Origin of the sequence: Aliidiomarina haloalkalitolerans (assembly GCF_003987315.1) — a bacterium.
Lineage (GTDB): Bacteria > Pseudomonadota > Gammaproteobacteria > Enterobacterales > Alteromonadaceae > Aliidiomarina > Aliidiomarina haloalkalitolerans.
This window is the reverse complement of the sequence record NZ_PIPI01000002.1, coordinates 1-57671: the sequence shown is the minus strand read 5'-3', so window position 1 is coordinate 57671 and position 57671 is coordinate 1. Positions and strand designations below refer to the sequence as shown.

The window sequence follows — 57671 nt, the reverse complement described above, 5'->3', positions numbered from 1 at the left end:
AACGGCTAGCGGTAAGCTAGCAACGACATTGGTAATGCCGAGAGCGACCTGTAAAACAAGTAAGAACGTTAACACAAAGGTTAAACGTTTGAACCATTGGCTCGTTGCACCTAACCAAAGTTTTAGCAGCAATAAGCCCATAACGGCCATCACGACAATTGCGCCAATGCGGTGAAACACATGCATGGTCATGCGTTCCGCGTAGCTATGCACGCCAAACTCATAGTCTTCTGCTTCAGGCACCGAGAATGCACCTGCAATATCGAGGCGCTCCAGCCAGTTACCTTCACAAATGGGGAGGTTGGTACAGGCGAGCGCTGCATAGTTTGCGGCAACCCAGCCACCCAAAGCGATTTGGCCAACCACGACAAGTAAGGTCAAAATAGCAAGCGGTTGCAAGGATCTTAGTTTTGGTTCTGTCGCTAAAGTGGGTTGAGACTCGCGCAAATACAACAGTGCCAACAAACAGAATGTTGAAAAGCCACCGAGCAGGTGCATCATGACTATTACAGGTTGCAGGTTCATGGTGACAGTCCACATACCTAACGCCGCTTGGAAAATAATTAGAACCAGAAGCGCTAGTGGTAATTTCAGTGGTTTGCCCGCACCAATGCGACGGCGGCGCTGGACCGCTGTTACCGCAATAACAAGAACCAGAATACCTAAAATGCCCGCTGCGTAGCGGTGAATCATTTCATTCCACGCTTTAAAGTGCTCAACCGGACGCTCAGGGAAGCGCATTTCTGCGGTCTCAACGCGAGTTTCGCTATGCGGGACAGTTAAAAAACCATAACAACCGGGCCAATCAGGGCAGCCCAAGCCGGCGTCAGTGAGGCGGGTGTATGCACCCAAAATAATCACCACAATGACCAAACCTAAAGCAATTTTCACATAACGCTGCATCATTGTTTTTATCCTTATTCTTGCAAACGCTTACGACGTTTTAACTTAACCTACTCGCGACAATTTGAGTAGTTTTTGCAAATCACTCAGTAAATCTCGGCCTTGCAAAATCGTTGCTTGGCGATCGTCACTCGTGGCGTACCACAAAACAACGTTGCCAACCGGGTCGATAATAAACAAACTGTGCTCCGGTAAAGCACGGAGCTCTGCATTCAGAGTATCGTCGAGCACATACTGTAAATTGGAGTCAGCTGGCAGTGTCGGTAGCTGTGTGGCGCTTTGGCTACCTTGAATACCAACCGGACGGACGCGGTCCTGCTGCTTTCCGAGTGCGTGATACAACTGACTGGCAACATAGAGAGCGTTGCCACATTGTTCTTGGCACTCAGCGGGCACAACATAGGCTATCCGCCATTTATTCGGCAGCAATGCGTTACTGCTTTCGGTCAACTGAATCTCTGGGCTGACCAAATTACCTTTGTTGCTGACGCCCGGTTCATACCAGCCCATTTTCAAAACCAATTGGGCGGCAGCGAGAGGAAGAACAAAAATGGCAGCAACCGTGAGTAATACACGGCGATTGCGACGCTTTTGCTGTTCCGGTGTGAGGGGCTTTTTCATTGCGTTTCCTTATTCTTGTTTTTCTGCGGAAGTGACCCTGAGCGTTCGCGGCTGGCAAACACAAAGACAATAAAAGCCGCTAAGGCTAAGCCAAACCATTGCAGTGCATAGGCGTAGTGACGGTGTGGCGGCATGACGACTATTGGCCAGTCACGCACATAGCCAAGCTCAGCTTGTGGTTCTTGCAGTACGATGAATTGTGCAAGCGGTGCATCCAACAGCGCGGTAAGTTCACTACCGAGCTTATCGAGTTCCGGATATTGAATGCGATGTACATCAGTAGTTTCGAGCCCCTGAAAGTCTTGCGCTTGTAACATGAATGGCTGTGCGGCTGGCACACGAATACGGCCTTGAATGGTGACTTCGTTTTCGGGTAGCTCGATGGTCGGTAGTACCGAACGATCAAAGTCGGCCGGTACCCAACCGAGGTTGACGGGTACGAGCCAGTCACTGACTTGGTTCGGCCGCACAAGTACGAGAACATGGTAACCGCTGCGGCCTTGGTGAATTTGATTATCAACGAGAAATACGGGTTGTTGCTGGATACGACCTTGGAATTCAATTTCACTATCGGCGGCTTGAGCCAGCTCGGTTAGCGTTACGGGATTTAACTCGGTGTAAATTTCGGCTTGTTCATGACGGTCGATGATCTGTTGTTTTTCTTGACCACGGTCAATTTGCCAAAAACCAAGCTTGACCAAGATTGCAATCGCAAGCAAAGTAATAAGGAGCGCTCCAGGATGGAGGCGAAATAATAATGAACCAAGGCGAAGGACTGTCATAACAACTTCTGAGGACCTGCCGTGTTAAACGTAATTCTCAAAATACTACTCGTCGCGTTACTGCTTTATATCATCGCGAACTTATTTCGCGGGCTATTTAGTGCGTTGAAGAACGATCCTGACGCACCCCCCATGTCACATTACATTGGGAAACGGGTTTTATTTTCTGCTGTGGTGATTCTATTCATCATTCTCGCTCTCGTGTTTGATGTCACCACGTTAAATCAGCGCCCCTACTGAGCAGGGGCGCTCTTTTCTCTTACAGTACGTAAACAAACACAAACAAACACAACCAAACAACGTCAACAAAGTGCCAGTACCAAGCGGTTGCTTGGAAGGCAAATTGATCGTTCTTGGTGAAGTGTCCTGCGAAGACGCGCCCCGCCATGACAATCATCATGATCGCACCAAGTGTCACGTGTAAGCCGTGGAAACCGGTGAGCATGAAGAAGGTATTACCGTAAATTCCTGAATCGAGGGTCAAACCAAGGTCGCGGTAGGCGTGAACATACTCGTAGCCTTGTAAGCCTAAGAAGATTAAGCCTAGTGCGATAGTGATCAGCAACCAAACTTTAAGCTTCTGGCGTTTCCCTTCCTCTAAGCCAACGTGGGCAAAGTGCAAGGTAACCGATGAAATCACAAGAATAACGGTGTTAATCAGCGGTAGACCGAACCAACCCATGGCTTGGGTGGTTGTGCCGTCAGGTGTTGTCGTTAATGGCCAAATGGCTTCAAAACCTGGCCATAAAATTTGCCCGGTCATCTCGTTATTGCTGGCTCCGCCTAACCATGGCACCGCGATCATGCGGGCATAGAAGAGGGCGCCGAAAAACGCCATGAAAAACATGACTTCGGAGAAGATAAACCAGCTCATGCCTTGCTTATACGAACGACCAAGTTGTTCGTTATAAAGACCGGCCCGTGACTCGCGAATTTGGTCGCCAAACCAACCAACTAACATGACGACCATCACGAGTAAGCCAGCGCCTAAGAAGTAATGGCCGAAACCAGCTTCCTGCTTAGACCACTCGATGGTGTAATGGCCGGCACCAAAGGCAATAAGGCCTAAGGCGATGGCACCGACCAAAGGCCATATACTTTGGTCAGGAACATAGTACTTTTGTGGATTATGATTTTCTGTACTCATTGAAATTCCCTCACTCTGACCGACTTGCGGTTGTTGTAACGCGCACTTGGTCAGTTAGGTCATACATCATATAAGACAACGTAAAGCGGTGAATGTGTGCCGGTAAATCTGGGTCAAGGTAAAACTGCATTGGCATGACCGCGCGTTCGCCTGCAGCTAACGGTTGTTGCTCAAAACAAAAACACTCGGTTTTGTTTAAGTACAACGATGCCTCACCCGGTGAAACCGACGGTAAGGCTTGTGCAACCACATCCTTACCCGTACGGTTTTCGACATAAAAATTCACCACTTTCACTTCGCCCGGATGCACACGAATTGACCGAACCTCTGGTTGGAATTCCCAAGGAATTCCACGGCTAACACGAGTATGAAACTCAACCGTGACCACCCGCGTTTGATCGACTTCCATGCCATAATTAGCTGTTGCCGCCGTATTACTGGTGCGGCCATTGAACCCTGTAATTTCACAAAACTTTTCATACAGAGGCACAAGGGCAAAGCCAAAAGCAAACATGATGATCACCGAGCCTAACAGCCGAGTAATCACCCGACTGTTATCTTGGCGCTGTGGCTTTTGTTCCGGAGTTTCGCTCATTTCACGTTACTCCTTACTTAATTACTGGCGGTACATCGAAGGTGTGGTATGGCGCCGGCGACGGCACTGTCCACTCGAGACCTTCGGCACCTTCCCATGGCTTCGCTGGTGCGGGTTCGCCTTTTTTCAATGCGCATTTAATACAAACGGCAAGGAAAATGAGCTGCGAAAACCCGAACAGGAAACCACCAACACTGACAATTGCGTTGATGTCAGCGAACTGCAGTGCATAGTCTGGAATTCGGCGTGGCATACCTGCTAAGCCGACGAAGTGCATCGGGAAGAACAGGATATTGACCGAAATCAGTGAGCACCAGAAATGCAGTTTACTGAGGAAAGTGTCGTACATTACGCCAGACCATTTCGGTAACCAGTAGTACGCCGCAGCCATAATCGAGAACACCGCACCACTTACCAAGACGTAATGGAAGTGAGCGACAACGAAGTAGGTGTCGTGGTACTGGTAATCCACCGGTGTAATCGCCAACATAATGCCGGAGAAGCCACCAATGGTGAACAACACGACAAATGCCAGTGAGAATAGCATCGGCGTTTCAAAGGTCATGGCGCCACGCCACATGGTACTGACCCAGTTAAAGACCTTCACCCCGGTGGGGACGGCAATTAACATGGTCATATACATGAAAAACAGCGAAGCGAATGTCGGCATACCGGTTGTGAACATGTGGTGTGCCCAAACCAAGAACGATAAACCAGCGATTGCAGCAGTGGCGTAAACCATTGAGGCGTAACCAAAGAGTGGTTTACGTGCAAACGCAGGAATAATGGCCGAGACAATACCGAATGACGGTAGGATCATGATGTACACTTCAGGGTGACCGAAGAACCAGAACAAATGCTGGAACAAGACCGGATCACCACCACCAGCCGCATCGAAAAACGCAGTGCCGAAGTATTTATCGGTTAGAACCATGGTCACAACACCGGCTAGAACTGGCATAACCGCAATGAGCAAAAATGCAGTAATGAACCATGTCCAGACGAACAGTGGCATCTTCATGTAAGACATACCTGGAGCGCGCATGTTCATGATGGTGACGATGACGTTAATCGCCCCCATAATCGATGACATCCCCATGATGTGCATACTGAACACGAACAGTGCCGTTGAATCGGTACTGTAGGTGGTTGACAGTGGTGCGTAGAAAGTCCAACCGAAGGCTGGTGCTCCACCTGGCATGAAGAAAGATGACAGCATGATCAGGAATGCGAATGGCAGGATCCAGAACGACCAGTTGTTCATCCGTGGTAGGGCCATATCCGGTGCCCCGATCATCATCGGGATCATCCAGTTTGCTAAACCAACGAATGCCGGCATAACCGCACCGAATACCATGATGACACCGTGCATCGTGGTCATTTGGTTAAAGAAGTGCGGGTCAACAATTTGCATGCCGGGCTGGAACAATTCAGCGCGAATCATCAGCGCCATGGAGCCGCCCACAAAGAACATAATCAAGCTGAACCATAAGTACATGGTGCCGATGTCTTTGTGGTTTGTCGTAAACAACCAACGCTTGATCCCTTTTGGATGGTGATCGTGATGGTCGTGCGCGTCGTGGGCGCTATGGGTATCAGTTACAATCGTAGACATAGCGAAGCCCCCTATTGATTACCTTGGATGAAATGGTGAATGTCAGCGGCTTGAACCATGTCGCCCGTGTTATTGCCCCAAGCATTACGCTCGTAGGTAATAACGGCAGCAAGTTCGCGCATGCTCAGCGTATTTCGATACGCTTGCATTGCAGTTCCGCGTGCACCATTCACAACCACATCGATGTGGGCTTGCTGGTCGCCAACTGAAACACCAACGCCAGCTAAACCAGGGAACACCCCAGGAATACCTTGGCCGTTCGGTTGGTGACAGGCAGCGCACTGCGCCATGTAAGTTTGCTGACCAAGCTCCATTAACTCGTCCATGCTCATTTGCATCGAGAGTAAACGTTGCTCTTCTTCGCGAGCAGTGCGTAAGCGCTCTTCTTCGCCACGAATCCAAGCTTCAAAGTCGGCTGGCTCTTTCGCGATGACCACAACTGGCATGAATGCATGGTCACGACCACACAGCTCAGCACACTGGCCACGATAAATGCCCGGCTCATCAACACGGGTCCAGGCTTCATTGATATAGCCTGGGTTGGCGTCTTTCTTCACTGCGAATTCTGGTACCCACCATGAATGGATAACATCGTCAGAGGTAATTAAGAAACGCACCTTTTTGCCGGTTGGAATCACCAGAGGACGGTCAACTTCTAAGAGATAGTTTTCGGTTTGTGGCAACCGGCCATAAATTTGCTCGCGCGGCGTGGCCATGATGCTCTGATATTCCACGTCATACTCTAAATAGCTGTAATGCCAGCGCCATTGCGAGCCGGTCACAAGTACACTGATATCTGAGTCTGACGTATCGTCCATTTTAATCAAGGTGATGGTCGCTGGTACTGCCATCGCAAACAGGATTAAAAATGGAATAATGGTCCATGCAATTTCAACCTTGACGTTATCGTGGAATGTCGCTGGCTTAACGCCGCGACTTTTCCGGTGGCGCAAAATCGACCAGAACATTGCACCGAAGACGATAACCCCAATGGCGAGACAAATATAAAAAACAAGCATATGAAGGTCATATACTTTATTACTGATATTTGTGACACCACGGGTAAGATTTAACTGCAGGCTCTGCTCGGCACTGGCCGTTGCTGACACACTCAGCGCGGACAACGCAAGCAATAGGCGCGTTAGTCTTACATTCACTCGACTTCTCCTCTTAGTCTTTTTCCCACAACAGCAGGGGGCGCGCGTTGTGTCAAAAAGAACAAAGAGGTCAGCAAGAAAGGAACAGCTTTTCCCCAAAAATCTCAGTCTTGCCTAACCCTTTGTTTTTATTATTACGATGTCGTTTTTATTTGTTAGGTATATCAAGTCGCTGAGACGAATCTATGACGGAATGCACGGTTTGAGGTTGGATTCAAAATACCGGGCACGACCCATAGAACAGCATCGCGTTGCAGCAAATACATTGATGGGGATCAAAATAACACCAAAAATGTTAATAAAAAAGGGGGTATTTTTAACAATACCCCCGGGGTACCCCTGTGACGGGGTGTGGAGTGGGTAATTAATGAACAGCGCTAGGATATTGGCTTTGATTGAAAATAAAGCTGATGGCTTGGCTGGCCTTAGCTGCAAGCTGTAAACGTTGACGTTCACGCCCTTCGCAAGGTTTTAACCAGGCAATAACAAGCTGACTATTATTTATCAGTAATGCTTGCTCAGTTGCCCAAAGGGCAGTGGTCTGATCACTTGTATTTACACGTCGAATTCGGTCTGGACGAATGCCAGCGGCGATTAATTGAGCAATGAGGGTTTTTGGCGCCTTACCAATGACCGTCACCCATTGATCATCACGCTTGCGCATTGTGCTCAATGTGACCCAAAGTTGTTGGTATAAATTGTGTTCGCGCACATTGCTGTCATTGATGGTTTCGTGACCCCAAATACCAGGGTGAGCGAATCGCCGTGTTAAAGTTGAGTAGTTCATAACCAGCCTCCATTGCGAATGACGCCGACAGCTAACCCTTCGATGGTCATATATTGCTGAGTTAGGTCAACTTGAATGATTGAAAACTCTTCATTCTCAGGGTGCAAAAGCACCATGTTGCCTCGGCGTTCAAAGCGTTTTACGGTAACATCGTCATCGACACGGGCGACTACAATCTGTCCGTTCCGAGCTTCTTTGGTTTTGTGCACCGCTAACAAATCGCCATCGAGAATGCCAATGTCACGCATACTCATGCCCTGCACTCGCAGGAGGAAATCAGCATGAGGATGGAACATGGATTGGTCGACTTGGTAGTGGCTTTCAATATGTTGTTGCGCCAAAATCGGTTCACCCGCGGCAACTTGACCTATGAGTGGCAGACCTTCTGGTGCGCGTTCTTGTTCTTCCTGTAATAAGCGAATGCCGCGAGACATTCCAGGAATCATCTGAATGACGCCTTTCTTTGCTAATGCGCGCAAATGCTGCTCGGCGGCATTCGCAGAACGAAACCCAAGACGCTCCGAGATTTCGGCACGAGTCGGAGGCATTCCGGTCGCGTCGATGGTATCGCGGACTAAATCAAGAATTTGTTGTTGACGCGTAGTAAGCGGCTTCATAAGTTCACCTGTTTATTTATACAGTATGCTGTGAGTATATACAGTATTTTTGGTCATGCAACTTTTTTTGCTTAATTTTTGTTAACAGCGCAACAAAAGCAGAAAAGTGTTATTCTAACGACCATTATCGACCCCAAGTAAAGAACAGGTTTGCTGTGCATGAAAACAACGTCGTTGCTGTATAAAATTTTGCGTTGGCCAATTACTAAGATGACACGCTTTAAGGCGATTGCGGATCCCTATGAGGGCAGTCCGAGCGCGCCAGATCACGTTGTTTACGTGATGAAAGCGCCGTCGGCGACCGACTTAGTGGTGGCGCGGAACACGGCACTCGAGCTGGGTTTACCGGACCCGACGCAGCCGTTAGTCATCAATGGCAAAAGTTTCGACCGGGTCCTCTATTTAGAAGATCCAAAACATCGACTCGCACAAACGCCACAGGAAGCGTTTGTTGAGTTGATGAAACTGCATCAACAACACGCCAATTACAATGTGCACATGCATCCGGTTGCCCTATTTTGGGGGCGCGAGCCCGGTCGTGAGCATAATGAAGGGCGCACCATGACCGCGGATATCGAAGTGCCGGGCAAGTGGCGCAAGTTTTGGTTGGTCATGTTTAGTGGTCGCAATATTTTAGCCCGTGTATCACCACCAGTGAGCTTACGCACCATGGCGGAAAGTCATGCGTCTGACCAAGCATTAGCGCACAAACTAACCCGGGTTGCGCGAACCCATTTTGCCCGCTTGCGGTATGCGGTAGCGGGTCCAAAGCTATTGAGTCGGGAAGAAATGATTCGCGATTTATTGGTGAATCCAGCTATTCGCCAGGCTATTCAGGAAGAAGCGCGAAGCAAAAAGATCTCGCCTGAGCAGGCAGAGAAACGTGCAAGATCTTATCTGAACGAAATTGCAGCGGATTACCGCGAAGGCCTAGTGCGTTTCGCAGATCATTTGTTTACCTGGCTATGGACTAAGCTCTATAACGGCATCACTGTTAAAAATAGCGACACCATCCGCAAGTTAGCGCAGGACGGCCACGAGATTGTCTATGTGCCGTGTCATCGCAGCCACATGGACTACTTGTTATTAAGCTTTGTGATCTACAAAGAGGGCTTGGTACCGCCTCACATTGCTGCTGGCGTTAACTTGAATTTCTTCCCAGTCGGAACCTTATTTCGACGTGGTGGCGCGTTCTTTTTACGCCGCAGCTTCCGCGGTAACAAGCTCTATTCGACGGTTTTCCGTGAGTACTTAACCCGTTTGTTCCAGAAAGGTTACGCAGTTGAATACTTTATGGAAGGTGGTCGCAGCCGTACCGGTCGTCTTTTACCACCAAAAACCGGCATGCTGGCGATGACCTTACAGAGTCAGCTGCGCGGTGTGACTCGGCCGGTTACATTTGTACCGGTGTATTTGGGTTATGAGCATGTCATGGAAGTGAGTACTTACCATGGCGAACTCAAAGGTCAAGCGAAGAAGAAAGAGTCGGTGTTCCAAGTGTTCAGCATGGTTCGTAAACTGCGCAATTTTGGTCACGGCTATGTAACCTTTGGCGAGCCGTTGCGATTATCCGACTACCTTGACCGCGCGCAATCAAATTGGCGCGACTCGGTGACCAGCGGTGTTGAGGAGCCAGCGAAACCGCGCTGGATGACGCCAGTGGTGAATACTTTAGCGGACGTTTTAATGCGCCGAGTAAACGATGGTGCGGCTCTGAACAGTATTAACTTAACTGCATTGGCACTACTGAGTGCAGAGCGGCATACCTTGAACCGGGAAGAGCTTCTTGCGCAAATTCAAGCTTATTTAGCGCTGCAGCGTGAAGTACCCTATAGCCAAGACATCCAAGTGCCCGAATGGCCGGCGGCAGACATGTGGGAGCACTTGGTAAAAATGGAAAAGCTCGCGATTACGGAAACCGGCGCTGGAACTGTGGTGAGTGTCGACCAGGTGCAAGCGGTAACCCTTACGTATTACCGCAATAACATTCTACATTTATATATTGTTCCTGCTTTGCTGGCGCGTTTTGCCCGCCGAGGACGTTCATTTAGTGTCGAGCAAGCAAGTGAGTTTATTACACGTTTGTACCCGATGATTGAGGCGGAGTTGTTCCTTAATCGCGATGTCCAAGACGTTGATCTGTGGGTGCGGGCTCTATGTGAAGAGTTCTGTCGCCAGCAATGGCTGACTGCAGCGGCCGAGGGTTATGCATTGGTGCCGCGCAGCGAGCCAGGCTATGTGCAATTAACGCTGCTCTCGAATGCAGCGGAGGAAACACTCATTCGCTATGCGATTGTACTCGATCTATTGCAACAGGCTCAGAATTTGTCGCGCGCAGATCTCGAGCAATTGAGTGAGAAAGTTGCCGCACGGATTGGCGCTCGTCATGGCATTGATGCCCCGGAGTTTTACGACAAACGGATATTCTCGACCTTGGTCGGTGTGCTAAAAGAAGAAGGCTATATTCACGTCACGGAAGAGGGCACTTACACCGCTCAGTCGGCAACAGGCCAATTGAGCGATGAAGTCGAAGATTTACTTGGTAGCCAAGTCCAACAAACGATTCGGCAGTCAGTGCAGCATCTATTAGGCGAAAATTAAGCCATACCTAATGGTGCCGGCAACCAATAATGTAAAGCAATACCGATAGTAATCACCATACCGACGTAATGATTCTGGCGAAATGCTCGGAATGATGCGTCGGTTTGGCGATTGCGGATCATCCATAACTGCCAAATAAACAGTCCTGCCGCAACGAGTAATGCCAACCAATACACCAACGCGCCATTGATCAGCCAACCCACGATGGCCAGCAAGCCAAGCGTTGCCAGCTGTAACAAGCCAATGATAGCGACGTCATACTTACCAAAAAGAATCGCTGTTGATTTGATGCCGACACGCAAGTCGTCGTCGCGGTCGACCATGGCATATTCGGTGTCGTAGGCGATGGTCCATGCTAAGTTAGCGCCAAACAACAACCAGCAAACTAGCGGCAAACTCCACGCCTGGGCCGCAAATGCCATGGGAATAGCCATACTAAAGGCGGCACCGAGGAAAATTTGCGGCAAGTGGGTAAAGCGTTTGGCGAATGGATAAATAATGGCGAGTGCAACCGCAACGAAGCTGAGCATAATGGTCAGTACGTTGAGTGTGAGTACTAAGATAAATGCCAGTGACACTAAGACCAAAAAGAGCACCAGCGCTTCGGCAGCAGTCACGGCGCCAGTCGCAAGCGGTCGGTCTTGTGTGCGACTAACATGCCCGTCTAGCTTGCGATCGGCGAAGTCGTTGATCACACAACCCGCTGAACGCATAAGAAAAACCCCAGCCGCAAATACGGCGACAAGACGCACGGAAGGGTCTCCTGAGCCGGCTACTAATAATGCCCAAAACGTTGGCCACAGCAATAACCACGTGCCAATTGGTTTGTCCATGCGCATGAGTGCGCGGTAAGCGTCATAACGAGTCATCCATCACCTCCTGATACCATTGTTATTAGCATAGCAGGGCACGGACGAAAGAAATACTTCAGCCACTAAAATTGCCGTTTCTGGCAAATGGAATAAGCGTCGCCGCCCCCATAAACTGACCGCTTGGTGGTGGAGCTGATGGTTCAGTTGCGCAACGGGTGTTGAATTGGCGAACTGGGCAACTTCAATGACCCCTGGCTGAATGTCATCGCGCTGGAAAAGATGTTCACCCAGCGGGTTCGTGCCCATGTGGGTCATTTCTGCATGCGCGGCCAATTGCTGATGGGGCAATATGCTGCGCGCAAAAACCCAAGGTACATTATTGCTGTATAACAAGACTTCCCGAATGGTAACTGGCTCAACGTCTATCCCCAACGTACGATATTCATGTGGCTCGGCTAATTGCTGTTCCTGTGCGAGTACCTGAACGCGGAAGTCCGGATGAACCTGCTTTAATTTCGCGGTGAGTGAGCCGGCATCAAGCAACCAATCTTCGAGCGCTTGAGTGAGTTGCAAAGCTTCAGGTGGCTGCCAAGTGCCGTTGAGACCGATGGGAAATTGCATGAAAACGAAACCCTTGTTGCGGAGTCAATTGAACTAGCGCATGGCCGGTTTTTTTGCCCGCCAAACGAAGCCCAGAAGAATACCCGAAATTAAACCGACAGAATGCGCTTCGTTGGCAACATTAACCCAGAGTAAGTCGGTGTAGCCAAGCACGAGCCAGCCGATCATGAAAACGAGTAAAGCGGGTGGTAACGCCAATGGATGGCGAGGCCGTTGCCAAGCAACGATCATGGCGAACCCAAGCAAGCCATACACGACACCCGATAAGCCGCCGAATAAAGGCCCAGAAACATACCATTGAGCGTAATTAGAGGCCAGCGCAGTCACAAGTGTGACAAAAATTAAGACTTTACTACCATAGACTAACTCGAGACGCCCACCTAAATACCACCACCAAAATAAGTTGAAAATCAGGTGTGTTGCTGAGAAATGCAAAAGAATAGGTGTAATCCAACGCCATGGTTGAGAGGCTTCTAAGGTGTGACCGCCATGCGGCGAGAAGATCAGTTGGCTCAGGGTAAACTCCGGTGCGACAAACCACTGCGCGGCAGCAACGATCAGCACCAGCACAAATAACACGAACGTAAAGATCCCTGCTTGGCGTGCCAGTACATGCCATAACGCCGCACCACCTAAGGTGGCCAATGGCGCTTGCGGTTCTTGTTCGGTTGGCGGGTTTGTACGGAACTCGCGAATGAGCTCGCGTGCCGCAGCTTCGTAGCTTGCTTGCACGAGCCATAATTCAAGTAAATTGCCGCGTTCGGTAACCGTTACCGGCATGCCAGCGCGGCGAAGCATGGTTTGCAGTGCTAAGATTTCTTGACTATCGCGACTGCTGTGTAGCTTGATCACGCGCCACGAGCCACTTGATCAGGAAAGGTTGTCGCCCAAGCCGTGATGCCTCCATCGAGACTATAAACTCGGTCGAATCCTTGCTCAGCCAAGTATTGGCCGGCGCCTTGACTGCTTACACCGTGATAGCAGACGACCAACAAAGGTTGGTCGAAATCACTCTCGAGCATAAAGGTTTGCAAATTCTCATTGCTAATTCTTTGTGCGCCGGGAATGTGCACACTGGCAAAAGAGGCCGGGTCGCGCAAGTCGGCAATTTGTACCTTCTCGTTGGCCATCATGGCCTGTGCATCTGCCACAGAAATTCGCTGAAAAGCACCCATTTTAACGACCTCCTTTGCAATCTAAGTGCAAACTTAAACTAGATCGAGCTTAGTCCCAGTTGAGAATGACTTTACCTGATTTGCCCGACAGCATCGTGTCGAAGCCTTCTTGGAAATCATCAACATGGAAATTATGCGTAATCATCGGCGACAAGTCTAAGCCTGATTGTAGTAACGCCGCCATCTTGTACCAAGTCTCGAACATTTCGCGGCCATAAATGCCTTTGATTACCAGGCCTTTGAAAATGACTTGGTTCCAATCAATCGCCATGTCACCTGGAGGAATACCGAGCAGCGCAACCTTGCCACCATGGTTCATGGTTTTCAGCATTTGGTTAAAAGCAACTGGTACACCCGACATTTCGAGACCGACATCGAAGCCTTCGGTCATACCAAGTTCTTTCATGACGTCTTCCAACTTGGTACTCATGGTATTGACCGCTCGGGTCGCACCCATTTTCGTGGCGAGTTCTAGACGGTAGTCGTTGATGTCAGTAATCACAACATGGCGAGCGCCCGCATGGCGAGCAACCGCTGCGGCCATAATACCGATTGGGCCAGCGCCGGTAATCAACACATCTTCTCCGACGAGATCAAACGACAGAGCTGTGTGTACCGCATTACCGAACGGGTCAAAAATAGCCGCCATGTCATCGGAAATATTGTCCGGTAACTTAAATGCGTTTTCCGCTGGAATGACGAGATACTCCGCGAATGCACCTGGACGGTTGACGCCAACACCGGTCGTATTGCGACACAAGTGACGACGGCCGGCACGACAGTTGCGGCAGTGACCACAGGTAATGTGGCCTTCGCCAGATACACGGTCGCCGACTTTAAAGCCGCGGACACCATCGCCCATGGCTGCCACTTCGCCGACATATTCATGACCGACCGTCATACCCAGAGGAATGGTGTTTTGTGACCACTCGTCCCACTTGTAAATATGCACATCGGTGCCGCAAATTGCGGTTTTCTTAATCTTGATTAACAGGTCGTTGTAGCCGCACTCGGGCACGTCTGCTTCAGACATCCAAATACCTGGTTCAGCTTTCAATTTTGCTAATACTTTCATGTCAAACTCACTTAGTTGATGCGAGTATGGAAACGAGCGTCTTAAATGACGCCCAAGTCTTTACCGACGCGGATGAAGGCGTCGATTGTTTTGTCTAGTTGAGCACGCGTATGCGCAGCCGACATTTGCGTCCGAATTCGAGCTTGCCCTTTTGGTACCACAGGGAACGAGAAACCGATCACGTAGACGCCTTCGGCTAACATTCGATCAGCCATTTCTGAGGCTAATTTGGCGTCGCCAAGCATGACCGGAATAATGGCATGGTCGGCACCGGCAAGCGTGAAGCCAGCAGCGGTCATGCGCTCGCGGAAGTAATTGCTGTTGTCAATTAAACGCTGGCGTAATTCGTCACCATTGCTGAGCATTTCAAGAACTTTAATCGATGCCGAGACAATGGATGGTGCTAATGAGTTCGAGAAAAGATACGGACGCGAGCGCTGACGCAGCCATTCAATGACTTCTTTTTTCCCTGAGGTAAAGCCGCCAGACGCGCCGCCGAGCGCTTTACCAAGGGTGCCGGTAATAATATCAACGCGGTCCATGACGTTATGGAATTCATGGGTGCCACGACCTTTCTTGCCGACAAAACCAACTGCGTGCGAATCATCGACCATGACTAACGCGCCGTATTTGTCTGCCAAATCACAAATGGCTGGCAAGTTGGCAATAATACCGTCCATTGAGAACACGCCGTCAGTGGCAATTAGCTTGTGGCGGGCACCGTCGGCAACGGCTTGCTGCAATTGCTTTTCTAAGTCGGCAACATCGTTGTTGGCGTAGCGATAGCGCTTGGCTTTACACAAGCGGACGCCGTCGATAATGCTAGCGTGGTTTAATGCGTCACTAATGATCGCATCTTCTGGCCCAAGAATTGTTTCAAACAAACCGGCATTGGCATCAAAGCATGACGAATAAAGAATCGTGTCTTCGGTGCCGAGGAATTCGCTGAGTTTTGCTTCTAAGGTTTTGTGGATGTCTTGGGTGCCACAAATAAAACGCACCGAAGCAACGCCAAAGCCATGACTGTCGAGACCGTCTTTGGCCGCTTGAATTAGCTCAGGATGATTTGCCAAACCCAAGTAGTTGTTGGCACAGAAATTAAGTACCTTTTCGCCATTCACTTCGATTTCAGAATATTGCGAAGAAACGATGACCCGTTCTTTTTTGAATAACCCCTCAGCTTTGACCTCTTCAAGCTGGTCACTTAACTGGTGGTAAAAAGCATCTTTCATGAAAATCTCCTGAAGTTTAAGCGGCTCTCTTGCTGTGCAATCGCTCGGGCTGTCGTGAGCTGTGGCAATTTTGACCTGTGTCGATAAGCCCGTATTTTACGTGTTAGCTCAGAAATTTGCAGCATTCTTTGCGGAAATATCCGGTCAGACCTGAATTTTGCGTATTTGTATACTGCGTTATTGGACGCACAAGGCGGCATCCGTTACTATTTTACTCATCCTTAACCACTAGACTAGCAAAGCTTATGTATCGACGCGCAATCTACCCTGGGACCTTTGATCCTATTACCAATGGCCACTTCGATTTAATTGAACGGGCGGCCAAGCTTTTTTCTGAGGTTATTGTTGGTGTTGCCGCGAACACAAGCAAAAAGCCGTTGTTCACGCTTGAAGAGCGGGTTGCCTTGGTTCAGCGCGTTACAGAGCACCTCGATAACGTGCGTGTTTTGGGCTTCACGGGATTGCTTGCTGACCTTGCTCGCGAACAAAAAGCGCATGTGCTCATCCGAGGTCTGCGGGCGGTGTCAGATTTTGAATTTGAATTCCAGCTTGCGAATATGAACCGCCGACTCAACCCAGACCTGGAGAGTGTCTTTCTTACGCCCTCAGAGGAAAACTCTTTTATTTCATCTACTTTGGTGAAAGAAGTCGCAATGCATGGTGGCAATGTGCATGAGTTTACCCATCCTGAAATAGCGCAGGCGTTGGCCTTGAAATTCAAGCAGCAGGCCGATTAGCAAGGCAATTGGTGGTAATTTGCTCTATCTTTTGTGAGCCAAAAAAGCTATTATTTGCCCGCAAAATTATTCACTTAAACCTACTTAACATTCGTATCCGCAGGAGCCCTTCGCATGACTGATCTGGATCTGAGCCAATATGGCATTACAGACGTCACCGAAATTGTCTACAACCCTTCTTACGACTTATTGTTTGCTGAAGAAACCCGCAGCGACCTAGAAGGTTATGAACAAGGACGTGTTACCAAAACTGGCGCCGTCGCCGTTGATACCGGTATCTTTACCGGTCGTTCACCGAAAGACAAATATATTGTGCGCGATGACACCACGCGCGACACGGTATGGTGGTCTGATCAAGGCAAGAACGACAACAAGCCTATTTCTCCAGAAGTATGGACTGAACTGAAGCAGTTGGTCACTCAGCAATTATCAAATAAGCGTCTCTTTGTGGTAGACACTTATTGCGGAGCGAACGAAGACACGCGTTTAGCCGTGCGTTTCATTACCGAAGTCGCATGGCAGGCACATTTCGTCAAAAACATGTTCATTCGTCCAAGCGAAGAAGAGTTGAAAACCTTCAAACCTGACTTCGTCGTGATGAACGGTGCGAAGTGCACGAATCCGAATTTCGAAAAGCATGGTTTAAATTCTGAGAACTTTGTTGCCTTTAACCTGACTGAGCGCATGCAATTAATCGGCGGTACTTGGTACGGCGGAGAAATGAAGAAAGGCATGTTCTCAATGATGAACTACTTCCTGCCGTTGCAAGGCATTGCTTCGATGCACTGTTCTGCAAACGTGGGGGCTGACGGCGACGTCGCGGTCTTCTTTGGTTTGTCAGGCACAGGTAAAACGACGTTATCGACCGATCCAAAGCGTCAGCTGATTGGTGACGACGAGCACGGCTGGGATGACGACGGCGTCTTTAACTTCGAAGGTGGTTGTTATGCGAAAACAATCAACCTCAGTGAAGAAGCCGAGCCGGATATCTACCGCGCAATTCGCCGCGACGCATTGCTCGAGAACGTAACCGTTTTAGCGGATGGCACAGTTGATTTCGATGACGGTTCAAAAACCGAAAACACCCGTGTTTCCTATCCGATTTATCACATTGATAACATCGTCAAGCCAGTGTCAAAAGCTGGTCATGCGAAGAAGGTTATCTTCTTAACTGCTGACGCCTTCGGTGTGTTACCACCGGTTGCTAAACTCACGACCGAACAAGCACAATATCACTTCCTGTCAGGCTTCACGGCTAAATTAGCGGGCACAGAGCGCGGCATTACTGAGCCGACGCCAACTTTCTCAGCATGTTTCGGTGCAGCATTCTTAAGCTTACACCCAACAAAGTATGCAGAAGTACTGGCAAAACGCATGGCCGACTCAGGCGCCGAAGCGTACCTCGTGAACACCGGTTGGAACGGCACTGGCAAGCGTATTTCAATTAAAGCAACACGCGCTATCATTGACGCTATCTTAGATGGCAGCATTGAAAACGCTGAATTTGTGCAGTTGCCATACTTCAACTTAGCAATGCCTACCGCTCTCGCAGGTGTCGATGATGCCAGCATTCTCGACCCGCGCAATACCTACGCAGACGCTACTGACTGGGACGTCAAAGCCCAAGACTTAGCGGCACGTTTTATTGCTAACTTCGAGAAGTTTACCGACAACGCCGAAGGTAAAGCGTTAGTTGCAGCGGGCCCAAGCCTGTAAGTCATTGACTTAAAAATCGAAAAGACTTACGCAGAAGCTACTTACGCAAAAGCCGGGTGGGGAGAAATCTCCACTCGGCTTTTTGTATCTAGCCCTTGGAGGGTTTTAAAAATAATTTCGGTGAGGGTAAACCCTCAACTTTCTAGGTTGCGACATTAATAGCCTTTGACCCTTTCTTTAAAAGCTCATAAACTGCTTACAAAATTATAACAAAGGTTGAGCTTTGTGCGTCGCCAGCTGATTATATCGAGCACACCTGCCGTTGCTGCATTCTATACCATGGTCTTTGCGGCAATTTTTACCGGCGCGGTGGGCCTCGGTTTATATATTTTTCGTCCTGTTGAACAGCCACTTTTAGAAGTGCTGTCGGCGACCGCTGCGCTCGTTTCAATCGCCACCGGCTTTGCCATGTTTGGCGCCATTCGCGGTTATCACATCATGCGTGTGGCTTTTGCCACGGCAATTGTTGTGGCTTCGCTTTATTCCCTCGCGCGAGGGGCGTTTTTCCCCACTTCCGCAACCTTACCCTTAGAGCTATTCTCTGCGTCGATTAAGTGGCCGATTACGATATTCTTTATGTTGATTGGCGCCGCATTATTATTCAATATGTCGGCTCGTTATCGACAGATCATTTGGCGTTATCTCGGCGCCTTAAGTACAATTGCAGGACTCGTGTTTCTTGGTCTTTGCTGGCAAGAGGATAATTTTACCTATTTTGGCTCACATCCAATTGTGGTCACCATCAGTGCGCTATATCTAGCCATGTTTGGCGTCGCTTTGTTTATTGGTTCCTATTTGGAGAATGTGGCAAAGCTCAGACCGAGCCGTAAAGCTTTAATTGTCGGCGGCTTCAGTATCGTCACCGTGTGTGGCTTTTGGTTCATGCTGACAACGTCAGAAGTTCAACGGACCGCACAACAAGCACAGACCTATTTAGCCCAAACGGTTGCATTACGAGAGTTGGTGGTTGCGCAGAACGTACAACTGATGCAGCGGCTAGTGCGCCGCTGGCAAACCGTCAATGAAGCCGAATTACCACTGTTAATGGAAGTTGACGTACTGTCGTACTTAAATGACGTTGATCATTTATCCGGTATTCTCTTTCTCGACACAGAGGGTGAATTTAGTTGGGAAGAGTTGAAGCCCGAGCAACAGTCGTTCGCGCCATTATTGGCAACAGCGGATGTGCGAGCATGGTTGGCCAGTACGGAACGACAACCAAGTTTTCACTCGCCAGTGGCGTCATACAATACCGACTATCAACCGGTTATTTTGGTAAAGTTACCGATATTTCGACGCCCAGCGAATGGTGACGATGTTGGCAATCATCGAGTTGCGTTGTTCGGATATGTTGTCGCTGTGTTCGACTTCTCTCGACTAGTCAACCCGACGGGTGTGTCGGCAACCTCTGCCTTGTTCACCTATGTGCGTATGAATGAGCATTATTTGTTACGCAGTCTTGGTACGTCCACCGAGATTTTAGACACGCGCGAACAATACCCACAAGCGCTTTACACCGTTGCAAGAAATATGCGCATGCCGTTCGGATTGCAACTGCAACTCGAAGGCTACTTAGTTGACCTTGACCAGTTAAAAAACTTGGCCAATCTCTATGTCTTAGTTTTGATGGGCGGACTCCTACTTGCCGTATTTTTAGTGGTAAGTAGTGAAACTGGGCAAATCTTGCGTTTGCAGCGACGTAAACTTAAGGTTCAAGCAACGCACGATAGCTTGACCGGGCTCGTGAATCGCGTGGTCATTGAGGACACCTTAGAAGCGTGGTGCCGACAACTTGTCGACCCAGAGCGGCAACGAACTGCAGCCACTTACAAGACGAATTTCCCTAGCCAGCAACATGTAGCCGTTCTGTTTATTGATCTTGATGGTTTTAAACCGGTGAATGACAGTTTAGGTCTGGCAGTCGGGGATAAGCTACTGCAAGAAACCGCCGGTCGAATTGAACGTGCAGTGGGTGAAGATTGTGTGGTTGGTCGGTTCGGTAGTGACGAATTTTTAGTGTTAGTACCGAAACTTTCGAAGGAAGTAACCTTAACCGACATGGTGGGCGAGATTCTTTCCGCAGTTGCTCAGCCTTATCATATCGACCAGTATCGTTTGTATTTAACCGCAAGTATTGGTGTCACCAGTACATTACAGAGTCCTGCCGATGCGAAGCAGTTAATTCAACATGCGGATATGGCGATGTACCAAGCGAAGCGCCAAGGCCGCAACCACTTCCATTTCTATTCTGCAGACATTAGTGACCGTTTCCATGAGTCGGTGACCCTGCGCAACCAATTACAGCATGTACTCGAACAAGGGGCGTTGACGCTCTATTATCAGCCAATTGTACGTGCCCATGACCATGCAGTCGTTGGCGTTGAGGCGTTATTACGGTGGCAAAGAGAGGACGGCTCATTTGTGCCGCCGAGCGAGTTTATTCCGATCGCTGAAGACACCGGGCAGATCATTCCGATCAGCTCCTGGGTTTTACATCAGGCTTGCGTCGATGGCATTAAGCTACAAAAGTTTGGCGAACTCAGCGTTGCTGTCAACTTGTCTGCGCGCCAATTTAGTCGTGCCAACTTTATTGATTCGTTATCGCATACGTTAAACCTCACCGGGTTCTCTTCGCGCCTGCTCCACATCGAGCTTACCGAGAGCGTGTTAATGGAAGACACCAACCGGGCATTCCAACAGCTTCAAAAACTGCGCGACCGCCATTTTGTGATTTCCCTAGATGATTTTGGTACTGGTTTCTCAAGTCTTGGTTACCTGAAAACCTTGCCGGTGGATATTCTTAAAATTGACCGCGGGTTTATTCAGGATGTGACCGAAAATGATGACGATGCTGCGATTACGCGAAGCATTATTACCCTCGCAAAGCAACTTAATTTGAAGGTTATCGCGGAAGGGGTCGAAACACCTGAGCAAGCGAAGTTTGTCGAAGATGCTGGCGTACATTACATCCAAGGCTATTACTTTGCGCGGCCGATGCCGCTAGAGCAGCTTTTAGACTTCTTGGCTGAGAATAAAGTGAGCGGTTCGCATTAAGCCACGTTGACAGTGGTAATAACGGCAGGTCGTAAAAAAGCCCCGAAAGCATTTGAAATGCTGCCGGGGCTTTTTGATAGTGCTTCAGTGGCTACAACAGCCGTGAATTATAACCGTTCTGCGTGTGGTAATTCGTGCGGCGGAATACCATCAGCTTGTTCAATCAAGTAATGATTCATCCAGCGCATCAGGCGCAGGGCATAGTCGAGCTGCGAAGCAGCGCGGGTATTACCGTGACCTTCGCCTGGGTACAGTACCAAGCGTACAGGCACATTGCCGTGAACCTTCAGATAACGATACAGCTCCATCGACTGGCTAGGGTGTACGCGGGTATCTTCGGCACCGTGCATGATCAGGATTGGCGTGCGTGCTTGCTCGGCCCAGTAAATCGGGCTGCGCTCTAAATACCATTGCCATTTGTCCCACGGATAACTACGAGCATGGACTAAGTGCATTTCGTTGGGAATGTCGGTGGTACCAAATTTAGAAAGGTTATTGGAAATACCAACAAACATCACGCTCGCCGCAAAGTGCTCGGTTTGCTTGGTCGCGCCCCAAGCGGACGCGTAGCCACCGTATGAACCACCGGTAATACCAACACGCTCTGGGTCTGCAAGGCCAATGGCCACTAAATGCTCTTTCGCGTCGACGATGTCGTCAAACTCTTTGCCGGCATAATCGTTTTGTCCAAGCTTGGAAAACTCAACGCCACGGCCTGTGCTGCCACGGTAGTTCGGGAAAAAGGTCGCAAAACCTTGTTGCGCCGCATACCAAGTTGGGCTCGAATAACGATCATTCCAGCCATTGCGAATGTGTGCTTCTGGTCCACCATGAATATTCATGATCACCGGCACACGCGTGCCTTCTTGATAGTCGTGCGGGTAAACCAAAATGCCCTCAAGCTCGAGACCGTCACGGGCTTCGTGAACAATCACTTCTTGACGTGGTTGACGTACTTCAGCGAGCCATGGATTTGAATCGGTCACGCGCTGTAAATCACCGTTGTGGAAATGGAACACTTCTGGCGGGTGAGCAGGGGTGTGCGCAACGAAGGTCACTAGGCCATTACTACTCACACTGTTGATACGCGAGAAGATCGCTTCGCCTTGACCAATCAATGAGCTCGTTTCGCGACTCGCCACGTTAGTGCTGAAAATCTCAGTTTCGACATGAATGTCGGCCAACCATAAGAGGTTATTGTTGTCGGCCCAAGCAATATCTTGGACATGACCAATAAGGTCGGGAGCGAGGTCAGTCAGGCTACCGTTCTCAAGGTTAACTAAATAAAGACGACCGGTCGCTGGATCGTGCTGGTCTTCCGCACCAATGATTGCCAAACGTTGGCCATCGGGTGAAAACGCAGCAGCGCCTAATTTACCTTCACTCTGTACCCGCACGATCTCTTCGCCCGAGGTGCTCATGACCACATAACTGCTAAGCATTAGGTCGTCGTCAACTAAAGTCGTTGGTGCCACACGAGCAAGCAGGTGTGGATGTTGCGGGCGGAACTGCACTGAATGAACATGCTCGTCCAGCTCTACTACTTGTGCTTTTAGCTCTTCAGCCTGGGTATCGAGCAGCCAAATTTGAGTCTTCAGGCTCTCTTCTTCGTAAACCTGCGCGCGGAAACCTTTTTTGGCTAACTCGGCGCTCTTTTCCGGGCCTTTTTCCCGCGCTGTAAATGTAATGTGGCGACCTGTTGTGCAAAAGTCGAAGCTACCAATTGCTGTTTCGTGCTGATACACACGAGTGGACTCACCACCATTGACCGGAATTTTGTACAGACTGGTGTGTTTGTCGTCGCCACGCTGGGCCAGATAGAACAAGTACTCGTTGTCACGGCTAAAGCGAATTTGGCCAATTCGCACGTCACCGGTTACAAATGGAATAGTTTGTCCCGCGGCATTGCGCACAAACAATTCAGTGTAAGCACCGCCATCGTCTTCTTTATAGGGTGTGCGCGGACGCACTTTGGTAAAGGCAGTGAAAGCTCCGTCCGATGAGGTGACTGCTTGCGCGACCCGTTGCATGGTAATGACTTCTTCAAGCGTGATATCGCGTTGCTGCGCCTGTGTGGCAGGCGCAACGACCAACAATAACACGCTGAGCCAACTGAGTAAGCGACCCATGAGTTTCTCCTTGTGGTTTTATTGTGCAGAAAAATACGAATTCAGTGTATCAGCTTGCAGACTGGCCTGCATCTTGGCTTGCGGCCTGCTGCATGCTGGTTGCGCCCTGTGCAATCATGCGCAGCTGTTGAATGGTTCGTTCGGCCAGAATGTGGCGCTCAGAAATAGGCATATCAAGAGCGTCGGCACCGGCACTAAACACCACGCGCACCATCGCGTCGGCTTGTATCTCAGCGAGCTCATTTGGCAACTGGCGCTCGGTGTGCAAGTAATCAGCTAATTCGGATTTGAAATGTTCAATTTCACGGGCGATCGCTAAACGAAACTCTTTCGACGTGCCGCTGCGCTCCTGCAATAACAAGCGAAACACGCTGCTGTTATTGGTAATAAAGTCCATGAAAATCTCAACGGAAATGCGAATAACCGAGCCGCCCTTGGCGAGCCGCTGTCTGCTTTGGCGGAGTAATTGCCGCAGTGTCAGGCCGCCTTCGTCAACTAGAGTTAGACCCAGCTCGTCCATGTTTTGAAAATGGCGATAAAACGATGTGGGCGCAATGCCAGCTTCACGGGCAACTTCGCGCAGGCTTAAGCTGGAAAAAGTTGTTTGCGGACTAAGTTGGTTTAATGCGGCGTCGATCAGGGCGCGACGCGTTTTTTCTTTTTGCTTGGCACGAATACCGACCATGTCCGAGAGTCCTTAACCTTGTGGATAACTGAGGAATGTACCAGTGCAAAGCGTAAAGTTCAATTTGTGGGGTTGTTTTCTGCGCCAAGAACGTTTAAATTCAGCGTACACGTGTTAGCCTAAATAAGGCGTGTCGCTGTAAATTAGTTGAGAGATGTACATGAAAGAAAATCCCCCCATTTTGTGGTTGAATGCCATCCTGTTCAGTTCGACGTTCCTGGTTAGTGTGATTGGTGTGCCATGGTACTTGTGGTCACAAGGCTTTAGTTGGCCGCTTTGGACTGCGTTTATTGTCATGTTCTGTTTTGCGGGCATTTCCATCACCGCCGGTTACCATCGTTTGTGGTCACATAAGGCCTGGGACGCGCATTGGTCAGTTCGAATTCTATTTGCCTTAGGCGGTGCATTAGCATTACAGAACAGTGTTCTGCATTGGGCGTCTGATCATCGTGAGCACCATAAGCACGTCGATCATGAAGACAAAGACCCCTATGCAATTACCCGTGGGTTTTGGTTTGCGCACATTGGTTGGATGTTGCGTGAACATCAGGATCATCGTTACACCGATTACCGCAACGTCAAAGACCTGCAACGAGACCCTATCGTGCAATGGCAACACAAGCACTATTTGTTGCTGGTATTGATCATGAATATCGGTGTGCCATTGGCAATCGGCGCGTTGCTCGGGCAAATCGGTGGAGCCCTACTGGTACTTGGCGTATTCCGCTTAGTCGTTGGGCATCATACGACTTTCTTTATCAATTCGCTCGCGCACATTTGGGGTAAACGCACCTATACCGATACAAACTCGGCGCGTGATAATGGTTGGTTGGCTTTGCTGACGTTTGGTGAGGGCTACCATAACTTCCATCACATTTTCTCGGGCGACTATCGTAATGGCGTGCGTTGGTATCACTTTGACCCGACCAAGTGGCTCATTTTAAGCCTACGTGGTGTTGGGTTAGCAAAGAATTTGCGCCGCACCCGCGCAAGCGAAATCGCTAAGGCTCGAGAGGCGATGCGCCGCAAACGTCGTGAAGGACCAAGTATGGTCGACCAACTTCACGACTTTCAAGAAGAGTTTTGTAATAGCCATGCCCAAATGGGCACTGTGACCAATCCTAATAGAACGCCATAGCCGACTAAAGAGGCGACAAATCGCGGCTTTAAACCGGCGCCAATGGCGATGGCGCCGGCACTGATCATAAACGGCATGGAAGCTTCCAAGACGGTTACTTGGGCAGCCAAGCTGTCAACGCCGAGACCACGAACGACCGCAAACGCCACCAGTGGCATGACCACAAGTTTAACCACCATGGCGAAAGTAAACGGAAACAAGTCTTCACGTGGAATGCGAAAGTGCAGTTGGAAACCAACGGCAATCATCACCACAGGAACCAACGTCGCCGCTAAATTTTCAATCAGTGGCTGAACCACTCGTGGATATGCTTCTTGACCAAACAGCAGGGCAATGAAAAGCGCGATAACCGGTGGAAATGTGAGTAACTTTTTCGCAATTGCGATGACACCGTGCGGTCCCTTACTTCCATCTACTTGGTGAGCTCCAGCTTCACTGCTACCAGCGTCTTTGCTATACACAGCCGCAAAGGTTGAGGCAATAAACGCGAGCGCCACGAAAGAACCGACCTGGTCGTAAATCACCGCATAAGGCAGGCCAGCCGCACCAAAAAAGGTCTCGACCATTGGGAAACCAAGAAACGAGGTGTTACCCAGTGGCACAACAATGAGCATCGCACCTGTTAACTCCCGTGACCATGCGAACGCGCGGGCGGCTAGTAAGATCAGCGCGACCGCTAATGGATACAGCAGCCAAGGCATTAGCGCTGGTAATAGCACCTCAGTGTTGAGCTCAAGTTTGGGCAAATGCAGCAGAATCATCGCAGGTACGGCGACATTGATCACATACTGATTGAGCACTTGGCCGGTGTTTACCGGCATCAAGTGCAAGCGCTTTAAGCTTAAACCAATCGCCAGATAGGCAAGAATGAGCAATAACGCATCCATTGGTGCTTAGCGCCGTTTCGCTTTGGCAAATGCTTCGGCAAATGCATTATTCACCGGCGCAGCGGGCGCTTTGTTCGGGCGTTGCCGACCCGCTTTAGTAGCGGCTGATTTAGCGGCTGAAGTACCGGTTGAAGTACTCGCACCTTTGCTGCTTTCTTTCGTTGCTGTCGAACTACTGACGACAGGATCCTGCAGACGCATGGTCAAAGCGATCCGTTTGCGCTCGGTATCGACTTCAGTCACTTTGACCTTGACGACATCGCCGGCTTTCACTACGTCGTGCGGATCGCTAACAAATTTGTCGGCAAGCGCCGAAATGTGCACGAGTCCGTCCTGATGAACACCAATATCCACGAAAGCGCCAAAGTTGGTAACGTTAGTGACCACGCCTTCAAGGGTCATGCCAATTTTGAGGTCGGCTAAGGTTTCAACGCCTTCTTTAAACTCGGCAGTTTTGAATTCAGGACGCGGGTCACGACCAGGTTTTTCAAGTTCGCGGATAATATCGCTCACGGTTGGCACACCAAAATGCTCATCGGTGTAGTCGCGTGCTTGTAAGCTTTTCAGAAACCCACTGTCGCCAATGATGTCTGCAACCGCTTTGCCATTGGCGGCGGCAATCCGCTCTGCTACGGGGTAGGCTTCGGGGTGAACGGCGGAACCGTCGAGTGGGTTCTTGCCACCCATGACACGCAAGAAGCCTGCCGCCTGTTCAAAGCTTTTCGGGCCCATACGTGGCACTTCAAGCAGAGCTTTGCGGTTGGCAAACGCGCCGTTTTGCTCACGATAGTTGACAATATTCAAGGCTAGGTTCCGGTTCAAACCGGCAACTCGGGCGAGCAGTGGTACTGATGCCGTGTTCACGTCGACCCCAACTGCGTTAACACAGTCTTCGACAACTCCATCGAGGCTTTGCGCTAGTAACGACTGGCTCACGTCGTGTTGATACTGGCCAACACCAATTGCTTTCGGTTCGATTTTTACCAGTTCAGCGAGTGGGTCTTGTAAGCGCCGAGCAATAGAAACCGCGCCACGATAGGAGACATCCAAATCAGGGAATTCGTGAGCTGCAAGTTCCGATGCCGAATAAACAGAAGCACCTGCTTCGCTGACCATGACTTTGGTTAAATTGAACTTTGGATTGGCCTTCATTAATTCAGCCACTAAGCGGTCGGTTTCTCGCGACGCGGTGCCGTTACCAATGGCGACGAGTTCGACTTTGTGTAATTGGCATAATGCAGCAAGTGAACGTAAACCTTTGTCCCACTGGTTTTGTGGTGCATGCGGGAAAATAGTGGTGTGCGCTAAAAGTTTACCGGTGCCGTCGACCACGGTTGCTTTCACACCCGTCCGCAGTCCGGGATCAAGGCCTAAGGTTGTCCGTTGACCTGCTGGCGCGGCCATCAATAGGTCTTTCAAATTGGTCGCAAATACATGAATCGCTGCTTCTTCGGCGGCATCTCTGAGCTGACCAAATAAATCGGTTTCCATGCGTGGCAGTATTTTGATGCGCCAAGTCCATTGAACTGTTTGCTTGCGCCATGCACCGGCTAAGCCGTGCTCGCACTCAAGCTCAAAATGTTTGGCGATAAGAGGTTCATAAGCGCTATAACGCGTACCTTCTTCAGCATTCGGATCGGCATTGAGACGGAGCTGCAAGACCCCCTCGTTGCGACCACGGAAAAGCGCGAGTGCGCGATGCGATGGAATGTTGCGAATGGCTTCTTGATAATCAAAGTAGTCACGAAACTTCGCGCCTTCTTGCTCTTTCCCTGGCGCCACTTGCGCTGCAACTTCAGCACCTTGCCAGAGTTGTTGGCGAATGCTTTTTAATAGTTGCGCGTCTTCAGAAAATTGTTCCATCAGAATAAAACGCGCGCCCTCTAGCACCGCTTTGACATCAGCAAAACCAGCGTCGGCTTGAATATAGTCGCCGGCGAGTTTTTCAGGGTCTTCCGTTGTTGTCAGTAATGTTTCTGCGAGCGGTCCGATACCGGCTTCGAGGGCAATTTGCCCCTTGGTGCGGCGTTTCGGTTTATAGGGTAGATAGAGGTCTTCGAGCTCGGTTTTTGACTGACAACTCTCGATTGCTGATTGCAGCTCAGGTGTCAGTTTTTCTTGGTCGGCAATACTTTTTAGAATAACAGCGCGTCGCTCATTGAGCTCTCGCAGATAGCTTAACCGACTGACAAGGTTACGCAGCTGGGTGTCGTCGAGTCCACCCGTGGCTTCTTTCCGATAGCGGGCGATAAAGGGCACGGTTGCGCCTTCGTCTAGGAGGGCAACGGTCGCGTTGACTTGCTGAATCTGAACATTTAACTCAGCAGCTAGATGTGCTGCGATACTGGTTGAAACTGCTGACATAACCATTTCTACTCAAACTAAATAATAAGTGTAGCGATGGTATCACGCATGCGGTTTTTCGAGAACCGGTTCGACAGCTGACAACACAAATAACTCGGGAATTGTTGTCAGCTAGCTGAGGGCTGTTTAGCAATTTCCGCGTAAACCCTCCCCCAATCGGGCGGGGATATAAGCGGATAACTGCGAGCAGTTATGGATTGTTTTATACCCATTAACTGTTATTATATACAGTATGAATAAAGTCATTAAAGTGCGTATCTATCCAACACCTGAGCAGGCGGAATTTCTCAACCGTCAGTTCGGCGCTGTGCGCTTTGCATACAACAAGGCTTTGCATATCATCAGCTCACAATACAAACGTCACGGACTTAAACTCAACGCCAAGAAAGACCTCAAGCCTCTGTTGGCTGTTGCGAAGAAATCTCGTAAATATCATTGGCTCAAAGAATTTGATTCGATTGCACTTCAGCAGGCATGTATCAATCTGGATAAAGCCTTTCAACGTTTCTTTGATCCCAAACTGCCTTCTCGTTATCCCAAGTTCAAGCGCAAGCACAGCAGACAGTCCAGCTATCATTGCATGAGCGTTGATTGTGGTGATGACTGGATTAAAGTGCCGAAGTTAAAGCAGCCCATCAGAGCGCGTATTCATCGCAAGATTGAAGGAAAACTGAAAAGCATCACCCTGTCCCGTACCGTGACAGGTGAATACTATGCCGCACTACTGCATGAAGATGGGCAAGAAGCTCCTGCGCCCATTCAAAGCCTGAATGCTGCTCAAGTGCTCGGATTGGATATGGGTTTAACACATCTTGCCATAGACTCAAACGGCACGAAAAAACCGAATCCACGCTTTTTGAAGAAAGCCAGTGCCAATCTGCGCCGAAAACAAAGAGCCTTATCACGCTGCAAGAAAGGCAGCAAGGGTCGTGCAAAAGCCCGACTTAAACTCGCTAAGGCGCATCAGCGTCTGGCGAATGCTCGTGCTGATTTTCAGCACAAGCTGTCTCGACAACTCATTGACGAAAGCCAAGCGGTGATTGTTGAGACACTGAAAGTCAAAAACATGCTTAAGAACAAGAAATTGTCTAAGCACATTGCCGATGCGAGTTGGTCAGGCTTGATCCAAAAGCTGGAATATAAGTCCAAAGAGCAAGGCAAGCATCTGATTAAAATTGATCAATGGTTTGCCAGCTCTAAAATCTGCTCTTGCTGTGGACACATGCTGGAAGAGCTGTCGCTGAGCGTGCGTGATTGGCACTGTCCAGCCTGTTCAACACAGCATGATAGGGACATCAATGCAGCCTTAAATATCAAGGCGCAAGGCATTTTAAAATTAAAGGCCGCAGGACTGTCGGTTTCTGCCAATGGAGGCAAGCGTCAATCTGGTCACGCACCAGTTGCTGCCTGAGAAGTTGGAAGCCTCGCCCGTGGCGCTTTAGCGCTTAGGGCGGGGAGCAGTCACTCGTTTTTATTCTTTTCTGCTTCGATGCGTAAATAAATTTCTTCACGGTGAACTGCAATATGGCTTGGTGCGTCAATGCCAATTTTGACTTGATTGCCATTGACGGCTAACACAGTGACCTTCACATCGTCATTGATCATCAGAGTTTCGCCAACGCGGCGGGTTAGAATAAGCATATGCAGTTAATCCTCAGGGCTTAGGTCTGTAGCTCAGACTCTTAAGATATTCTTTTGTTCTTGTTGGATGCACACGGCGTGGACACCGATCGTTATAGAATACCGAAATTCAATTATTATTATACTAATACACTGACATCTTGCGACAGAATGCGACGCAGCATAGATGAGCTGTGTAAAATAAACCAGAATTGGGGAAAATGGAACCACCGATTTGAAGTCGACCCGAGTTTAGAGTGAATCCACTCGGTGCTGCCACACACATGATCCTAGCCAAGCTACACGGGCTTCTGATGGTAATCAATCGTATTTACAATCCAAACCTTGCTGCCGGTCGGTGTCTGCACGCTAATTTCATCATCCACCGATTTCTTTAACAACGCTCGGGCCATCGGTGAATCGATAGAAATGTAGTCATTGCGGCCATAAATCTCGTCGGGGCCGACAATCCGAAACGTTCTGGTTTGGCCGTCGAGATCTTCGACTTGCACCCAGGCCCCAAAAAACACTTTGCCGTCTTGCTGTGGCGAGTACTCAACTACTTTAAGCGCTTCGATGCGTTTACGTAAATAGCGGATACGGCTGTCAACTTGTCGCAGTAAGCGTTTGTTTTCTTTGTAGTCGGCATTTTCCGAGCGGTCGCCAAGACTAGCTGCCCAAGCTACTTTCTTGGTGATCTCCGGACGCTGTTTACGCCACAAGTCATCAAGCTCTTGTTTGAGTTTGGCTAGCCCCGCTGCGGTGATCAAATTGGTTTTCACAATGTTTATGTTCTTGCGTTAGATAGTTAAGTCGTCACGAAAGCCATTCTTGACATCCCTGCTTCCGTAGCCTGTTAGCTTGCGAGCTTTACTTAAGAACTTTGCTCTAGAACTATGAATGCTTGGGTATTATGCCTGAAAAACAATACCGGATGGCTAACTTTCCTACCGCAATCTATCGAAAATATGATTATAATCGAGACCAACGAGAGAAATTTGGTCTCCTGCTCGCAGAATAACAATAGGTAAAGATCAATGATGGAAAGAGAAGAGCGAATCCTAGTCGTTGATGACGATGTCAGATTACGAACATTAATTGAACGCTACCTTTCAGAGCAAGGCTTTATGGTCAAGATAGCTGCCGACGCAACTCAAATGGACCGGCTTTTGCGCCGTGAAAGCTTCAGTCTTATCGTTCTTGATTTAATGCTGCCAGGCGAAGATGGGATATCCATTTGCCAACGTCTTCGTGCAAGCAATAACCATATTCCTATTATAATGCTGACTGCCAAAGGCAGCGAGATGGACCGGATTGTCGGCCTGGAGAGTGGTGCTGACGACTATCTAGCAAAACCCTTTAACCCTCGCGAATTGCTTGCACGAGTGCGCGCAGTATTAAAACGTCAACAGCGCGATGTCCCTGGTGCACCGACTTTAAAAGTGACTGCAGATATTTGTTTTGGCGAATTTCGTTTCAACCTGTCGACTCGAGAACTGTATCAAGGTGACACGTTACTTAATTTAACGAGTGGCGAATTTGCAGTTCTCAAGGCGTTAGTCACGCACCCGCGTGAACCCTTGTCACGAGATAAACTCATGCACTTGGCCCGCGGACGAGATTACGCAGCGCTAGAGCGCAGTATTGACGTACAAGTTTCGCGTTTGCGCCGGATGATCGAAGTTGAACCTTCCAAACCGCGTTACTTACAAACCGTTTGGGGCTTAGGTTACGTGTTTGTACCCGACGGCCATGACGTAACTACCTAACGTGACTAACTAATGCGCACATTATTGCCGAAAAGTGCTTTTGCTCGTACCGTGTCGCTGATAGCGCTGGTGTTGGCGCTTAATCTTGCATTAACTTACGGACTGGTTGCGCAATACGTAGTGAAGCCCGGGATCAACCAGCTCACACATGTCATTACCAACCATATTCTGATTGCCGAGTGGGTCGACACGCAGCCTGACCCATTGGTACGTATGCATATCGAAGACCTGAGTGAAGTTCGCACGTTAAATGGTTTAGCCGCACAGGATGCCGGCCTTAGCCGTAGTGCCGGAGCACCATGGATATCGCGTTTAGTCAGTGAACGCTTGGACCGGCCAGCCGAAGTTCGTTTCACGACTGCTGAGCGCATGTTTGTATGGGTCAATTTGGATGACGCCGACCACTGGTACCAAATTCCAGTGGAAGACATGCGCGGCCTGCGTTTATGGCCTTCGTTTTTACTTCTGGGCATTATCGGGTTAGTGAGCGTTTTAGGTGCAGCTTGGTTTGCGCGATCATTAAATCGCCCATTGCGCAGGCTGCAATTGGCCGCCGAGGAAGTGGTACTCGGCAACGACCCGGCGCCAATTCCCGAGAAGGGCACCGAAGAATTAATGAAAGTGACGCGAGCATTTAACCGCATGATCTTGAATTTGAGCAAAGTTGACGAAGATCGCGCGTTGCTCTTAGCGGGTATTTCCCATGATTTGCGGACACCACTCACACGAATTCGCTTAGCCGCAGAAATGATGAACCCAGACGACCTCTTGGTTGATGGGATTATTCAGGATGTCGACGACTTAAATAGTATTCTTAGCCAATTTAGCGATTTTGCTCGGGCGAGCGAACGAGTGGGCTTTACCTTCGCCAACATCAACACACTGATCGAGGAAGTGGTGGCTGCGGCCCAATATCTCGAGGCCGAGCAAATTGATTTACAATTGCAGCGAGTACCGGATATGGAGCTGCAACCTGTTGCGGTCAAACGAATTTTGACCAACTTAATTGTTAATGCTAAACGTTATGGCCAACCACCGATTGAAATTGCTTCGGGGCTAAGCCGTGACGAAGAGCACGTGTGGTTTAGCGTGCGCGATGCGGGCGCCGGAATTCCAGACGAACAAGTGGATGCGATGTTTAATCCGTTTACACGCGGCAATGCAGCGCGCAGTGACGAAGGCACTGGCCTCGGCCTTGCGATTGTCAAACGCTTTGCGCAAATGCACCGTGGACACGTTGAAGCCCGCAACGATCCCCGCGGCGGGCTGAGAATTCGAGTTACTTTGCCGCGTTATCCGAATGCGGAGGTAATCGATTAAGGCCATTTAACGCTGCGACCCGATAGGCTTCTGCCATGGTTGGATAGTTAAACGTGGTGTTAACGAAATACTCAATCGTATTGCCGCTACCTTTTTGCTCCATAATGGCTTGTCCGATGTGGACGATTTCCGAGGCCCGCTCTCCGAAACAGTGAATACCAAGTATTTCTTTGCTCTCGCGGTGGAAAAGTATTTTTAAACTGCCAACTAAACTATCAGCGATTTGAGCGCGAGCGAGGTGTTTAAATTGTGCCCGACCAACTTCATAGGGCACGTTGGCTGCGGTTAACTCTTCTTCAGTTGCCCCAACCGAGCTAATCTCTGGAATGGTGTAAATTCCAGTCGGAATGTCGGAAACAAGCTTGGTTTCGCAGTTCCCGTCAAGAATTGCCACGGCGGCAAAACGGCCCTGATCATAGGCTGCACTGGCTAGGCTTGGATAACCGATGATGTCACCGACCGCATAGATATGCTCGACCGCAGTCTGGTAGTTTTCATCAACTTCAAGTTGGCCACGATGATTTGGCTTCAGGCCGACAGCATCTAAGTTTAGCTTTTCCACATTACCAGACCGACCGTTAGCATATAACAGGCAGTCGGCAAAAATTCGCTTGCCGGATTCGGTTTCTAAAATCACACCATCGTCGCGGCCAATCACTTGGCGAAACTCTTCTTGATGGCGAATCACCACGCCACTGTTACGCAAGTGATAACTGAGTGCATCAGAGAATTCTGAGTCGAGGAACGACAACAGCCGATTGCGGGTATTAATTAAATCGACTTTAACCCCGAGGCCGCGAAAGATACTGGCATATTCACAGCCAATAACGCCGGCACCAAAAATAATTATATTTTTCGGGTCGTGCTGTAGTGAAAGAATGGTGTCTGAGTCGTAAATGCGCGGGTGGCTAAAGTCGACGCCCGGCGGGTGATAGGGCCTTGAGCCCGTGGCAATGACAAAATTATTCGCGCTTAATCTGTCGAGTGAGCCGTCGGGGTGACGCACTTCAATGGTGTTGGCGTCGATAAACTGCGCAACGCCATGAATCACCTCGACGTCATTGCGCTCATAAAAGGAGCTACGAAGTTTTACCTGTTTGCGAATCACCGATTCTGCATGATGAAGGATTTCCGCAAAGGTCAGCTTTAATGGCATTTGCTGCCGCGAAAACAACGGGCTGGCATTGTATTCAATTAAACGGCTCACCGAATGACGTAAGGCTTTGGATGGGATAGTCCCCCAATGCGTGCAACCACCGCCCAAGCGTGATTCCGCTTCTATCATGGCGACACGTTGGCCGCGTTTTGCCAGCATCATAGCGGCGCCTTCGCCACCGGGGCCTGAACCAATGACAATGCTGTCGAAATGTTGGCGATCAGACATAGTATCTTCCTTTGCGGGCGCTCAAGTAATTCATATTGAATGATAAATAATGACGTTGAATGGCTGATTTCGCAATATTTTATCCAATTGCAGGTAGCTGGGTAAATGACGAAATTGCTGGGTGATGATCAAATTCTTTCACCGGCAATTGGCTATCCGGGTTGTTAATTCCCACCGTAAAGCGGATACCAAATTCACGAGCGCTGTCGAGGATATGCTCGCCGTCATCAATGAACAAGGTGCGTTCTGGGTCAAACGGAAAACGGGCTTGTAAACCTTGCCAAAGTTGCTGAAACTCTTTGCAGTAGCCAAATTCGTGAGTCGAAAACTGTTGCGGACACAACTTGGCGAGCGGCGTATGCTGATTCTTCAATGCCAGCGCGTCCGGGTGTGCATTGGTAATTAATGCGACTTGTTTGCCAGCTCGCTGCAGCGCTTGCAAGAAATCAGTGGTGTCCGGACGCAATTGGATAAGGTCTGAGGTTTGTGCTTTTAAGTGCCGAATGGGGAGCTGCAAGGTTTGTTCCCAGTAATCCAAACAATACCAATTTAAAGTACCCGCCACAGCGCGAAAGTGTTCAATTAGGGTTTGTTTAGCAGCATCAACACTAACCCCATGTTGCTTGGCATAATGAAAATGCAGTTGCTCATTCCAAAAGTGATTGTCATAACGAAGATCGAGCAGTGTACCGTCCATATCGAGTAATACAGTATCTATTTCAGACCAATTTAACATGGGTTTTCCTGAATCTATTCTCATTGTAAGGTTATGGTAGTAAGGTAACAGAATACGCAATTAGACAACCAGCCCAGAGTGCCGTGGTATTCGCATGTCGGAAAAAACAAGCAAACAGAGAGACCTTCCAACCGTACTATCGCGACAGATTGTAGCGAAAAGTCGCTTGCTCCGCATTGAAGCAATTGATTTAAAGTTCAATAATGGTGAGTTACGTCAATACGAACGTATGCAAGGCAGTGGCCGAGGCGCTGTGATGGTCGTTCCTTTTTTAGACCCCGAAACGATTTTACTGGTGCGTGAATACGCGGCCGGTTTACACAGTTATCAACTTGGCTTTCCGAAAGGCCTCATCGACCCTGGCGAAACCGCGGAACAAGCAGCGGACCGAGAGCTAAAAGAAGAGATTGGCTATGGTGTCGGCAAGCTCACTGCGCTGAAGCAAGTGTCGATGGCTCCCGCTTTTTTCTCTGCCGCAATGACCTTATTTGTCGGCGAAGAGTTATACCCTGAGCAATTAGTGGGCGATGAACCCGAGCCGCTTGAAATTGTCCCTTGGAAGCTGTCAGAGCTCGATGAATTACTGATTCAACCTGATTTTACGGAAGCGCGCAGCGTCGCCGCGTTATTACTGATGCAGCGCTGGCATCAAGCACAGCAAAACGAAAAGTAATCGTTGAATTGAGTTATACTTAAGCAGTAAGTTGGCAGCCAGTTAGGTTGGCAAATAGGTAGGTTAGCAAATAGTTAGGTTTGCAGACAGTAGTGAAGTAGGTGACTATGACTCTCACAAAAGAAAATGTTAGTAAGCTCATTGAGCCGCTAGCAAAAATCACCAATCGCACCGGTGACCTATTGCTGGCGCATTACGAGTCGGGTGAGTTTAAAACCTACAGCAAAGCCGATGAGTCACCAGTGACGAGTGCTGACATTGCTGCCAGCGAGTTACTCACCAAAGAACTGAGTTTACTAACGCCAGATGTTCCGGTGTTGTCGGAAGAGGCGATTCAACCGTGGCGTGAACGCAAACGCTGGCAAACTTATTGGCTAGTGGACCCGCTTGATGGTACCCAAGAATTCGTTGCTGGTAGCGGGGATTTTGCGGTGAGTATTGCCTTGATTCATGATGGTAAGCCAGTTCTAGGCATGATTGGTTGGCCGGTGGCTGACCGCTTATACTTCGCTGCAGCGGGCTATGGTGCATTCAAGCGTAGTCAAGGACACCAAGAGCGCATTCACGTACGTAAACTCGAAGATCCGCGCTACGATCCAATCACGATTGCCTTAAGCCGTCGTCAGCCGGAGTCGCGCGTGTTGTCGCGACTTGGCGAGCAGCGTCCAATTGCGATTATGCATACAGGTAGTTGTGCACTGAAGTCAGCATTGGTTGCCGAAGGCAAGGCCGATGTGTTTATGCGCATTGGCCCGACCGGCGAATGGGACACCGGAGCTGCCGAGATATTGGTGCAGGAAGCGGGGGGGCAATTACTCGACCTGCACTTTCAACCGCTCACGTATAATCAAACAGCTGACACCGGTAACCCAAACTTTTTGGTACTCGGGGATCCGCTCGTTCAATGGGATCAGATATTCCCGGCGCCGGTCGTTGACAATTAGTGCCTGCAAGCTGCTATTCGGGTCGGTAATCCTGTGCTGCAACAATATTGACCGACTCATGCAATTCTGAATAAACAATGATGGCATCGCCGCGCTCGAGCTGCTGGCGAACATCGGCGACTTTCTCTTCCAGCGACTTTTCCTCGAGGCCGTAGTCAGTGCCTTCGCGCAGCACAAAATGCTCAATTAAACGAGTTAACGTGTCGGCGTCTATTTCGGTGTAAGGTATCTGCATGGACTCGCTCTATGTCGCTGAATTTGACTTTCTATTCACTGAAAACAGCCTAGTTTAACATTCCGTTACAAAAAAATAGGCCTATATTTAGCGTAATAATTGCACATTTCGGTGCCTCGCTGAATAATGGAGGCTGCAAAAGTAACAATAACAATAGGAAACCTTATGTTTTTGCGGAAAAGTAACTCAACACTGCTGCAGCATTTGCGGTCGATGACCTTGCTTGCTTCGGCAGCGTTGGTCTTGAGCGCTTGCCAACCGGCGCCAGTCGCACAGTCGCCGGCGGCCGCCTACGACCCTTACACGATTAACGTCAGTCCAAATGACCAACGTGAATACCGTGCTATCACGCTCGATAACGGTATCCGTATGGTGCTGGTGCATGACCCTGAAGCAGAAAAATCAGGTGCCGCATTAGCCGTATATGCCGGTAGCATGCAAAACCCAGACACACAGTTGGGCTTGGCGCATTACCTTGAACACATGCTTTTTTTAGGCACTGAAAAGTACCCAGACCCAGATGAGTATGGTGAGTTCATGGCGCAAAATGGCGGGATGCACAACGCCTACACCGCAGACGACCATACCAACTACATGTTAGAAGTGAATAACGATGCGCTGCCTGAAGCGCTCGATCGTTTCGCTGACTTTTTCAAAGCACCGATGTTTTACCCAGAGTATGCCGAGAAAGAAGTCAATGCGGTCGACTCAGAATGGTCAATGCGCCGAGCGTCAGACGGCTACATTCTGTTTGCCTTAAACAACATTCTGATGAACCCTGAGCACCCGATTGCGCGGTTCCGGATTGGTAATAACGAAACCTTATCAGACAAAGAAGGCAGCAAATTACATGATGAAATGCTGGCCTTTTACGAGCGTTACTACTCAGCCAATTTAATGACTGCGTCGGTAGTAAGTAATCGCTCACTTGACGAGCTTGAGGCGCTGGCTCGGGATGCGTTTGCGGACATTCCAAATCGTAATGTCGACGCTCCGGTGATTGATGTGCCGGTTGCAACCGCCGAACAACTGCAGAAGAAAATCTACTATCGCCCGCAAATGGAAATGCGCTCGGTTGGGATTGACTTCACCATGACAAATAACCTTGAAGATTATCGTTATCAGCCAAACCGAATTGTGGCTCACCTCTTGAACTCAGAAATGCCAGGCACGCCAGCGGCTTTGTTCCGCGAACTCGGCTGGATGGAAAGTATGGGTGCTGGCGCAAGTCCGAATGCTTACGGTAATGCGGGCCGATTCCAAATTCAGGTCAGCTTAACGGAAGCCGGTATGGCGCACCGCGACACGATTATTGGTGTGGTGTTGAACTACTTGCAGCAGCTTCGTGACGAAGGTATTAGCGAAGCGTATTACGAAGAAGTGGCGACCGTTTTGAATAACGAATTCACTTTCTTGCGTCGTACCAACGCATTTAACTACGCAACTAGCTTAGCGGCTGATTTGCTGTATTTCCCATACTCAGACGTGATCGACAACAACTATCGTTTAGACGGTTATAGTCCAGAGCGCATTAACCGCGTATTGAGTCAGCTCACCACTGACAATTTGCGTGTTTGGTATGTGTCGCCGCAAGAAGAAACGGATCAAGAAATGTACTTCTTTGACGGTCGTTATCGCGTTGAAGACATTACTGCGCAAGACTATGCAAACTGGCAGCAGGCTGCCGCTCAATACACGGTGAATCTGCCGTCGGTGAACACCTTGTTCCCTGAAGACTTGTCGATGAGTAGCGAGCCAGTCACAGCAAAACCGGTTGAAATTCACAGTGAGCCGGGTGTGTCGGTGTACCTGAAGCGCAGTGACCGCTTTGCGGAACCACGTGCAGACGTTTTCGTGCAACTGCACCAGTCTTGGCAAGAGAAGTCGCTGCGCGATCAAGTTGCCGTGCAAGTATTAATGGACACCTTTAACTTGTCGCAACAAGCGCTTGCTCGCGAAGCATCAATTGCTGGCACTGGTTTCCGCTTGTCAGCCAGTAACGGTTTGCAGCTCACTCTCACGGGCTTTAACGACCAGCAAGGGCAGTTAGCCTCTCGCGTCTTAGCAAGTTTTGCTGATTTTGCGCCGAGTGAAAATGCCGTTGCCCAGTCTGCCGACCGTCTGCGTCGCTCTGTATTAAACCAACGCTTGCAGTTCCCAATGCAGCAAATGTTCCCAGCGTTTAATCAGATCATGCGCTTACCAAGTGCTGACTACCAAGAGCAATTAGCGGTTCTGCAAGAAGTGACCTTGGCGGATGTCATGGCTGCGCGTGATAGCCTGCTAACTGGCAACCTCATGCGGGTGTTCGTTTTTGGTAATTACGATAATGCTGACGCCATTGCCTTAGTGAATGATGTGAAGCAGCATGTCGGCCTCGATCCGAATGCCACGTATGTGCGTTCGCCTGTGGTCAAGCCAACGACCGACCTGCGTGTGACGTGGCAGGACAACTTGACCTTGGAAGACACCGCGGTATTGGATGTGTGGTTGTCACCACAAGAAGGTTACGCTGAGCGCGTGCGTGCTTGGGTACTTGCTGAAATGATGCATAACCGTTTCTTTACTGAATTGCGTACAGAAGATCAACTCGGTTATGCGGTTGGAGCCAACCGAATTAATCTTGAAGACTATTCAGGTATTGGTTTCTACATTCAAAGTCCAGTGCGCGGCACGTCAGGGCTTGTCGCTCGCTTCGACGAGTTCCGGGCGGCTTACGCAGAACGCATGGCGAATTTGAGTGACGAGCAGTTTGAACAAGTACGCAATAGTGTGTTGACGGACTTGTTGCAACCACCACAAACTTTAAGCCAAGAAGCGGGTCGTTTCCGCAGCGATTGGGCGATTGAGCGCTATGACTTTGACAGTGTTGAGAAAATGGCTGCAGAGTTACGCGCTTTGACAAAAGCCGATGTGCAGAACTTCTATCAGCGCGTTATTGTTGACGGCGAGGCGGCTCGTGTATTGATTCAGCTGCGCGGAACACGCTTTGCTGAAGAAGACTTTGCGACCTTCGATGGCGTTGAAGTGATTGAAAGCATGTCTGCTTGGAGTGCGTCGCAGTTACAACAGTAACTAGCCATGCGCCAACTGAGACGAGAAAGCACCGCCTAAGCGGTGCTTTTTTTTGCCTTGCGAACTGGGATAGGGATTAACTGTCGGCCTCAAGCTCTTGCAATTCTTCGCTTAACGTCATCCACTCAAGCTCCACCGTTTCCAGTTGTTCTTTGAGCTGACCCTGCTGCTGCAATAACTGCGTGAGCTTGTCCTTGCGTTCACTTTGGTAAAGGTCTGGGTCGGCAAGTTGCTGCTCGATGTCCGCGAGCGTGTTACTCAACTGCTCGATTTGCTGTTCGGCTTTTTGGACTTTCTTGCGCAGAGGCTGCAACTGTTGGCGCTTTTGCGCTGCGGCTTGCCGTTCTGCTTTGCGATTGGCGGACGTTTGTTGGTTGTCTGTGGTCGCCTTGTCGCTGTTCGCGATTACTGCGGCTTTCGCCATGGCAGCTTGTTCGTCGAGCCAGCGCGCGTAATCGTCAAGGTCACCTTTAAACGGTGCAACTTCCTGATGCGCAACGAGATAATAATCGTCGACCGTGGCACGCAAAAAGTGACGATCGTGCGAGACAATCACCATGGCGCCGGAGAACTCTTGCAATGCTTGAATCAAGGCTTCGCGCATATCGAGATCGAGGTGGTTGGTCGGTTCGTCCAGTAACAGTAAGTTGGGCTTCTGGTAAATCAGCAAAGCTAATACCAAGCGTGCTTTTTCACCGCCAGAAAAAGGTCCGACGGGTGCATAAGCACGATCACCGGCAAAGCCAAAGCGACCAAGGAAGTCACGCAGCTTCTGCTCAGGTGCTTTCGGATCGATGCGATATAAGTGGGTAATCGCATGGTCATTCAAACTCAGGGTTTCCAACTGGTGCTGAGCAAAATAACCAATGACTAAGCCCGGACTGGCTTCGCGAACACCGCCCATTGGCGCAAGTTCGCCAGCAAGAACCTTCATTAAGGTCGATTTACCCGCGCCATTGCGACCGAGTAAGCCGATGCGGCTACCGGGAACCAAATTAAACTGAATCTGCTCAAGAATCGTGGTACTGCCATAGCCAGCTTGAACCCGGTCAAGTTGCATCAATGGGTTCGGCAGCTTTGATGGCTCTGGGAAACTTAAGTCAAACGGCTCTTGATCACCTAACGGTGCTGTTGCCGTGAGTTTCTCTAGGGCTTTTAAGCGGCTTTGCGCTTGCTTGGCTTTACTTGCTTTGGCCCGAAAGCGGTCGACGAAACTTTGTAAATGAGCGCGCTGCGCCTGTTCTTTGTCATACTGCTGTTGCTGCTGGGCACGGCGCTCACTGCGCTGTCGTTGAAAGCTACTGTAGTCACCTTGGTAGCTATTGGTGGCTTTGCGCTCAATATGAATAATGTGGGTGACCACGCCGTCGAGAAAATCACGGTCATGGGAAATCACCATCACGGTGCCAGGAAAGCGTTTTAGCCAATGCTCTAGCCAAACAATGGTATCGAGATCCAAGTGGTTAGTCGGCTCGTCGAGGAGTAGTAAGTCAGCGCGTGCGATCAGCGCTTGGGCTAGGTTCAAACGCATTCGCCAGCCACCCGAAAAGCTTCGAACGGGGGCGTTTAGCTGTGCTTGAGTAAAGCCCAAACCGGTGAGCATTTGAGCCGTCCGAGCTTCAATATCGTAACCGCCGATGGCTTCGAGTTGGCCGTGTAAGGCAGCAACTTGCTCGCCCAGTCCAGGTTGTTCAGGGTTTAGCTGCAGTTCTTGCTGTAAGGCCTCGAGCTTTGAATTGATTTTGCTAAACTCTTGGTCGCCAAGCATGACGTACGCGCTTGCCGCCATGTCGAGTGCCGGAGTTTCCTGCGCCACACTGGCAATCCGCCAATGCTGTGGTACTTGCAGTTGCCCAGCGTCTTCTTTAAGCTCGCCACGAATTAGGGCAAAAAGCGATGATTTACCGGCACCATTGGCGCCGACTAAACCGACACGTTGTCCCGGAAAAATGGTAAACTGAGCGTCGGCGAGCAGCTGTTGTCCGCCTCGCAGTAAACTTAAGCCGTCGGCTTGGATCATAAACAGTTGGTCCAAAGAATTGATAATCGTCGTAATGGGGCGTAGTTTACCTGACTTCGTTGGCGCTCGCAGCCATCGTTGCAAAAAGCTTTCATTCGTTCAGTTACTTTACACGAGGAATAGGAATGTCACGCAGTCGTAAGCGTTTTATCGCTGGAGCTACTTGCCCACAGTGCAAAGCTCAGGACACGCTCATGGTGTATTTAGAAGATGACCAAGAGCAGGTGACCTGTGTGGAGTGCGATTACCAAATGAGCGAAGCCGAGCGCGAGCAAGAGAAAAAGGGCGCTGCGGTTTCGGTCGACCAAGTCATCGGTATTTTTAAGCCCCAATAAATCCGTGCGAGTGGCGAGGCGAAACTAAGCGTCGCGCGGAAGTCCTTTCTCAATAACACGAATGAGCCGCTGAGTCAGTCGCGCGGGTTTTGCCGAGGTCTCAGTGGCTGCGAGTCGCTGCTCGAGCTGATCTAAAGCCCAGTCGATGTGAACTTGAACTAATGGTGTTGTGTTTGGGCGCTGCTGCGCAAGGGCACTGATTAGCTCGGTGCTAGCAGGGGCGTTCCCCATGGCCACGGCTAAATTGCGCTGCCACTTCTCATAACCAATCCGACGAATGGGTGAACCTTCGGTGAGGCGTAAAAACTCATCTTCCGACCAACTCCACAAATATAACAAGTCCGGCTCATGCAACTCATGACGTGGTAGAAAGTCAGCTTCTGGCGTCGGCGTGGCGTAGCGATTCCATGGACAAATCAATTGGCAGTCGTCGCAACCATAAATCCGGTTTCCCATGGCTTGACGAAACTCAAGCGGAATTTCACCCGCATGCTCAATGGTCAAATAACTAATACAGCGACGAGCGTCGATCACGTACGGCTCGACAATGGCCTGCGTTGGGCAAATGGTCATACAAGCCGTGCAGCTTCCGCATTGTTCCGGTTGCGGTTGGTCAACTGGTAAGGGCAGGTTAATGAGTAACTCGCCTAAGAAAAACCATGAGCCATCTTGACTGTCGAGCACCAGCGAGTGTTTTCCGGTCCAGCCAAGTCCAGCTTTGACCGCTAACGGTTTTTCCAGTAGCGGCGCCGAGTCAACGAAAGGTCGAAAGTCAGCGGTGCTGACCTCCTCACGGATGCGATCGCCGAGCGCTTTTAAACGCTTGCGCATCATTTTGTGATAGTCGCGACCAAGCGCATATCGACTCACGTAACCAAGTTGCGGTTGGCGTAAAACCTGCGCAAATTTAGCGCCTTTCGGCAGGTAATCCATACGCACACAGATGGCCCGCACGCTACCCGGTTGCAGTTCTGCCGGTCGCGCACGGAGCATGCCATGCCGCTCCATAAAGTGCATGTCGCCGTGATAGTGGTTATCCAGCCATTTTTGCAAGGTTGCTTCGTGCTCGCTCAGGTCTAAGTCGGTAATGCCAACCTGCTGAAACCCGAGTTCGCGACCCCATTGCTTAATTTTTTCGGCAAGTGCGTGGTAGTCCAGTAGTTTATTCCTTATACAATGCGCTAGACTGAGCAGAACAGCCTAGAGGATTCGCCGATGACGACTTGGTTACATGCAAGCATACCACAGCAGGTTTACCGCCCGGAACAGGTGCGCGAGTTTGAAGCGGAAGCTGCAGAGCGTGCCGGAATCGATTTATGGGAGTTAATGCAACGTGCTGGCGCAGCTGCTTGGGAAGCACTGCAAGCGGAACTGGGGCAGCAGGCTGCAATTACCGTATTATGTGGACGCGGTAACAATGGTGGCGACGGTTATGTACTGGCGAGTTTAGCAAAGCAAGCAGGCTACTCGGTACGTGTCTGTGCCAGTGGCTTCCCTCATAGTAATGACGCACGCCGTGCGCTGCAGCTCTGGCTCGACGTTGATGGTGAAGTGGAAGCGCTGCCAGATTGGCAGGACGGCGAAACCGATTGGTTGGTTGACGCGCTACTTGGCACTGGTGTGCAAAACGATGTACATGGCGAGTTGCTCGATTGTATTGCCTCGGTGAATGAAAGTGCATTGCCCGTGTTGGCGATTGATATGCCGAGTGGTTTGCATGCGGACACTGGTGAAGTGCTCGGTGTGGCCATACACGCAAGCTTAACTGTGACTTTTGTTGGCATGAAACGCGGCCTACTAACCGGCCAAGCCGCTGATTATGTCGGCCACTTGTATTTTAGTGATCTGGGTATCCAGCGCGAGTTTCGCTTGTTGACTGAGCCAGCTGCCTGGTTGCTGCAGTCGGAGCAACTGCAACATGACTTAAAGCCACGGCCGCAGGTTAGTCATAAAGGCGACTTCGGGCATGTGCTCGTGATCGGTGGTAGCCGAGGTTATGCTGGCGCCGCGCAAATGGCGGGTTTGTCGGCGTTGCGGGTAGGTGCCGGCAAAGTATCGGTGATTTGTGAGCCGGGGCAAGAGCTTTTAATAGGTCAACAACCAGAACTGATGGTGATTGGTGCTCACGCCAACGACGAGGTTAGTGAGCGTTTACTTGATCAGGCAACCGTAATTGCCATTGGCCCTGGACTGGGGCAAGGGGATTGGGCCCGTGGTTGGTGGCAACGCTTTTGCCAACGCAGTGTTGAGCGAGATATCGTGGCCGTGGTTGACGCCGACGCCCTGAACTTAATGGCTATTTATAATGGTGATAGCAGCATGCAACCCGCCGAAGGGATGATCTACACGCCGCACCCGGGCGAAGCAGCTCGTTTATTGGCCGCCTCGACTGCTGATATTCAGCGTAATCGTTGGTTAGCAGTTGAAACTTTAGCAGAACAATTACAAGGGACTGTGGTCTTAAAGGGAGCTGGAAGTTTAGTCGCAGGTCCAGATAGCGACGTAGTTGCCGTGTGTACCCATGGTAATGCCGCCATGGCAACTGCGGGTATGGGAGATGTTTTAACTGGGGTGATTGCGGGTTTAGCTGCGCAACGACAACAAGCAAACTTGCCGCGTTCCCTGACGCATTTGACTGGATTAGGTGTATTATTACATGCCTGTGCAGGTGACGCCGCCGCCCGACAAACGCTCGCCACTAACCGTCAACCATTGGCTCGTGGGCTGTTAGCAACTGATTTAATTGCTTTTTTACCCATGCTGGCAAGCGGTATCAATGACTAAATGCATGGGCTTTTGACACAAATATTTACACCAAATTAATGACTGAACTGTGGATCTAACTCATTGAAAACGATAGATTTAGAAAATGAAGTAGCAACGGAAGCCTTCGCTGCACGGATTGCACGACTTATTTCGCAACAAGCGCAGACACAAGGTCAATCAGCGCAAACGATTTATTTGCGGGGCGACTTAGGCGCAGGTAAAACCACCTTTAGCCGAGGTTTTATTCAAGCATTAGGGCATACTGGCGCTGTAAAAAGCCCAACTTATACGCTAGTTGAGCCGTATGAGTTAGGTGCTTGGCGGATTTTCCATTTTGACTTGTATCGCTTGGCTGATCCTGAAGAACTCGAGTACATGGGTATTCGTGATTACTTTGATAGTGATACATTATGTTTAGTTGAATGGCCAGAACGCGGCTTTGGTATTTTACCAACCGCAGATATCGTCATTACATTGAGACCTGCAGCAAGCGGGCGAACCGCTGAAATTGAGGCTTATTCAGCACTTGGGGAAGGGTTATTAAACGAGCTGTCATAGCAATTTGGGCGAGTGTCTTGTTGCTCCTGTCAATGGCATGGGCGCAAGCGAACAACCAAATTGAGAATATTCGAGTATGGCCATCGGCGGATAAAACGCGGGTGGTTTTTGACCTGTCTGCCGAAGCGCAGTACAGCTGGTTTACTATTTTTGATAATCAGCCTTTCCGAATTGTGGTCGACTTGCGTCAAACTCAGAACCAACTCGAGATGCGCAACATCGAGGTACGCTCGGATGTTCTCAAAGTTGTGCGCACAAGCTCACCGCCGCAAGCGGGTACGTCGCGAATTGTGCTAGAAATTAGCGGTGCGATTCAACCGGAGATATTTACTCTGGGGCCATCGGAATTTGCCGGCCATCGACTGGTCGTGGATATTCCAGGCAACAACAGCACGCGCACATTGCAGCTCGACTCAACACCCAGTAGCACGTCCGCAAGCAACTCGTCAGCCAATAATACTGCTGAGGCACCGGCTCGTGTGCCGCGAACGCTTGAAGAGCGACCGTTGCGTGATGTTATTATTGCGATTGACGCCGGCCATGGCGGACGTGATCCAGGTTCAATTGGCCCTGCAGGCAATCATGAAAAGAACGTGACGTTAGCAGTGGCTCGCAAGTTGGCGGCCCTGATCGATGCGGACCCGAATATGCGGGCGGTGCTGACGCGTCCGGGTGATCAAACTTTATCGCTCGGTCAACGCACCAGTATTGCTCGGCGCGAGCGCGCAGACTTCTTCATTTCCTTGCATGCGGATGCCTTTACGTCGCCGCAGCCAAGGGGTGCTTCGGTTTGGATTCTTTCGCACCGGCGCTCAGAAACAGAGCTCGGGCGAGCCCTAGAAAACAAAGAACGCTTGAGTGAAGAGCTCATCGAAGTTGAGCACATCTTGCGTAGTGAAGACGAAGACCCCTATTTAAGCCGTGCGTTTCTCGACATGTACCGAGATACATCAATGGCGGGCGGCTTTGAAGCAGCCACTATTTTGCTGCGCGAATTAGCGGGAGTGACGACATTACATCGGACACGCCCTGAAGCAGCAAGTTTTGCGGTGTTAAGCTCCTTGCGAACACCGTCAGTTTTGGTGGAGCTCGGTTTTATTTCGAATCCGCAAAAAGAGCGCTTGCTGATCAACAGCCGCCATCAAGACCGTCTTGCCACAGCGTTGTATCAAGGCATTCGTGAATACTTTGTCCGCAACCCAGTTGAAGACACGAAGCTAGCGCATTTGAGTTTTCAAACGCATGTGGTGTCGCGTGGTGAATCGCTGTCAGTGATTGCCCAGCGCTATGGGGTGACCGTGGACGCTATTCGCCGTCACAATAATCTCACGAGCAACACCATTCGCATTGGTCAACGCCTCGAAATTCCTACTGCGAGGTAGCCATGCCGATTCGTTTATTACCTGCGCAGCTTGCTAACCAGATTGCCGCTGGGGAAGTTGTCGAGCGGCCTGCGTCAGTGGTGAAAGAGCTTGTCGAGAACAGCCTCGACGCGGGCGCAACACAAATTTGGATCGATATTGAAAAAGGTGGCGCCCGGCGTATTCGCATTCGCGATAACGGCAATGGCATAGCCAAAGACGAACTCACGCTAGCATTAAGTCGGCACGCAACCAGCAAAATAGCGACCCTCGATGATCTCGAAGCGATTATTAGTTTGGGCTTTCGTGGTGAAGCACTCGCAAGTATTAGCTCGGTGTCGCGCTTGCGTTTAGCTTCAAAGCCAGCGGAACAAGCAGAAGGCTGGCAGGCATGGTGTGAAGGTCGTGATATGGCGGTACAAATAGAGCCCACGGCACATCCTCAGGGAACAACGGTTGACGTTCAAGACTTGTTTTTTAATACACCAGCTCGGCGAAAATTCTTACGGACGGAAAAAACCGAGTTTGGTCACATTGACGAAGTGGTGCGACGCATTGCCCTAGCGCGACCTGCAGTCGAAATTCAGCTGACTCATAATAACCAAGCACTACGTCACTATCGTCCGGTTGCCGTTCACGACCTAGCCGAAGAACCAACGACTGAGCAGCAAGCGGCATGGGCGCGTCGCTTAGAACAAATTGTCGGCAAGCGTTTTGGTCAAGAAGCGGGTTTCGTATTTAACCAGCAAGCAGCGGACGATTTAATGGTGTTTGGTTGGCTGGCGCCACCGCAAGCCTGTCGCCACCAAGGTGACATTCAGTATATGTATGTGAATGGCCGCATGATGAAAGACAAGCTTTTAAGTCATGCAATTCGTCAAGCCTATGAAGGGAGTTTGGCGGATGACCGCCAACCCACGTATGTGCTGTATTTGCAATTACCGGCTCAGCAAGTTGACGTCAATGTGCACCCGGCTAAGCACGAAGTTCGGTTTCACCAAGCTCGTCAGGTTCACGACTTTGTTTTAAGTACCTTGCGCGATGCGCTTGGGCAATTGCAGGGCACGCCAGTGGTGACTGATCCGGTTCGTCACCATTATCAACAGGCACAGCGGACCCAAGCGGAAGCGCAGGCGACAAACAATTATTGGAATATGGCCGGTGGCATCTTGCCGGGAGCGCGAGGGCCTGCACATGCGCCTTCTGACGTTCTGCCGGGTGCTCAGCCTGACGCTCAGCCTGACCCTCGACAATCTCTAGTAAACGAGCCAGTTGCCCGTGAACTAGCTGTTAGCGAACCAGGCGTTAGCGAACCCGCCGTTCGAGAACCAGTAATCCCGCATGAATTTGTGGGCAGTGACAGAGCAAGCGGTTGGCAACCCTTACAGTTATTAAATCAACGTTATTTGCTGCTAAGTTCAGTTGGCGAAAATCCAGCACTTACGGAGCTGGCGCTATTTGATGTGCAACAGGCGCAGCAATTCTTGCGGGAGCAACAACTGGACATGCAACTCGAGCAGGGGCTCAGTGGTCAGCCTTTGTTATTGCCAGTGCAAATTCGCGTTGACCAAGCCTTATTGGCGCACGCTCAAGTTCTTGCAAGGCTTGGTATGGCCTATGAAAGCCAACGTAACAGCAGTAAAAACCGCGACGAGCAAGTACTGCGCTTTACCCAAGTGCCGGCAAGTTTGCGCAAAGCGAATTTAGCCGTTGCGATTCCCGAGTTGTTGAGCATGCTGATGACAGCGGCTGCTACACTAGAGTCATGGACAGAAATCGAGTTGCTGCGTGCGGTTGGTATTGCGAAGTGGCTGGCCACCCATGAGGTATTCATGGCTTTTGATCGCAAGCGAGCCGAGCAAATCTGGCAACAGTTGCGGTCGTCGCAGTCCGCTTTAACACCATGGCTGCATCATCTCGATTGGCAGAAAAGTTTACCAAGCACGCCGTCATAGCTGTTTTTTTACCCACTTTTGTTACGCAAGGTATTGTATTTGTGAGTGTTACGTTCCCATGGCCAACAGGCCAGCGGCCAACTGATTTTATTCAGCACTTAAAACGTGGTGTGATTTGTTTGAGTGGCCCAACCGCTGCCGGCAAAACAGCTTTAGCGATGCTGCTTGCGGACGCGCTGCCCGTTGAGCTGGTAAGTGTGGACTCGGCATTAATCTACCGGGGCATGGATATTGGGACGGCAAAGCCGACTGCTGCTGAGCTGGCGCAATACCCGCACCACCTGGTTGATATTCGTGACCCGGCTGAAATTTATTCAGCAGCGGATTTTCGCCGCGACGCGCTGCAACTGATTGCGGAAATACGTGGTCGTGGCAATATTCCGCTCCTCGTTGGCGGTACCATGCTGTATTTTCGGGCATTGCTGGCGGGGTTATCGAACTTACCCGCCGCGAATCAGGAAGTTCGAGCCAAGTTACAAGAGCGCGCTGAGCAAGAAGGTTGGCAGGCCTTGCATGACGAGTTAGCTCAAATTGATGCCGTTGCGGCCGCACGCATTCACCCAAACGATCCGCAACGTTTGTTACGGGCATTGGAAGTGTATGCGATTAGCGGTCAAACGCTTACGGCACTGACGCAAACGCAACAACCGGGCCTCGAGTTGCCGACATGGCAAATTGCAGTGGCACCGCCCGATCGAAAAGTTTTGCATCAACGTATTGAGATGCGCTTCGACAGTATGTTGCAACAAGGCTTTGCCGACGAGGTTGCGGATTTGCGGCAACGCGGTGACTTACACCTCGATTTACCGTCGATGCGTTGCGTCGGATATCGACAAATGTGGCTGCATTTAGCCGGTGAGTTGAGCTATGAAGAAATGCGCGAGCGCGGCATTATTGCAACTCGGCAATTAGCAAAACGTCAGATTACTTGGTTGCGCTCATGGCCAGAATTGAACTGGGTGAACCCACTCGAAACCGACGCATTGCGGCAAATCGTCACAATATTGGCGAACGAACCGGTTCCGGCGGAAACTTGGATGACAGAAAAAGTATAAAAGCTGCTTGAAATATTTAGAAAAGTCCCAAAATCTATTTGGACGAAAAAGCAGTTTTGTTGCTAAACTCTGTGATAGTTTACCAAATGGTAATATTATTCTGGCATGTCAGCGTCTTGAACGTCATTTTCAAGACACATGAATATTCTCAGAGTAGCTAAGGAAGCTAGAGAATGAGCAGTTGGCGACCGTAACAATACTAATAAGATAAGGAGCCAAATATGGCCAAGGGGCAAACACTACAAGACCCTTTCTTGAACGCATTACGTCGAGAGAGAATTCCCGTTTCAATTTACTTAGTAAACGGAATTAAGTTACAGGGCCAAATTGAATCGTTTGATCAGTTTGTCGTACTGTTGAAAAACACAGTCAGTCAGATGGTGTATAAACATGCAATTTCTACCGTTGTGCCGGCGCGGACACCAACTCAGTATCCGCCGCAGAATGGACAGGACGGCGACGAATAAATTAATAACCTGGAAACAGGAAAGGAGCGGCTTGCTTGTTTGAGCGGTATGAAGGTGGCGAGCAGGCCGTTTTGGTTCATGTGGATTTTCCACATGAGTCAGCGCGGGAAGATCTCGAAGAACTCAAATTATTAGTGTCATCAGCCGGCGTTGAAGCGGTATCTGTGGTGACGACCTCACGAAAATCTCCAGATTCACGACTCTTTATTGGCTCGGGTAAAACCGAAGAAGTTGCTGCGCTGGTGCAAAGTACGGGTGCGGAAGTGGTTATTTTTAACCACGCGTTGTCGCCGTCACAAGAACGCAATATTGAGCGTGAAGTGAAAGCCCGAGTGCTTGACCGTACCGGCTTAATTCTTGATATTTTTGCCCAACGAGCGCGAACCCACGAAGGTAAGTTACAAGTCGAACTCGCCCAATTACGACACGTTTCAACGCGTCTGATTCGGGGCTGGACACACTTGGAGCGCCAAAAAGGCGGTATCGGTTTACGTGGCCCCGGGGAAACCCAGTTGGAGACTGACCGCCGTTTGATTCGTGGTCGGATTAAGCACATTCTCAGCCGCTTAGATAAAGTCGAAAAACAGCGAGAGCAAGGACGACGGTCGCGGCAACGCGCTGAAATACCAACCATCGCACTAGTTGGTTATACCAATGCCGGTAAATCGACTTTGTTTAATCGACTCACCGATGCCAATGTTTATGCCGCCGACCAATTGTTCGCGACGCTCGACCCGACTCTGCGCAAGTATGAACTTCCGGATGTCGGTTCGGTCATATTTGCCGATACCGTCGGCTTTATTCGACATTTGCCGCATGACCTCGTCGCAGCGTTTAAAGCAACCCTGCAAGAAACCAAAGACGCCGATTTATTGCTGCACGTGATGGACTGCCATGATCAACAAATGGCCGAAAATCGCCGCGAAGTCGACACGGTATTGGCGGAAATCGAAGCGACCGATGTGCCGCAGCTTTTGGTGATGAACAAACTTGATTTGGTGCCGGATCTGTCCCCACGAATTGTGCGTAATGAACAAGGCAAGCCAATGGAAGTTTGGCTTTCAGCGCAAACTGGCGAAGGTATCGACCTCTTGCGTGAAGCATTACATGACCTTTTGGCACCGGAATTGGTGATTACCACCTTAAAATTACCGCCAAACTCAGGTAAATTACGCAGTAGTTTGTATGCGCTGCAGTGCGTAACCGAAGAACAAGCACAGGACGACGGAGATGTGTTACTATCGGTGCGTGTACCTGCTATTGAATGGCAGCGTTTATTAAAACAGTTTGGAGAGCAGTTGACGCGAACCTTGCAAAATCAAGCAGACGGTGAGCGTTAATTGTGTGTTTAACTTGGCATTTGCTGGAGTAATCAATGGCCTGGAATCAACCGGGAAATAGCGGCAAAGACAAAGACCCTTGGAATCAAAATAACCAAGGTGGCAAGGATCAGGGCCCACCTGACCTTGATGAGGCTTTGCGCAACTTGATGGGTAAACTAGGGCTAGGCGGCAAAGGTGGCCGGGGCGGTCAGCAGTCTGGCGGCGGCGTGCCGATGAAAGGGCTTGGCTTTGCGCTAGTTTTATTGGCAGTAATTTGGTTTATCGCTGGTTTTTATACGGTGAAAGAAGCCGAGCGCGGTGTGATTTTGCGTTTTGGCGCTTATCACAATGAAGTCACTTCGGGCTTACATTGGCGCCCAATCTTCATTGACAGCGTCACCACCGTCGACGTGAACAATGTTAGTTCGCAACAAACGTCTGGCTTCATGCTCACCGAAGACGAGAACGTCGTTCGTGTTGAGTTGGCGGTTCAGTATCGTGTCGTGAACCCACGTGCGTATTTATACAACGTGGAAGGTGCGGATAACAGTTTATCGCAGATCACCGACTCGGCACTGCGTTATGTTATTGGTCACAACACCATGGACAACATTCTTACCGTTGGTCGGGAAGAAATTCGTCAACAAACATGGGAAATCATTGACCGTTTAACCGAGCGTTACGACATTGGTATTCGGGTTATTGACGTCAACTTCCAAGGCGCTCGTCCGCCAGAAGAAGTCCGTGACGCTTTTGACGATGCGATTCGTGCGCAAGAAGACCAAGAACGTTTCGTCCGTGAAGCGGAAGCTTATGCGCGGGAAATCGAACCGACCGCTCGTGGTCGTGTACGCCGGATGCAGCAAGAAGCCCAAGCCTACAAAGAACAAATGGTTCTTCGTGCACAGGGTGAAGTAGCGCGCTTTAACGAATTACTTCCTGAGTATCAAGCTGCGCCGCAAGTTACGCGTCAACGGATTTTCCTAGAAACGCTCGAAACGATTTACGCGCGCAATGCGAAGATCTTTATCGACGTGGAAGGTGGCAACAACATGATGTACTTGCCGCTCGACAAAATTCTTGAGCAGCATGGCGCTCGTCGTTCACAGCCGCAACTCCCCGTATTGCCTTCTCAGCAAAATGGTCGAGCCAGCGGCAGTGATGGGCAAGCAAGCCAAAGTCAACAAGACACGAGCCGCACTAGCACACGTTTTTCGCCACGGGGAGGTAACTAAGCCATGAAAAATTTAATTGGTGTTATCGTTGTTCTCTTGGCACTCCTTGGCTATTCGTCATTGTTTACAGTGCAAGAAGGTGAACGCGGCATCGTCATTCGCTTCGGTAAAGTGGCACAAGACGAGCAAGGTTTGCCGATTGTGTACGAACCCGGATTGCATTTTAAACTGCCGGTGATTGAGCGCATTATTAAGCTCGACGCGCGGATTAAAACGCTTGATGGCCAAGCCGACCGGTTCATCACCAGCGAGAAAAAAGACCTAATCGTTGATGCGTTCGTTAAATGGCGAATTGAAGACTTTGCGAAGTATTATTTATCGACGGGTGGCGGTAATCAGCGTCAGGCCGAAGAACTTTTAATGCGTCGAATTAACACCGGGCTACGTGCCGAATTTGGTGCCCGCACCATTCGTGACATCGTTTCTGGTGAGCGTGACGAATTAATGGAACAAGCATTAATTCAGGCGTCAGAAAGCTCGAACGACCTCGGTATTCAAGTTTTAGATGTGCGGGTGAAACAAATTAACCTGCCGACTGAAGTGAGTAATGCAATTTACGAGCGGATGCGTGCAGAACGTAACGCAGTTGCGCGGGAGCATCGCTCTGAAGGTCGCGAGCAAGCTGAAATTATTCGTGCCGATATCGACGCACGGGTTACCGTTATGCTCGCTGACGCTGAGCGTGAAGCGCGCCAGATTCGTGGTGAAGGTGATGCAGAAGCAGCTCGCATTTATGCGGAAGCCTATAATCGCGATCCGGAGTTCTTTGCCTTCATTCGTAGCTTAGAAGCCTACCGTGCTAGCTTCGGTGACGGTGACAGCGTGTTAGTGCTAAGCCCAGACAGCGACTTCTTTAAGTACTTTAATCAAATGCAAGTGCTTGAAAACTAGTACGCAGGCAAGGTAAATAAAGGGAGCTTCGGCTCCCTTTAACTTTTTCAACGGAATGTTTTATGTATAAACAATACTATCAGCATTTTTTGCGTGCTCGCCCAGAACTACTGCATTGCGCACCGCATAGTCATTACTATTGGCCGGATGTGACGCGTGCCGCGCACTTAGCATATTGGGACGACTCGGCGCGCTTTGCGGACGAAAAGTGGGGGTACTTGTTCGGCGAAAAGATTCCTCGATTACAGCAATACATTGCCAACGAATTGAACCTGCCAAAGCCCGAGCAGATTGTTTTTGCGCCCAACACGCACGAGTTTGTTTATCGGATTTTGTCCGTTTTCCCAGCTGGACGACCGTTGAAAATTCTAACCACAGATGGCGAGTTTCACAGTTTTAATCGCCAAAGCCGTCGCTTAGAAGAGCGGGGCAATGTGGCCATCACGCGGGTGCCCTGCGAACCGTTTGAAACATTTGCTGAACGCTGGCAGGACGCTGTCGCCGCGGATGACTGGCAGCTCATTTTCATCAGCCAAGTGTTTTACAATAGTGGCATTGTGGCCCCGGTCCCGAATGCGTGGCTAGGCGCAGTGCGCAGTTCGGAAACGGTGATTGTTGTTGACGGCTACCATGGCTTTTGTGCGCTACCTACCGACTGGTCGGCCTATGCTGATCGAGTATTCTATTTAGCTGGCGGCTATAAGTATGCCCAAGGCGGTGAAGGAATGTGTTTTGCCGTGGTACCGACAAACTGCCAGTTGCGTCCTGAGTATACTGGTTGGTTCGCCGACTTTGCCGGGTTAGCAAAAGCGCAAACCGGACCCGTGGCGTATGCCAACGATGGCATGCGTTTTGCTGGTGCGACCATGGACTTCAGCGCGGCTTATCGTTTTCTTGCAGTGTTTGATTTGTGGGAGCAGGAAAAGCTTGATACCGCGAAACGCCATGCGTATATCCGCCACTTACAAAATGGCTTTTTAGAGCATATCGCGAGTTTGAATCATCCTTTGCTGCATGACGGTAACCGTTTACACCGCGATGATGCGAGTGCTGAGCATGGTCACTTCTTTACTTATCGACTTGAAAGTGCTGAACAGGTCAGCGCACTTGCAGCGCAATTGAGTGAACGTGGCGTTGCAACTGACTATCGGCACGATCGCTTGCGCTTCGGTTTTGCGCTGTATCATGAAGTTAACGATTATCGCACAAAAATCATTCTGTAATATGCCGCGGGTTCTGGTAGAATCCGCGCTTAATCCACCGCTAGCTAACTTTTTCTGAAACGAAATGACCATGAGCAAAAATGTTGTGATTCTCGGCACCCAATGGGGTGACGAAGGCAAGGGCAAGATTGTTGACCTATTAACCGATAAGGCGACCTACGTTGTCCGCTATCAAGGTGGGCACAATGCTGGGCATACACTGGTAATCAACGGTGAAAAAACCGTTTTACACTTAATTCCGTCGGGAATTTTGCGTGACAACGTCACCTGTGTCATCGGTAATGGCGTCGTGTTGTCACCGGAAGCGCTAATGAAAGAAGTGAACATGCTGGAAGCGCGCGGTATTCCAGTGCGCGAACGTTTGCTAATTAGCGAAGCCTGTCCGTTAATCCTGCCGTATCACATCGCCCTCGACCAAGCACGCGAAGTCGCGCGGGGCTCGAAAGCGATTGGTACCACTGGCCGGGGCATTGGCCCAGCCTATGAAGATAAGGTTGCTCGCCGTGCGATTCGGGTTGGCGACTTACTGCACCCAGGCCGCTTAAAAGAAAAGCTTGAAGAAACCATGGCACTGCATAACTTTGTGCTGAAAGAGTACTTCAAGCAAGAGCCAGTGTCGGTCGAAGAGACCTTAAAATACTGCTTAGAAATAGCAGAAATCCTGAAGCCGTTAGTTAATGATGTCGCTGGCACTCTGGAAAAAGCCCGTCAAAACGGTCAGTCGATCATGTTCGAAGGTGCGCAAGGTACTTTGCTCGACATCGACCATGGTACGTACCCGTATGTGACGTCGTCGAATACCACAGCCGGTGGCGTGGCCACAGGCGCTGGTTTTGGCCCTCGCTACCTGGACTATGTTCTTGGTATCGTAAAAGCCTACACCACACGTGTTGGTTCAGGTCCATTCCCAACTGAACTAGATTGCGAAGTGGGTGAACACTTAGGTGTGGTAGGGCACGAATTTGGTGCTACGACTGGTCGTAAACGTCGGACGGGTTGGTTTGACGCAGTCGCTATGCGCCGTGCGGTGCAAATAAACTCAATTAGCGGCTTGTGCTTAACTAAGCTCGACGTGCTGGATGGCTTGAAAGAGATTAAGATTTGTACCGCTTACGAATTGCCATGCGGCAAAATTGTCGATTTGCCACCGATGGCGGCGGAAGACTATGAAGTTGTGAAGCCTGTGTATGAAACAATGCCAGGTTGGAGTGAGAAAACGGTCGGTGTGACGGAACATTCCGAACTACCAGCCGCAGCACTCGCATATATTGCACGTTTAGAAGCAATTCTAGGTGTGCCAGTCGATATTATTTCAACTGGCCCAGACCGTGCAGAGACGATTGTGTTACGTCATCCGTTTGGAGCGTAAGACAGGCAAGCCCGTAATTTGTCCGATTTGCGCTTCTTTTTTGTGCCATTCACTTAAAAAATAAGCAGTCGGACAAAAAAATCAAAAAAAAACGTTTTAAGTGGTTGCAAGACTGAATTCGATCCCATAGAATTCGCACCACCTAAACGGTGGCGCCGGCATAGCTCAGCTGGTAGAGCAACTGACTTGTAATCAGTAGGTCGGGAGTTCGACTCTCTCTGCCGGCACCATTTTTTAGAAAAAATTCGTGGAGGGGTTCCCGAGCGGTCAAAGGGATCAGACTGTAAATCTGACGGCTCAGCCTTCGCAGGTTCGAATCCTGCCCCCTCCACCATTTTTTCTCGATTAGGTCCGAGGTAGCCGAGAATCTGATTTGCGGGTGTCGTATAATGGCTATTACCTCAGCCTTCCAAGCTGATGACGCGGGTTCGATTCCCGCCACCCGCTCCAAGTCACAACTCAAAAAATTGCTGATATAGCTCAGTTGGTAGAGCGCACCCTTGGTAAGGGTGAGGTCGGCGGTTCAAATCCGCCTATCAGCACCAGTGACGTCCAATTCTCTAGCTTCTCTCAAGCCTAATCAAATAAACACTAAACTTTATTTTTTTAACTAAAACGAAGCACGGCGACTTTTTGCTCCGGGCGTTTCGTTGAGAGAGAGGCTGTCATGGCTAAAGCTAAGTTTGAACGTTCTAAGCCGCACGTAAACGTAGGTACTATCGGTCACGTTGACCACGGTAAAACTACTCTAACTGCGGCCATTACAACTGTCCTTGCGAAACACTACGGTGGTTCAGCTCGTGATTTCGCACAAATCGATAACGCGCCAGAAGAAAAAGCGCGTGGTATCACCATCTCTACTTCACACGTAGAGTACGATACTCCTTCACGTCACTACGCACACGTAG

51 protein-coding genes and 4 tRNA genes (1 of these 55 running past the window's edge) are annotated in these 57671 nt (G+C 50.0%); 29 read left to right on the top strand and 26 right to left on the bottom strand.

The genetic code is table 11. The features are described from left to right. The 3 genes in view from CWE06_RS04590 to CWE06_RS04580 are tightly spaced (at most 45 nt apart) and all read right to left on the bottom strand, a layout consistent with a single transcriptional unit that may run on beyond the window. On the bottom strand, positions 1 to 903 hold the 5' portion of the coding sequence (locus tag CWE06_RS04590) for a COX15/CtaA family protein (RefSeq protein WP_126792026.1). 102 nt of this gene lie to the left of the window's left edge; the window shows 903 of its 1005 coding nt (coding positions 1–903); the start codon lies at positions 901 to 903; the stop codon falls past the left edge of the window. A 45-nt stretch (positions 904 to 948) separates the two neighbouring features. Continuing rightward, positions 949 to 1524, bottom strand: a complete 576-nt coding sequence (locus CWE06_RS04585; RefSeq protein WP_126791651.1) for a hypothetical protein — start codon at positions 1522 to 1524, stop codon at positions 949 to 951. Further along, a complete protein-coding gene (locus tag CWE06_RS04580; protein ID WP_126791649.1) occupies positions 1521 to 2306 on the bottom strand; it encodes an SURF1 family protein in 786 nt (261 codons plus the stop codon). The genes CWE06_RS04585 and CWE06_RS04580 overlap by 4 nt, the downstream gene beginning before the upstream one ends. Positions 2307 to 2327: 21 nt before the next feature. Between CWE06_RS04580 and CWE06_RS04575 the strand changes: the two genes are divergently transcribed. Further along, the gene (locus CWE06_RS04575) at positions 2328 to 2546 is read left to right on the top strand and encodes a DUF2909 domain-containing protein (RefSeq protein WP_126791647.1); all 219 of its coding nucleotides are present in this window, start codon (positions 2328 to 2330) and stop codon (positions 2544 to 2546) included. A gap of 19 nt (positions 2547 to 2565) precedes the next feature. Here the strand turns inward: CWE06_RS04575 and CWE06_RS04570 are convergent, their stop codons facing one another. From CWE06_RS04570 to lexA, 6 genes are all read right to left on the bottom strand, one after another. Next, positions 2566 to 3453, bottom strand: a complete 888-nt coding sequence (locus CWE06_RS04570) for a cytochrome c oxidase subunit 3 (RefSeq protein WP_126791645.1) — start codon at positions 3451 to 3453, stop codon at positions 2566 to 2568. Positions 3454 to 3463: 10 nt separating this feature from the next. Then, positions 3464 to 4048: a cytochrome c oxidase assembly protein gene (locus CWE06_RS04565; protein WP_126791643.1), complete on the bottom strand. Its 585-nt coding sequence runs from the start codon at positions 4046 to 4048 to the stop codon at positions 3464 to 3466. Positions 4049 to 4061: 13 nt separating this feature from the next. Continuing rightward, positions 4062 to 5663: a cytochrome c oxidase subunit I gene (ctaD, locus tag CWE06_RS04560; protein WP_126791641.1), complete on the bottom strand. Its 1602-nt coding sequence runs from the start codon at positions 5661 to 5663 to the stop codon at positions 4062 to 4064. Positions 5664 to 5674: 11 nt separating this feature from the next. Next, positions 5675 to 6796: a cytochrome c oxidase subunit II gene (gene coxB, locus CWE06_RS04555; protein WP_241972491.1), complete on the bottom strand. Its 1122-nt coding sequence runs from the start codon at positions 6794 to 6796 to the stop codon at positions 5675 to 5677. A 388-nt stretch (positions 6797 to 7184) separates the two neighbouring features. Continuing rightward, positions 7185 to 7607, bottom strand: coding sequence for a hypothetical protein (locus CWE06_RS04550; RefSeq protein WP_126791638.1), 423 nt, complete (start codon positions 7605 to 7607; stop codon positions 7185 to 7187). Then, entirely contained in the window at positions 7604 to 8224 is a 621-nt protein-coding gene (lexA, locus tag CWE06_RS04545; protein ID WP_126791636.1) for a transcriptional repressor LexA, read from the bottom strand. The genes CWE06_RS04550 and lexA overlap by 4 nt, the downstream gene beginning before the upstream one ends. A 159-nt stretch (positions 8225 to 8383) precedes the next feature. On the opposite strand from lexA, the gene plsB reads away from it, so the two are divergent. Then, positions 8384 to 10825 carry a glycerol-3-phosphate 1-O-acyltransferase PlsB gene (gene plsB, locus CWE06_RS04540; protein ID WP_126791634.1) on the top strand — a complete coding sequence of 814 codons (2442 nt, stop codon included), beginning with the start codon at positions 8384 to 8386 and terminating at the stop codon, positions 10823 to 10825. On the opposite strand, the gene ubiA is transcribed toward plsB, so the two are convergent. Genes ubiA through CWE06_RS04510 form a run of 6 tightly spaced genes read right to left on the bottom strand, consistent with a single transcriptional unit; the run spans position 10822 to position 15740 of the window. Then, positions 10822 to 11694 (bottom strand): 4-hydroxybenzoate octaprenyltransferase, encoded by an 873-nt coding sequence (gene ubiA / locus CWE06_RS04535; RefSeq protein ID WP_126791632.1) that lies wholly within the window; start codon positions 11692 to 11694, stop codon positions 10822 to 10824. The genes plsB and ubiA overlap by 4 nt on opposite strands. Positions 11695 to 11697: 3 nt before the next feature. After that, positions 11698 to 12258 (bottom strand): chorismate--pyruvate lyase family protein, encoded by a 561-nt coding sequence (locus CWE06_RS04530; protein WP_126791630.1) that lies wholly within the window; start codon positions 12256 to 12258, stop codon positions 11698 to 11700. Positions 12259 to 12291: 33 nt separating this feature from the next. Then, positions 12292 to 13110, bottom strand: a complete 819-nt coding sequence (locus CWE06_RS04525; RefSeq protein WP_126791629.1) for a rhomboid family intramembrane serine protease — start codon at positions 13108 to 13110, stop codon at positions 12292 to 12294. Then, positions 13107 to 13433: a thiosulfate sulfurtransferase GlpE gene (glpE, locus tag CWE06_RS04520; protein ID WP_126791627.1), complete on the bottom strand. Its 327-nt coding sequence runs from the start codon at positions 13431 to 13433 to the stop codon at positions 13107 to 13109. Before glpE ends, CWE06_RS04525 begins: the two co-directional genes overlap by 4 nt. A 49-nt stretch (positions 13434 to 13482) precedes the next feature. Next, a complete protein-coding gene (gene tdh, locus CWE06_RS04515) occupies positions 13483 to 14508 on the bottom strand; it encodes an L-threonine 3-dehydrogenase (protein ID WP_126791625.1) in 1026 nt (341 codons plus the stop codon). Between the two features lie 41 nt (positions 14509 to 14549). After that, on the bottom strand, positions 14550 to 15740 hold the full coding sequence (locus tag CWE06_RS04510) for a glycine C-acetyltransferase (RefSeq protein ID WP_126791623.1): 1191 nt from the start codon (positions 15738 to 15740) through the stop codon (positions 14550 to 14552). A gap of 245 nt (positions 15741 to 15985) precedes the next feature. On the opposite strand from CWE06_RS04510, the gene coaD reads away from it, so the two are divergent. The 3 genes from coaD (at position 15986) to CWE06_RS04495 (ending at position 21247) form a co-directional block, all read left to right on the top strand. Then, positions 15986 to 16477, top strand: a complete 492-nt coding sequence (gene coaD, locus CWE06_RS04505) for a pantetheine-phosphate adenylyltransferase (protein ID WP_126791621.1) — start codon at positions 15986 to 15988, stop codon at positions 16475 to 16477. 114 nt (positions 16478 to 16591) lie between these two features. Next, on the top strand, positions 16592 to 18193 hold the full coding sequence (pckA, locus tag CWE06_RS04500; protein ID WP_126791620.1) for a phosphoenolpyruvate carboxykinase (ATP): 1602 nt from the start codon (positions 16592 to 16594) through the stop codon (positions 18191 to 18193). Between the two features lie 225 nt (positions 18194 to 18418). Then, a complete protein-coding gene (locus CWE06_RS04495) occupies positions 18419 to 21247 on the top strand; it encodes an EAL domain-containing protein (RefSeq protein WP_126791618.1) in 2829 nt (942 codons plus the stop codon). Positions 21248 to 21354: 107 nt separating this feature from the next. Here the strand turns inward: CWE06_RS04495 and CWE06_RS04490 are convergent, their stop codons facing one another. Beyond that, positions 21355 to 23376 (bottom strand): S9 family peptidase, encoded by a 2022-nt coding sequence (locus CWE06_RS04490; protein WP_126791616.1) that lies wholly within the window; start codon positions 23374 to 23376, stop codon positions 21355 to 21357. Positions 23377 to 23425: 49 nt separating this feature from the next. Then, positions 23426 to 24061 carry an HTH-type transcriptional repressor FabR gene (gene fabR / locus CWE06_RS04485; RefSeq protein ID WP_126791614.1) on the bottom strand — a complete coding sequence of 212 codons (636 nt, stop codon included), beginning with the start codon at positions 24059 to 24061 and terminating at the stop codon, positions 23426 to 23428. A gap of 160 nt (positions 24062 to 24221) precedes the next feature. Here fabR and CWE06_RS04480 point away from each other — a divergent pair, with 160 nt between their 5' ends. Beyond that, complete coding sequence (locus CWE06_RS04480) at positions 24222 to 25199, top strand: acyl-CoA desaturase (protein WP_126791612.1); 978 nt, start codon at positions 24222 to 24224, stop codon at positions 25197 to 25199. On the opposite strand, the gene CWE06_RS04475 is transcribed toward CWE06_RS04480, so the two are convergent. Beyond that, positions 25133 to 26086 carry an AEC family transporter gene (locus tag CWE06_RS04475; protein ID WP_126791610.1) on the bottom strand — a complete coding sequence of 318 codons (954 nt, stop codon included), beginning with the start codon at positions 26084 to 26086 and terminating at the stop codon, positions 25133 to 25135. The two genes, CWE06_RS04480 and CWE06_RS04475, sit on opposite strands and share 67 nt — an antisense overlap. 6 nt (positions 26087 to 26092) lie before the next feature. After that, the gene (locus CWE06_RS04470; RefSeq protein ID WP_126791608.1) at positions 26093 to 28450 is read right to left on the bottom strand and encodes a Tex family protein; all 2358 of its coding nucleotides are present in this window, start codon (positions 28448 to 28450) and stop codon (positions 26093 to 26095) included. A 232-nt stretch (positions 28451 to 28682) separates the two neighbouring features. On the opposite strand from CWE06_RS04470, the gene CWE06_RS04465 reads away from it, so the two are divergent. Next, positions 28683 to 29861, top strand: coding sequence for an RNA-guided endonuclease InsQ/TnpB family protein (locus CWE06_RS04465; protein ID WP_126791607.1), 1179 nt, complete (start codon positions 28683 to 28685; stop codon positions 29859 to 29861). Between the two features lie 50 nt (positions 29862 to 29911). On the opposite strand, the gene csrA is transcribed toward CWE06_RS04465, so the two are convergent. Together csrA and greB are read right to left on the bottom strand one after the other, a co-directional pair. Then, positions 29912 to 30091, bottom strand: a complete 180-nt coding sequence (gene csrA, locus CWE06_RS04460; protein ID WP_126791605.1) for a carbon storage regulator CsrA — start codon at positions 30089 to 30091, stop codon at positions 29912 to 29914. A gap of 278 nt (positions 30092 to 30369) precedes the next feature. Further along, complete coding sequence (gene greB, locus CWE06_RS04455; protein WP_126791603.1) at positions 30370 to 30852, bottom strand: transcription elongation factor GreB; 483 nt, start codon at positions 30850 to 30852, stop codon at positions 30370 to 30372. Between the two features lie 255 nt (positions 30853 to 31107). Here greB and ompR point away from each other — a divergent pair, with 255 nt between their 5' ends. Together ompR and envZ are read left to right on the top strand one after the other, a co-directional pair. Then, a complete protein-coding gene (gene ompR, locus CWE06_RS04450) occupies positions 31108 to 31839 on the top strand; it encodes an osmolarity response regulator transcription factor OmpR (RefSeq protein WP_157981136.1) in 732 nt (243 codons plus the stop codon). A gap of 12 nt (positions 31840 to 31851) precedes the next feature. Next, on the top strand, positions 31852 to 33159 hold the full coding sequence (gene envZ / locus CWE06_RS04445; protein WP_126791601.1) for a two-component system sensor histidine kinase EnvZ: 1308 nt from the start codon (positions 31852 to 31854) through the stop codon (positions 33157 to 33159). Here the strand turns inward: envZ and sthA are convergent. Both sthA and yrfG read right to left on the bottom strand, forming a co-directional pair. Then, the gene (sthA, locus tag CWE06_RS04440; RefSeq protein WP_126791599.1) at positions 33119 to 34543 is read right to left on the bottom strand and encodes a Si-specific NAD(P)(+) transhydrogenase; all 1425 of its coding nucleotides are present in this window, start codon (positions 34541 to 34543) and stop codon (positions 33119 to 33121) included. The genes envZ and sthA overlap by 41 nt on opposite strands. Positions 34544 to 34622: 79 nt before the next feature. Beyond that, complete coding sequence (yrfG, locus tag CWE06_RS04435) at positions 34623 to 35279, bottom strand: GMP/IMP nucleotidase (RefSeq protein WP_126791597.1); 657 nt, start codon at positions 35277 to 35279, stop codon at positions 34623 to 34625. Between the two features lie 94 nt (positions 35280 to 35373). Between yrfG and nudE the strand changes: the two genes are divergently transcribed. Together nudE and cysQ are read left to right on the top strand one after the other, a co-directional pair. Beyond that, positions 35374 to 35952 (top strand): ADP compounds hydrolase NudE, encoded by a 579-nt coding sequence (gene nudE / locus CWE06_RS04430; protein WP_126791595.1) that lies wholly within the window; start codon positions 35374 to 35376, stop codon positions 35950 to 35952. Positions 35953 to 36059: 107 nt separating this feature from the next. Beyond that, on the top strand, positions 36060 to 36896 hold the full coding sequence (cysQ, locus tag CWE06_RS04425; protein WP_126791593.1) for a 3'(2'),5'-bisphosphate nucleotidase CysQ: 837 nt from the start codon (positions 36060 to 36062) through the stop codon (positions 36894 to 36896). A 13-nt stretch (positions 36897 to 36909) separates the two neighbouring features. Here cysQ and CWE06_RS04420 read toward each other — a convergent pair whose 3' ends face one another. Next, on the bottom strand, positions 36910 to 37131 hold the full coding sequence (locus tag CWE06_RS04420; protein ID WP_126791591.1) for a YheU family protein: 222 nt from the start codon (positions 37129 to 37131) through the stop codon (positions 36910 to 36912). A 165-nt stretch (positions 37132 to 37296) separates the two neighbouring features. Here CWE06_RS04420 and ptrA point away from each other — a divergent pair, with 165 nt between their 5' ends. Then, entirely contained in the window at positions 37297 to 40206 is a 2910-nt protein-coding gene (gene ptrA, locus CWE06_RS04415) for a pitrilysin (protein ID WP_157981135.1), read from the top strand. A 76-nt stretch (positions 40207 to 40282) separates the two neighbouring features. On the opposite strand, the gene CWE06_RS04410 is transcribed toward ptrA, so the two are convergent. After that, the gene (locus CWE06_RS04410) at positions 40283 to 42226 is read right to left on the bottom strand and encodes an ATP-binding cassette domain-containing protein (protein WP_126792022.1); all 1944 of its coding nucleotides are present in this window, start codon (positions 42224 to 42226) and stop codon (positions 40283 to 40285) included. 125 nt (positions 42227 to 42351) lie between these two features. Between CWE06_RS04410 and CWE06_RS04405 the strand changes: the two genes are divergently transcribed. Beyond that, the gene (locus tag CWE06_RS04405; RefSeq protein WP_126791587.1) at positions 42352 to 42561 is read left to right on the top strand and encodes a YheV family putative zinc ribbon protein; all 210 of its coding nucleotides are present in this window, start codon (positions 42352 to 42354) and stop codon (positions 42559 to 42561) included. Between the two features lie 24 nt (positions 42562 to 42585). Here the strand turns inward: CWE06_RS04405 and queG are convergent, their stop codons facing one another. Next, positions 42586 to 43734: a tRNA epoxyqueuosine(34) reductase QueG gene (gene queG / locus CWE06_RS04400; protein WP_126791585.1), complete on the bottom strand. Its 1149-nt coding sequence runs from the start codon at positions 43732 to 43734 to the stop codon at positions 42586 to 42588. A 42-nt stretch (positions 43735 to 43776) separates the two neighbouring features. Between queG and CWE06_RS04395 the strand changes: the two genes are divergently transcribed. The 16 genes from CWE06_RS04395 to CWE06_RS04320 all read left to right on the top strand — a co-directional run. Then, positions 43777 to 45345, top strand: a complete 1569-nt coding sequence (locus tag CWE06_RS04395) for an NAD(P)H-hydrate dehydratase (protein ID WP_126791583.1) — start codon at positions 43777 to 43779, stop codon at positions 45343 to 45345. A gap of 63 nt (positions 45346 to 45408) precedes the next feature. After that, complete coding sequence (gene tsaE / locus CWE06_RS04390) at positions 45409 to 45885, top strand: tRNA (adenosine(37)-N6)-threonylcarbamoyltransferase complex ATPase subunit type 1 TsaE (protein ID WP_126791581.1); 477 nt, start codon at positions 45409 to 45411, stop codon at positions 45883 to 45885. 17 nt (positions 45886 to 45902) lie between these two features. Then, positions 45903 to 47267, top strand: a complete 1365-nt coding sequence (locus CWE06_RS04385; protein ID WP_241972479.1) for an N-acetylmuramoyl-L-alanine amidase family protein — start codon at positions 45903 to 45905, stop codon at positions 47265 to 47267. A 2-nt stretch (positions 47268 to 47269) separates the two neighbouring features. Then, entirely contained in the window at positions 47270 to 49201 is a 1932-nt protein-coding gene (gene mutL, locus CWE06_RS04380) for a DNA mismatch repair endonuclease MutL (protein ID WP_126791579.1), read from the top strand. Between the two features lie 89 nt (positions 49202 to 49290). Next, entirely contained in the window at positions 49291 to 50256 is a 966-nt protein-coding gene (gene miaA / locus CWE06_RS04375) for a tRNA (adenosine(37)-N6)-dimethylallyltransferase MiaA (RefSeq protein ID WP_241972490.1), read from the top strand. Between the two features lie 221 nt (positions 50257 to 50477). After that, positions 50478 to 50723 (top strand): RNA chaperone Hfq, encoded by a 246-nt coding sequence (gene hfq / locus CWE06_RS04370; protein ID WP_126791575.1) that lies wholly within the window; start codon positions 50478 to 50480, stop codon positions 50721 to 50723. A gap of 35 nt (positions 50724 to 50758) precedes the next feature. Continuing rightward, positions 50759 to 52063, top strand: a complete 1305-nt coding sequence (gene hflX / locus CWE06_RS04365) for a ribosome rescue GTPase HflX (protein ID WP_126791573.1) — start codon at positions 50759 to 50761, stop codon at positions 52061 to 52063. 35 nt (positions 52064 to 52098) lie between these two features. Continuing rightward, entirely contained in the window at positions 52099 to 53280 is a 1182-nt protein-coding gene (hflK, locus tag CWE06_RS04360; protein WP_126791571.1) for an FtsH protease activity modulator HflK, read from the top strand. 3 nt (positions 53281 to 53283) lie between these two features. Beyond that, entirely contained in the window at positions 53284 to 54171 is an 888-nt protein-coding gene (gene hflC, locus CWE06_RS04355; RefSeq protein WP_126791569.1) for a protease modulator HflC, read from the top strand. 62 nt (positions 54172 to 54233) lie between these two features. Next, positions 54234 to 55394 (top strand): aminotransferase class V-fold PLP-dependent enzyme, encoded by a 1161-nt coding sequence (locus CWE06_RS04350; protein WP_126791567.1) that lies wholly within the window; start codon positions 54234 to 54236, stop codon positions 55392 to 55394. A gap of 70 nt (positions 55395 to 55464) precedes the next feature. After that, on the top strand, positions 55465 to 56763 hold the full coding sequence (locus CWE06_RS04345) for an adenylosuccinate synthase (protein ID WP_126791565.1): 1299 nt from the start codon (positions 55465 to 55467) through the stop codon (positions 56761 to 56763). Positions 56764 to 56917: 154 nt separating this feature from the next. Beyond that, positions 56918 to 56993: transfer RNA gene (locus tag CWE06_RS04340), tRNA-Thr, on the top strand. A gap of 19 nt (positions 56994 to 57012) precedes the next feature. After that, positions 57013 to 57097 (top strand) — tRNA-Tyr (locus CWE06_RS04335). Positions 57098 to 57138: 41 nt separating this feature from the next. Then, positions 57139 to 57213, top strand: a tRNA-Gly gene (locus CWE06_RS04330). A gap of 19 nt (positions 57214 to 57232) precedes the next feature. Beyond that, positions 57233 to 57308, top strand: a tRNA-Thr gene (locus tag CWE06_RS04325). Between the two features lie 122 nt (positions 57309 to 57430). Next, on the top strand, positions 57431 to 57671 hold a 241-nt coding region (locus CWE06_RS04320), incomplete at its 3' end, for a GTP-binding protein (protein ID WP_241972478.1).

What these genes read in the sequence shown, in the direction of transcription:
- CWE06_RS04395 (WP_126791583.1), top strand. Translation starts at nt 43,777, where the DNA reads ATGACGACTTGGTTACATGCAAGCATACCACAGCAGGTTTACCGCCCG.
- hfq (WP_126791575.1), top strand. Translation starts at nt 50,478, where the DNA reads ATGGCCAAGGGGCAAACACTACAAGACCCTTTCTTGAACGCATTACGT.
- ompR (WP_157981136.1), top strand. Translation starts at nt 31,108, where the DNA reads ATGATGGAAAGAGAAGAGCGAATCCTAGTCGTTGATGACGATGTCAGA.
- CWE06_RS04475 (WP_126791610.1), bottom strand. Translation starts at nt 26,086, where the DNA reads ATGGATGCGTTATTGCTCATTCTTGCCTATCTGGCGATTGGTTTAAGC.
- coaD (WP_126791621.1), top strand. Translation starts at nt 15,986, where the DNA reads ATGTATCGACGCGCAATCTACCCTGGGACCTTTGATCCTATTACCAAT.
- CWE06_RS04565 (WP_126791643.1), bottom strand. Translation starts at nt 4,048, where the DNA reads ATGAGCGAAACTCCGGAACAAAAGCCACAGCGCCAAGATAACAGTCGG.
- lexA (WP_126791636.1), bottom strand. Translation starts at nt 8,224, where the DNA reads ATGAAGCCGCTTACTACGCGTCAACAACAAATTCTTGATTTAGTCCGC.
- CWE06_RS04350 (WP_126791567.1), top strand. Translation starts at nt 54,234, where the DNA reads ATGTATAAACAATACTATCAGCATTTTTTGCGTGCTCGCCCAGAACTA.
- CWE06_RS04420 (WP_126791591.1), bottom strand. Translation starts at nt 37,131, where the DNA reads ATGCAGATACCTTACACCGAAATAGACGCCGACACGTTAACTCGTTTA.
- cysQ (WP_126791593.1), top strand. Translation starts at nt 36,060, where the DNA reads ATGACTCTCACAAAAGAAAATGTTAGTAAGCTCATTGAGCCGCTAGCA.
- fabR (WP_126791614.1), bottom strand. Translation starts at nt 24,061, where the DNA reads ATGGTCGGTATTCGTGCCAAGCAAAAAGAAAAAACGCGTCGCGCCCTG.
- ctaD (WP_126791641.1), bottom strand. Translation starts at nt 5,663, where the DNA reads ATGTCTACGATTGTAACTGATACCCATAGCGCCCACGACGCGCACGAC.
- hflK (WP_126791571.1), top strand. Translation starts at nt 52,099, where the DNA reads ATGGCCTGGAATCAACCGGGAAATAGCGGCAAAGACAAAGACCCTTGG.
- ptrA (WP_157981135.1), top strand. Translation starts at nt 37,297, where the DNA reads ATGTTTTTGCGGAAAAGTAACTCAACACTGCTGCAGCATTTGCGGTCG.
- CWE06_RS04410 (WP_126792022.1), bottom strand. Translation starts at nt 42,226, where the DNA reads ATGATCCAAGCCGACGGCTTAAGTTTACTGCGAGGCGGACAACAGCTG.
- yrfG (WP_126791597.1), bottom strand. Translation starts at nt 35,279, where the DNA reads ATGTTAAATTGGTCTGAAATAGATACTGTATTACTCGATATGGACGGT.
- CWE06_RS04345 (WP_126791565.1), top strand. Translation starts at nt 55,465, where the DNA reads ATGAGCAAAAATGTTGTGATTCTCGGCACCCAATGGGGTGACGAAGGC.
- CWE06_RS04480 (WP_126791612.1), top strand. Translation starts at nt 24,222, where the DNA reads ATGAAAGAAAATCCCCCCATTTTGTGGTTGAATGCCATCCTGTTCAGT.
- CWE06_RS04490 (WP_126791616.1), bottom strand. Translation starts at nt 23,376, where the DNA reads ATGGGTCGCTTACTCAGTTGGCTCAGCGTGTTATTGTTGGTCGTTGCG.
- tdh (WP_126791625.1), bottom strand. Translation starts at nt 14,508, where the DNA reads ATGAAAGTATTAGCAAAATTGAAAGCTGAACCAGGTATTTGGATGTCT.
- plsB (WP_126791634.1), top strand. Translation starts at nt 8,384, where the DNA reads ATGAAAACAACGTCGTTGCTGTATAAAATTTTGCGTTGGCCAATTACT.
- glpE (WP_126791627.1), bottom strand. Translation starts at nt 13,433, where the DNA reads ATGGGTGCTTTTCAGCGAATTTCTGTGGCAGATGCACAGGCCATGATG.
- ubiA (WP_126791632.1), bottom strand. Translation starts at nt 11,694, where the DNA reads ATGACTCGTTATGACGCTTACCGCGCACTCATGCGCATGGACAAACCA.
- envZ (WP_126791601.1), top strand. Translation starts at nt 31,852, where the DNA reads ATGCGCACATTATTGCCGAAAAGTGCTTTTGCTCGTACCGTGTCGCTG.
- CWE06_RS04510 (WP_126791623.1), bottom strand. Translation starts at nt 15,740, where the DNA reads ATGAAAGATGCTTTTTACCACCAGTTAAGTGACCAGCTTGAAGAGGTC.
- CWE06_RS04465 (WP_126791607.1), top strand. Translation starts at nt 28,683, where the DNA reads ATGAATAAAGTCATTAAAGTGCGTATCTATCCAACACCTGAGCAGGCG.
- hflC (WP_126791569.1), top strand. Translation starts at nt 53,284, where the DNA reads ATGAAAAATTTAATTGGTGTTATCGTTGTTCTCTTGGCACTCCTTGGC.
- CWE06_RS04530 (WP_126791630.1), bottom strand. Translation starts at nt 12,258, where the DNA reads ATGCAATTTCCCATCGGTCTCAACGGCACTTGGCAGCCACCTGAAGCT.
- CWE06_RS04405 (WP_126791587.1), top strand. Translation starts at nt 42,352, where the DNA reads ATGTCACGCAGTCGTAAGCGTTTTATCGCTGGAGCTACTTGCCCACAG.
- CWE06_RS04470 (WP_126791608.1), bottom strand. Translation starts at nt 28,450, where the DNA reads ATGTCAGCAGTTTCAACCAGTATCGCAGCACATCTAGCTGCTGAGTTA.
- mutL (WP_126791579.1), top strand. Translation starts at nt 47,270, where the DNA reads ATGCCGATTCGTTTATTACCTGCGCAGCTTGCTAACCAGATTGCCGCT.
- nudE (WP_126791595.1), top strand. Translation starts at nt 35,374, where the DNA reads ATGTCGGAAAAAACAAGCAAACAGAGAGACCTTCCAACCGTACTATCG.
- CWE06_RS04585 (WP_126791651.1), bottom strand. Translation starts at nt 1,524, where the DNA reads ATGAAAAAGCCCCTCACACCGGAACAGCAAAAGCGTCGCAATCGCCGT.
- sthA (WP_126791599.1), bottom strand. Translation starts at nt 34,543, where the DNA reads ATGTCTGATCGCCAACATTTCGACAGCATTGTCATTGGTTCAGGCCCC.
- CWE06_RS04570 (WP_126791645.1), bottom strand. Translation starts at nt 3,453, where the DNA reads ATGAGTACAGAAAATCATAATCCACAAAAGTACTATGTTCCTGACCAA.
- csrA (WP_126791605.1), bottom strand. Translation starts at nt 30,091, where the DNA reads ATGCTTATTCTAACCCGCCGCGTTGGCGAAACTCTGATGATCAATGAC.
- CWE06_RS04580 (WP_126791649.1), bottom strand. Translation starts at nt 2,306, where the DNA reads ATGACAGTCCTTCGCCTTGGTTCATTATTATTTCGCCTCCATCCTGGA.
- CWE06_RS04550 (WP_126791638.1), bottom strand. Translation starts at nt 7,607, where the DNA reads ATGAACTACTCAACTTTAACACGGCGATTCGCTCACCCTGGTATTTGG.
- pckA (WP_126791620.1), top strand. Translation starts at nt 16,592, where the DNA reads ATGACTGATCTGGATCTGAGCCAATATGGCATTACAGACGTCACCGAA.